This window comes from Psychrobacter celer, assembly GCF_016107555.1.
Lineage (GTDB): Bacteria > Pseudomonadota > Gammaproteobacteria > Pseudomonadales > Moraxellaceae > Psychrobacter > Psychrobacter celer.
This window is the reverse complement of the sequence record NZ_JABASU010000014.1, coordinates 1-57,671: the sequence shown is the minus strand read 5'-3', so window position 1 is coordinate 57,671 and position 57,671 is coordinate 1. Positions and strand designations below refer to the sequence as shown.

General features: G+C 47.7%; 37 protein-coding genes, 2 tRNA genes and 2 pseudogenes. 13 read left to right on the top strand and 28 right to left on the bottom strand.

Going from position 1 to position 57,671, the window contains the following annotated elements; all coding sequences use genetic code 11:
- Positions 1–342: 342 nt before the first annotated feature.
- The 14 genes from rpsA to JFC05_RS07915 form a co-directional block, all read right to left on the bottom strand.
- On the bottom strand, positions 343–2,022 hold the full coding sequence (gene rpsA / locus JFC05_RS07980; RefSeq protein ID WP_075100700.1) for a 30S ribosomal protein S1: 1,680 nt from the start codon (positions 2,020–2,022) through the stop codon (positions 343–345).
- Positions 2,023–2,324: 302 nt separating this feature from the next.
- Positions 2,325–3,104 carry a (d)CMP kinase gene (gene cmk / locus JFC05_RS07975; RefSeq protein ID WP_198336505.1) on the bottom strand — a complete coding sequence of 260 codons (780 nt, stop codon included), beginning with the start codon at positions 3,102–3,104 and terminating at the stop codon, positions 2,325–2,327.
- Between the two features lie 206 nt (positions 3,105–3,310).
- Complete coding sequence (tadA, locus tag JFC05_RS07970) at positions 3,311–3,949, bottom strand: tRNA adenosine(34) deaminase TadA (RefSeq protein ID WP_198336490.1); 639 nt, start codon at positions 3,947–3,949, stop codon at positions 3,311–3,313.
- A 6-nt stretch (positions 3,950–3,955) separates the two neighbouring features.
- Positions 3,956–4,693, bottom strand: coding sequence for a uracil-DNA glycosylase (locus tag JFC05_RS07965; protein ID WP_198336489.1), 738 nt, complete (start codon positions 4,691–4,693; stop codon positions 3,956–3,958).
- Between the two features lie 224 nt (positions 4,694–4,917).
- Positions 4,918–7,464, bottom strand: a complete 2,547-nt coding sequence (gene clpA, locus JFC05_RS07960; RefSeq protein ID WP_198336488.1) for an ATP-dependent Clp protease ATP-binding subunit ClpA — start codon at positions 7,462–7,464, stop codon at positions 4,918–4,920.
- Between the two features lie 642 nt (positions 7,465–8,106).
- The gene (locus JFC05_RS07955) at positions 8,107–8,505 is read right to left on the bottom strand and encodes an ATP-dependent Clp protease adaptor ClpS (protein WP_192993808.1); all 399 of its coding nucleotides are present in this window, start codon (positions 8,503–8,505) and stop codon (positions 8,107–8,109) included.
- 126 nt (positions 8,506–8,631) lie between these two features.
- On the bottom strand, positions 8,632–9,507 hold the full coding sequence (locus tag JFC05_RS07950; protein ID WP_198336487.1) for a hypothetical protein: 876 nt from the start codon (positions 9,505–9,507) through the stop codon (positions 8,632–8,634).
- 113 nt (positions 9,508–9,620) lie between these two features.
- Complete coding sequence (gene argC, locus JFC05_RS07945; protein ID WP_198336486.1) at positions 9,621–10,688, bottom strand: N-acetyl-gamma-glutamyl-phosphate reductase; 1,068 nt, start codon at positions 10,686–10,688, stop codon at positions 9,621–9,623.
- Positions 10,689–10,856: 168 nt separating this feature from the next.
- Complete coding sequence (gene hemE / locus JFC05_RS07940) at positions 10,857–11,993, bottom strand: uroporphyrinogen decarboxylase (RefSeq protein WP_198336485.1); 1,137 nt, start codon at positions 11,991–11,993, stop codon at positions 10,857–10,859.
- Positions 11,994–12,257: 264 nt separating this feature from the next.
- Positions 12,258–13,430 (bottom strand): glutamate 5-kinase, encoded by a 1,173-nt coding sequence (proB, locus tag JFC05_RS07935; RefSeq protein ID WP_192993816.1) that lies wholly within the window; start codon positions 13,428–13,430, stop codon positions 12,258–12,260.
- A 78-nt stretch (positions 13,431–13,508) separates the two neighbouring features.
- A complete protein-coding gene (gene cgtA / locus JFC05_RS07930) occupies positions 13,509–14,717 on the bottom strand; it encodes an Obg family GTPase CgtA (protein WP_198336484.1) in 1,209 nt (402 codons plus the stop codon).
- A 225-nt stretch (positions 14,718–14,942) separates the two neighbouring features.
- Positions 14,943–16,388 (bottom strand): glyceraldehyde-3-phosphate dehydrogenase, encoded by a 1,446-nt coding sequence (locus JFC05_RS07925; protein WP_198336483.1) that lies wholly within the window; start codon positions 16,386–16,388, stop codon positions 14,943–14,945.
- Between the two features lie 192 nt (positions 16,389–16,580).
- Positions 16,581–17,813, bottom strand: a complete 1,233-nt coding sequence (locus JFC05_RS07920; RefSeq protein ID WP_198336482.1) for a lipocalin family protein — start codon at positions 17,811–17,813, stop codon at positions 16,581–16,583.
- Between the two features lie 532 nt (positions 17,814–18,345).
- A complete protein-coding gene (locus tag JFC05_RS07915) occupies positions 18,346–19,497 on the bottom strand; it encodes an NUDIX domain-containing protein (RefSeq protein WP_227697471.1) in 1,152 nt (383 codons plus the stop codon).
- Between the two features lie 335 nt (positions 19,498–19,832).
- Here JFC05_RS07915 and hemP point away from each other — a divergent pair, with 335 nt between their 5' ends.
- A complete protein-coding gene (gene hemP / locus JFC05_RS07910; RefSeq protein WP_227672156.1) occupies positions 19,833–19,991 on the top strand; it encodes a hemin uptake protein HemP in 159 nt (52 codons plus the stop codon).
- A 193-nt stretch (positions 19,992–20,184) separates the two neighbouring features.
- Here the strand turns inward: hemP and JFC05_RS07905 are convergent, their stop codons facing one another.
- Together JFC05_RS07905 and JFC05_RS07900 are read right to left on the bottom strand one after the other, a co-directional pair.
- A complete protein-coding gene (locus JFC05_RS07905; protein WP_198336481.1) occupies positions 20,185–25,179 on the bottom strand; it encodes a translocation/assembly module TamB domain-containing protein in 4,995 nt (1,664 codons plus the stop codon).
- 68 nt (positions 25,180–25,247) lie between these two features.
- Positions 25,248–28,853, bottom strand: a complete 3,606-nt coding sequence (locus JFC05_RS07900; protein ID WP_198336480.1) for an autotransporter assembly complex protein TamA — start codon at positions 28,851–28,853, stop codon at positions 25,248–25,250.
- A gap of 331 nt (positions 28,854–29,184) precedes the next feature.
- On the opposite strand from JFC05_RS07900, the gene JFC05_RS07895 reads away from it, so the two are divergent.
- The 7 genes from JFC05_RS07895 (at position 29,185) to JFC05_RS12970 (ending at position 38,551) form a co-directional block, all read left to right on the top strand.
- On the top strand, positions 29,185–30,516 hold the full coding sequence (locus JFC05_RS07895) for an MFS transporter (protein ID WP_198336479.1): 1,332 nt from the start codon (positions 29,185–29,187) through the stop codon (positions 30,514–30,516).
- Between the two features lie 115 nt (positions 30,517–30,631).
- Positions 30,632–31,276: a 2-polyprenyl-3-methyl-6-methoxy-1,4-benzoquinone monooxygenase gene (gene coq7, locus JFC05_RS07890; protein WP_198336478.1), complete on the top strand. Its 645-nt coding sequence runs from the start codon at positions 30,632–30,634 to the stop codon at positions 31,274–31,276.
- 223 nt (positions 31,277–31,499) lie between these two features.
- The gene (locus JFC05_RS07885; RefSeq protein WP_198336477.1) at positions 31,500–32,612 is read left to right on the top strand and encodes a tetratricopeptide repeat protein; all 1,113 of its coding nucleotides are present in this window, start codon (positions 31,500–31,502) and stop codon (positions 32,610–32,612) included.
- A 178-nt stretch (positions 32,613–32,790) separates the two neighbouring features.
- The gene (locus tag JFC05_RS07880) at positions 32,791–35,256 is read left to right on the top strand and encodes an esterase/lipase family protein (protein ID WP_227697470.1); all 2,466 of its coding nucleotides are present in this window, start codon (positions 32,791–32,793) and stop codon (positions 35,254–35,256) included.
- Positions 35,257–35,757: 501 nt separating this feature from the next.
- Positions 35,758–37,254, top strand: coding sequence for a cytochrome ubiquinol oxidase subunit I (locus JFC05_RS07875; RefSeq protein WP_227697469.1), 1,497 nt, complete (start codon positions 35,758–35,760; stop codon positions 37,252–37,254).
- A complete protein-coding gene (gene cydB / locus JFC05_RS07870) occupies positions 37,254–38,270 on the top strand; it encodes a cytochrome d ubiquinol oxidase subunit II (protein ID WP_192993834.1) in 1,017 nt (338 codons plus the stop codon). Before JFC05_RS07875 ends, cydB begins: the two co-directional genes overlap by 1 nt.
- 164 nt (positions 38,271–38,434) lie before the next feature.
- Positions 38,435–38,551: a DUF2474 domain-containing protein gene (locus tag JFC05_RS12970; RefSeq protein ID WP_372046312.1), complete on the top strand. Its 117-nt coding sequence runs from the start codon at positions 38,435–38,437 to the stop codon at positions 38,549–38,551.
- A gap of 116 nt (positions 38,552–38,667) precedes the next feature.
- Here JFC05_RS12970 and murU read toward each other — a convergent pair whose 3' ends face one another.
- Both murU and JFC05_RS07860 read right to left on the bottom strand, forming a co-directional pair.
- On the bottom strand, positions 38,668–39,411 hold the full coding sequence (murU, locus tag JFC05_RS07865; protein ID WP_198336476.1) for an N-acetylmuramate alpha-1-phosphate uridylyltransferase MurU: 744 nt from the start codon (positions 39,409–39,411) through the stop codon (positions 38,668–38,670).
- Between the two features lie 107 nt (positions 39,412–39,518).
- Positions 39,519–40,601: an aminoglycoside phosphotransferase family protein gene (locus JFC05_RS07860; protein ID WP_198336475.1), complete on the bottom strand. Its 1,083-nt coding sequence runs from the start codon at positions 40,599–40,601 to the stop codon at positions 39,519–39,521.
- Between the two features lie 398 nt (positions 40,602–40,999).
- Here JFC05_RS07860 and lptD point away from each other — a divergent pair, with 398 nt between their 5' ends.
- Together lptD and JFC05_RS07850 are read left to right on the top strand one after the other, a co-directional pair.
- Entirely contained in the window at positions 41,000–44,251 is a 3,252-nt protein-coding gene (gene lptD / locus JFC05_RS07855; RefSeq protein ID WP_198336474.1) for an LPS assembly protein LptD, read from the top strand.
- A 174-nt stretch (positions 44,252–44,425) separates the two neighbouring features.
- Complete coding sequence (locus tag JFC05_RS07850) at positions 44,426–45,811, top strand: peptidylprolyl isomerase (RefSeq protein WP_198336473.1); 1,386 nt, start codon at positions 44,426–44,428, stop codon at positions 45,809–45,811.
- 324 nt (positions 45,812–46,135) lie between these two features.
- Here JFC05_RS07850 and JFC05_RS07845 read toward each other — a convergent pair whose 3' ends face one another.
- From JFC05_RS07845 to JFC05_RS07825, 5 genes are all read right to left on the bottom strand, one after another.
- Positions 46,136–46,876 carry a MauE/DoxX family redox-associated membrane protein gene (locus JFC05_RS07845; RefSeq protein ID WP_198336472.1) on the bottom strand — a complete coding sequence of 247 codons (741 nt, stop codon included), beginning with the start codon at positions 46,874–46,876 and terminating at the stop codon, positions 46,136–46,138.
- Positions 46,877–46,982: 106 nt separating this feature from the next.
- Positions 46,983–47,456: a DUF305 domain-containing protein gene (locus JFC05_RS07840; protein WP_198336471.1), complete on the bottom strand. Its 474-nt coding sequence runs from the start codon at positions 47,454–47,456 to the stop codon at positions 46,983–46,985.
- Between the two features lie 236 nt (positions 47,457–47,692).
- Entirely contained in the window at positions 47,693–48,661 is a 969-nt protein-coding gene (locus JFC05_RS07835; RefSeq protein WP_198336470.1) for a copper resistance protein B, read from the bottom strand.
- A gap of 24 nt (positions 48,662–48,685) precedes the next feature.
- Positions 48,686–50,389, bottom strand: coding sequence for a copper resistance system multicopper oxidase (locus JFC05_RS07830; protein WP_198336469.1), 1,704 nt, complete (start codon positions 50,387–50,389; stop codon positions 48,686–48,688).
- A 56-nt stretch (positions 50,390–50,445) separates the two neighbouring features.
- Entirely contained in the window at positions 50,446–51,042 is a 597-nt protein-coding gene (locus JFC05_RS07825; protein ID WP_420850567.1) for a DUF411 domain-containing protein, read from the bottom strand.
- Positions 51,043–51,299: 257 nt separating this feature from the next.
- Between JFC05_RS07825 and JFC05_RS07820 the strand changes: the two genes are divergently transcribed.
- Together JFC05_RS07820 and JFC05_RS07815 are read left to right on the top strand one after the other, a co-directional pair.
- Entirely contained in the window at positions 51,300–52,010 is a 711-nt protein-coding gene (locus JFC05_RS07820) for a heavy metal response regulator transcription factor (RefSeq protein ID WP_198336501.1), read from the top strand.
- Positions 52,007–53,488: an ATP-binding protein gene (locus JFC05_RS07815; protein WP_198336467.1), complete on the top strand. Its 1,482-nt coding sequence runs from the start codon at positions 52,007–52,009 to the stop codon at positions 53,486–53,488. The genes JFC05_RS07820 and JFC05_RS07815 overlap by 4 nt, the downstream gene beginning before the upstream one ends.
- Positions 53,489–53,635: 147 nt before the next feature.
- Here the strand turns inward: JFC05_RS07815 and JFC05_RS07810 are convergent.
- The 4 genes and pseudogenes from JFC05_RS07810 to msrB form a co-directional block, all read right to left on the bottom strand.
- Positions 53,636–53,712: transfer RNA gene (locus JFC05_RS07810), tRNA-Asp, on the bottom strand.
- 49 nt (positions 53,713–53,761) lie between these two features.
- Positions 53,762–53,837 (bottom strand) — tRNA-Val (locus JFC05_RS07805).
- 468 nt (positions 53,838–54,305) lie between these two features.
- Positions 54,306–54,446: pseudogene (locus JFC05_RS07800) on the bottom strand (glutathione peroxidase); the annotation flags it as partial.
- Positions 54,443–54,868: a peptide-methionine (R)-S-oxide reductase MsrB gene (gene msrB / locus JFC05_RS07795; protein WP_100749890.1), complete on the bottom strand. Its 426-nt coding sequence runs from the start codon at positions 54,866–54,868 to the stop codon at positions 54,443–54,445. The pseudogene JFC05_RS07800 and the gene msrB, both read right to left, overlap by 4 nt.
- A gap of 542 nt (positions 54,869–55,410) precedes the next feature.
- Between msrB and JFC05_RS07790 the strand changes: the two genes are divergently transcribed.
- Positions 55,411–57,054, top strand: coding sequence for an aminotransferase class I/II-fold pyridoxal phosphate-dependent enzyme (locus tag JFC05_RS07790; RefSeq protein WP_198336466.1), 1,644 nt, complete (start codon positions 55,411–55,413; stop codon positions 57,052–57,054).
- A 68-nt stretch (positions 57,055–57,122) separates the two neighbouring features.
- Here the strand turns inward: JFC05_RS07790 and JFC05_RS07785 are convergent.
- Positions 57,123–57,671, bottom strand: a pseudogene (locus JFC05_RS07785) (RNA-guided endonuclease InsQ/TnpB family protein); the annotation flags it as partial.

Below are 57,671 nucleotides of genomic sequence, written 5' to 3'. Positions count from 1 at the left end.
TTGTTAATTGATGGATAAGATGATTGTAAACCAAGTTACTATTTTTTAAAGGTTTTTAAAGGTTTTAACCCTTCATATAGCCGTATAAGACCATACTGAAAATCGACACAAAAAGCAAAATAACGGTCAATAGTGCTAATACGGCTCTCATCAGTAAGCAGTGATTTACATCTCGTTACTCAATGTTGCAAATGATAGCGGATATTATCATAAATGGAAATAAGAGTTTGCTCTGTTTTTCGCAAAAACCTTGAAGATGTAACGCATAACAAACACCCATTCATAAAAAAAAGCGACCGGAGTCGCTTTTTTTATATTACTTTTAGATCAATAACTTGTCGCTTACTGCATTTGCTCTTTGATCAAATCACCAATGGTTTTTGGTTGAGCATCAGCTGCTTGTGGCGCATTGCTACCTAGATCTTTGATCGCTTGACGCTCTTCAGCTTCGTCTTTTGCTTTGATAGACAAATTGATGTTGCGAGTCTTACGATCCACACTGATGATCTTCGCTTCAACGTCATCACCAACGCTTAGATGCTTGGTTGCATCTTCGACACGATCACGCTGAATCTCAGAGGCACGTAAGTACGCTTCAACTTCATCAGCAAGCTCGATAGTAGCACCTTTAGCGTCTACTTCTTTCACTTTACCATTGACGATAGCACCGCGGTCATTAGCGACTAGGTATTCGTTGAATGGATCTGAGCTTAACTGCTTCACGCCTAGGCTGATACGGTTCGCTTCTGCATCTACAGACAATACCATAGCTTCAACGGTGTCGCCTTTGTTGTAGTTGCGGATTGCTTCTTCGCCCGTTTCGTTCCAAGAGATATCAGACAAGTGAACCAAACCGTCGATACCGCCATCTAGACCGATAAAGATACCAAAGTCAGTGATGGACTTGATAGTACCAGTGATTTTATCGCCACGCTCATGTTTCTTATCAAACTCTTCCCATGGGTTTGCTAGGGTTTGCTTGATACCCAAGCTGATACGACGACGCTCTTCATCAATATCTAGAATCATCACGTCAACTTCATCACCCACTTGTACAACTTTTGATGGATGGATGTTTTTGTTGGTGTGATCCATCTCGGATACGTGTACTAGACCTTCGATACCTTCAGAGATCTCAGCAAAGCAACCATAGTCAGTTAAGTTGGTAACGCGAGCTTTAACAATACTACCAACTGGGTAAGTACCGCCAACGTTGTCCCAAGGATCGGTACCAAGTTGTTTTAGACCTAGGCTTACGCGGTTGCGCTCACGGTCAAACTTCAATACTTTAACTTTTAGGTCTTGACCAACTTCAACCACCTCAGATGGGTGCTTGATACGGCGCCATGCCATGTCAGTGATGTGTAGCAAGCCATCGATACCACCAAGATCAACAAACGCACCGTAATCAGTTAGGTTTTTGACGATACCTTCGATCTCGATACCTTCTTCAAGCTTGTTCAATAGCTCTTCGCGCTCAGCTGAGTTTTCAGCTTCCATTACTGCACGGCGGCTAACCACAACGTTGTTACGTTTTTGGTCAAGCTTGATGACTTTGAATTCTAGCTCTTTGCCTTCAAGATGTGTGGTGTCACGAATCGGACGTACATCAACCAATGAGCCTGGTAAGAACGCGCGTACTGAACCCACGTCTACAGTAAAACCACCTTTTACTTTGCTAGAAATGATACCTTTTACGATCTCATCGTTATCATAGATTTTTTCAAGGACATTCCACGTCTCGACGCGCTTGGCTTTTTCGCGTGATAGTAGGGTTTGACCCATACCATTATCAACCGCTTCAACCACGACATCAACGCTATCGCCAACTTCAACTTCAAGTTCGCCTTCTTCGCTTAAAAACTCTTCACGAGCGACGATACCTTCAGATTTAAGACCAGTATCTACTGTGATCCAATCGCTATCGATGGCCACAACAGTACCTGTAATAACCGAGCCACGCTCGATATCCAGACCCTGCTCTTCAATGCTCGCTTCAAATAGTTCAGCAAATGATTCCATTATGTCTACCTTTGTATAGCCGTATCCTGTCCAGCACAGTACGGATCAAATTTATGATTGCATAAAACGAGAATACTGGTTTTATATCTTATGCAGTCATATAAAAAACCTTTGTTGCTAATAAGCGAGCATCTCACCACACTCATTAGCAACAACTGTCTTTACTGCCCGCTCATATTTTTACTATTGGTTCAATATTGACTTTGGCTTATTGCACATCTTTACTTATACAATTTTATACTAAAACCAAAGCTTGTAGCAAATTTTTTGGTAGTGAGTTGGTAGTTACTGTATTGTTTTTATTAATTATTAAAACAAATGCCTTTGTCCTGACAGTATTTTTTGACTTGTTCATATACGCTGTCGGCATCCAAACATGAGCTGTCTAATAATAAAGCGTCCTTGGCAGGCTTCGACGGTGCTGTCGCGCGGTTTTCATCACGCTCGTCACGCGCTTTGATCGTTGCTAAAATCGCCTCAAAATCTGCGGTTTGCCCTGCACTTAGTAGCTGCGTGACACGGCGCTCAGCACGCGCTTTGGCACTGGCTGTCAAGTATACCTTAACATCGGCATCAGGGAATACCACTGTTCCCATATCGCGGCCATCAGCGACCAGCCCTGAGCGACTGGCCATTTTTTGCTGCAGCGTGAGCAGCGCCTGACGCACTTTAGGGAATACCGCGATCTTTGAGGCATAACCGCCAACGGTTTCGTTACGGACTTGCTCGCCAACGGCATCGCCATTGACGATGATATCTACGCGGCCTGATGCCTCATTGGGCACAAACACGATATCTAAACCTTGGGTTAATGTCAGTACTGCCTGCTCATCAATGTCTTGACAGCCATCGGCACCGAGCAATCCTGCTTCAAAGGCTTTGAGCCCGACGATGCGGTATAGCGCCCCTGAGTCTAATAACTGATAACCCAATGCTTGCGCTAAGCGCCAGGTGACTGTGCCTTTACCCGCCCCGCTTGGACCATCAATACATATCACGGGATAACGCTGTACCGCTTGCTCAGAGGGATCACAATCCTGCAAAGCATTATCAGGCGTAAAGTCAGGTGTAGAGACAGTCATCATGTTTACTCAATTATAAAAACAACATATATCGCCCACTGCTAAGGACAGCGCGATATTCACCACCTTATCAAACGCTTAACAGCCATCTGATAATCGCAGCGTCAAATAGGGCGATATTATAGCAAGAAAACCCTATCATCACCATAACTGATGCTTATATTTGCAGGCAGTATGTTTTGTAGAGACGCAAAAGCCCTTATTTTTTAACATCTGATTTTTTTTTGCTTGGCCAGCTGACGACGAGCTCGAAAAAACCGCTTAAGTAGCTGACTGCTATGCTCACTGCACAAACCCCGTTGTACGGTAATGACATGATTATAAAAATCTTGTGCCGATAGATCCATCTGACTACCCACCATGCCAGCTCGCGGCTCATTTGCTGCATACACCAGCCGCGCCACTCGCGCATGGATTAGCGCGCCCATACACATGGTGCAAGGCTCTAAGGTCACGTACAAGGTGGTGTTTGATGGTAGGCGGTAGTTTTTTAGGTGGCTACAGGCATCTCTTAGAGCGACTATCTCGGCATGAGCGGTGGCATCATGGCGACCGATTGGCTCATTAAAGCCTTTACCAATCATCTGCTGCTCATGTACCAGTATCGCGCCAACTGGCACCTCGCCCAGCTCAGCGCCGCGCTGAGCCAATGCCAATGCTTGATGCATCCACTGTACATCTTCTAGCGTCCAAAACTGCTGAGTGCTCAGCTCAAGCTGATGTCGAGCACGGCTACCAGCAACGTCCACAGACAAGCTATCAGGGCTTGAGTGGTAACTAATACCATCAGGCAGACAACAATGATGTGCTTGCAGTGTCTCTGCGGCAAAAAAAGGAATGGTCATAGATAACTACTGTGGCAACTGCCAATCAATGGGGGTACGGCCATGCTGCCGGAGATAATCATTGGTCTTCGAAAACGGCTTGGTGCCAAAAAATCCGCCACGGTTTGCCGCCAGCGGCGATGGGTGGACAGCGGTTAAAATCAAATGTTTATCAGCATGGATGTATTTGCCTTTTTTCTGGGCTTTACTACCCCACAAAATAAACACCGTATGCTCTGTTTGTTCGTTGATCACATCGATCACTGTATCGGTAAATTGCTCCCAACCTTGATTTTGATGACTGTTTGGCTCACCTTCTCGCACAGTCAACGCACTGTTGAGTAGTAATACACCTTGCTGCGCCCAATAAGTCAAGTCCCCATGCGCTGATGGCTGAACACCGATATCATCGGCCATCTCTTTTAGCAAGTTGTTGAGTGACGGCGGTTTTGGAATGGATTTGGGTACCGAAAACGACAATCCCATGGCCTGACCTGGGCGATGATAAGGGTCTTGCCCTAAGATGACCACTTTAACGCGAGATAATGGCGTGAGATTAAAAGCATTAAACATCAGTGGCGCTGGTGGATAGATACTATCTGGCGACTGATAAGCTTCCTTTAAAAAAGCCCGTAGGTTGTCCATATTCTCAGAAGTCAGCTCATCTGCCAAGGCCATCTTCCAGTCTTCTGGCAAACGTACTTTGTCTAAGATGGCTTTTTTTTGTGCGGCTGTTTTTGGCGCCTTTGCATCGAGAGGTTCCATACTGTGTCCTTTTTTAGTTGTTATATAGGGCGTGTCTTCAATTCAATCGATAGTTATCTAAATGGGTTCACTATCTATAAAAGTTAGCTGGCTACTACCTACAAGACCCTTACTTTTAGTAAAATCAATCAACATAAATAAAAATGAGATGATGAATTATAACAATAAAAAAACGGCTACCGCACGAACATGGTAACCGTTCTTATTATATTAGTAGCAAAGCCTTAGCTAGCTAATGACTCAGAGTCTGGGTGTGGCTCGTGCGTCTCCACCACCGTCAGCACGATACGACTGTCTGCTGAGCCTGTATTGGCGCTCTGATCTTTTTCTAATGCAACAGCGTTTTCATCTTGTGCCTCAGGTGCCAAGGTCAGATGTACGACCCCGCCATTGACCAAGTCACCAAACAAAATCATACTCGCAAGCGGCTTTTTGATTTCATCCTGTATCAAGCGCTGCATCGGACGCGCCCCCATTAGACGATCATAGCCTTTGTCCGCCAGATAGTCACGTACGTCATCGTCGATCTCTAATGTCACTTGTTTGTCATCGAGCTGTACTTGTAGCTCAACCAAGAACTTATCGACCACTGATACCACGACCGAGGTATCTAATGGGTTGAACTGAATAATCGCATCCAAACGGTTGCGGAACTCAGGGGTAAAGACCCGTTTTAACGCCTCAGTATTGTCACGGCTATGATCTTGCTGGGTAAAGCCCATGGACGAGCGGCTGATACTCTCCGCACCGACGTTGGTCGTCATGATGATAATCACCTGCTTAAAGACAGCAACGCGGCCATTATTATCCGTCAACGTACCATGGTCCATCACCTGCAGTAGCAAGTTAAAGACATCAGGGTGGGCTTTTTCGATCTCATCTAGTAGCAGCACGCAATGCGGATGCTGATTGATTTTTTCGGTCAGCAAACCGCCTTGATCATAGCCAACATAGCCAGGAGGCGCGCCAATCAAACGTGATGCGGTGTGCGCTTCCATGTATTCTGACATATCAAAACGTACCAGCTCCACGCCGAGCAGGTTGGCCAACTGACGCGATACTTCTGTCTTACCTACCCCTGTTGGGCCGGCAAACATAAACGAGCCAATCGGCTTGTCTGGCGCTTTGAGTCCAGCTCGCGACAGCTTGATGGCATCTGCCAAAGTCGTGATGGCTTCATCCTGACCAAACACCAAGTGCTTAAGGTCACGGTCCAAGTGCTCCAAGATACTCTTGTCATCACTGGACACCGATTTGGGCGGAATACGGGCAAGCTTAGCAATGATGGCTTCGATATCTGCCACATCGATTTTCATCGGTGCTTTTTTCACCTCAGTGGCTTGAGAGTCCTCATGAGACTTCTCGTTCGCATAGGCTTGATCATCGGCTTTGGCAGTGTTTGCCTCCGCTTGCATCTCGCTGCTATAGTCTGTCTCAGCATCGTCCGTTGCTGCAACTGGTGTATCAAAATCCTGCTCTAAATCAGCGATGAAGCTTTCTTCTGCCGCGACATCATCAGAATCAGGGACGACACCCAAACGCTTATAGGCACCTGCCTCATCGATGACATCTATCGCCTTGTCTGGCAAAAAACGCTCATGGATGTGCTTGGCTGACAATTGAACTGCTGTGACCAATGCTTCATCACTATATTCGACATTGTGAAACTCTTCGTAACGCGGTTTAAGCCCGCGTAAAATATCGATAGTATCGTCGACACTTGGCTCTTTTACGTCGATTTTTTGGAAACGACGAGAAAGAGCATGATCCTTTTCAAACAACTGACGATACTCGGTAAAGGTGGTCGAGCCGATACAGCGCAGCTCGCCATTGGCAAGGGCCGGCTTGATCAGGTTTGAGACATCCATATTGCTACTCATCGATGACCCTGCACCGATAATCATATGAATCTCATCAATAAACAAAATCGCATTGGGTTTTTTCTTTAGCGCATCAAGCAAGGATTTCATGCGCTTCTCAAAATCACCGCGATACTTGGTGCCAGCGATAAGCGCGCCGATATCCAGACTATAAATCACGCAGCCATTCAATGGCTTTGGCGCTTTTTCGTTGATGATAAGCCACGCCAAACCTTCAGCGATAGAGGTCTTACCTACGCCTGGCTCGCCCACCAATAGCGGGTTGTTTTTGCGGCGACGGCATAGCACTTGTGCCGCCCGCTCAATCTCAGACGCGCGGCCGATAAGCGGATCGGTCTTACCTTCCGCGGCACGCTGGTTTAGATTGGTAGCGAACTCGACTAGCGGATCTTTACTAGTCTTTTCTGAGGCACCGCGGCGCTCACCTGTCATCGATGCACGTGGCTCTGATGGTTCATCTTTATCTTGACCATGCGAGAGATACTGCGTCAGCTCTAGACGGCTGATGCCTTGCTTTTTGAGCAAATATACTGCATAGGTGTCGTGCTCTGAAAACATCGATACAAGAATATCCGAGCCTTCTACCAGACGGCCGCCGCCGATAGACTGTACGTGAAAGATAGCACGCTGCAAGATGCGATCAAAGCTTTGGGTCGGCTGCGGGGATTGCTCGGTATCAGCATCCACCGTCGGCGTGTGCTTATTAATATAAGCCTCAAGCTCGGTGCGTAGTGCTGAAACATTGGCATTACAAGCGGTTAGGGTGTTGGCGGCATGAGTGTTTTCTAGTAGCGCCAACAATAGATGCTCAACAGTGAGATACTCATGCGATTTTTGGCGCGCAAGCGTCATTGCTAAACGCAAAGAAACTTCAAGATGACGACTTAACATAAGGGCTTCCTACGGTTGTACCTATCTTTATAATTGATAGCTTTATGAATGAGTTAGTAAGTAAATCAGGGCGATAGATGAATTGTTCAAGGGCAATGGCGGCATAATTACTTGATATAAATCAATAATGCGGACCATAACCTCCCTGTTTTGGATACCCTTACCGATAAAAAGAGTCATCTATCGACGATTAAGCCTGCGCCGAGCAGTCGAGTACAGGGCATTATGACTCATATTCGCTTTTCTTTATCTCAACACGATATTTACCCATAGTCAATCTATTAACATCGACTAAAATGTATCGAAGCATATTGCGTCAAGACAGCAAGATAGACAAACAGGCAGGATAAGAAAGCAAACAACAAGGAGGCAGAGATACAGAAGTAAGGTGAAGAATGGGAACGTGATAGCAAATTGGTTATAAAAACAGTACAGCGAGATAAAATATCCATTTTTTTATCTCACTGCTTCTTTTTTTCACTGTTTTATTGAGCGACTTGATAGCCCTATATTTGAGTTACTTGAATTTGACTATGCTGATTGGGTGATGGGGGAATGACTGATAAACACCATCAAAAACCAAACGTATTAATTTGAGGCTTACGTAAAGGTGTTGGCATCAGACGTCGCTATTATCCTTTATTACCCTTCCCCTTGATGTGGTTCGATTTGGGTCAATAACGGATACCCTTCGCGGTGAGCCAGACTGTTGACTTTTTTGGCCTTAGTTTCAGCGATATCTTTTGGGTAGATGCCTGCGATACCTTTGCTACTATTATGAATGGTCAGCATAATCTCCACAGCAGCATCCATACTATGACGAAACTCCGACTGCAGGACATACACCACAAACTCCATCGGTGTGTAGTTGTCGTTGTACATGACCACCGCATACATCGGCGGCTTGGCAATTTCTGGCTCAGCCACCAGTACGTCTGCTTGCGGTGAGGTTTCCTCTTCTGTATCACCATCTTGGGCACGATGGGCGGGCAGGTTTGGAAAGTGCCAATCGCATACCGTTGGCGCATCTTGTAGTGTCATTTGTTTTATCATAATCAAAGTATAATTATAAGGTAAGTTTGAAGTTATAGAAGTGACAAAGGTGATAACAAGCAGGCAGACTATTATCGTCTATTATTGATGTCGACCTGAACAGACAGACGACCGCTAGTCTGTCGCACTCTTTGGTTCAATCGGGCTTTTATCTACCTCAGGCAGATCCAACAAAGACAGCGGCATATTGTCCACCCTGTCGCCCAGCTTCCAGTCATACAGCTGCTCTACTTGCTGATTGCCTGCTTGCAAGCTGAGTTTGACTTGTAGAGGTTTAAAGCCTGATGGCATCATAAAGCGACCACGAATACGTACGATACCTTCTATCATATGGTTTGCCGGATCAAGTGGCACTTCGACTAGCTCGCCATCATTGAGCAAGGTCAAAGTTGGTCTTAGACGTTTGGCTGAGCCATCCGCACTGAGCATACCAATATCAAACCCATACTCAAAAGCATTCTCAGGTAGCGGCTCAATCTTAGCCCCCAGTACTTTTAGTGGCATGCCGCCTTTTTCAGTGAGCGCCTCTGCATACACCTCATTTAGCTGCGTCAGTTGGCGATTTTCTACTGTCAGAGCTTGCTGGTTTTCACGCAGTTCATGTAAGTTTGCTAAGCTAATAGCCAGCTCTTGCTTAGCAGTGGCGGCTTGATTGGTCGCAACCTTATTACTCAGACGCAAATCCTCAAGCTCTTTACTGGCCTCTTTGCTATCAATGATCGCCTGCTTGGCTTCGTTTTGCATCGAGTGAGTACCGCGCTGATAGCCAAGTTTGTGACCAAACATCAGCCCCACAATCGCGGTGACCAGTATCACCACCACAAACAAAGCCAATACCAACGACGAAGCGCCTTGCTGCGTGCGCCCGATATTGCTCGCCACGCTGGTTTTAAAAGACTGCTTCCTTTGCTCTATATCACATGGAGCAAAGGCTTGGCATGATACACATGCTGGCTGCGGGCTAAGGCGTAGTGCAATCTGAATACGCATTTAGACAGTATCTCTTAATAGTAAGGGCAAGTTAGTATAGCGGAATTTATAATCAATACCTAGCACCATAAATGTGAATGACAAGGTGAGAAAAAAGCGAACAAAACAACACCTTAAGGAACAATAGGTGCAAAACTCAATCCCAATGACTCCTCAAGCCCAAACATGACATTCATATTTTGTACCGCTTGTCCTGCTGCTCCTTTTACGAGGTTGTCCTGTACCACGATCACTGTCAGCTCAGCGCGCTCGTTGTCTTGATGTATCGCTATACGCAAACGGTTACTGGCGCGGACACTGCGGGTATCTGGATAATTGCCTTTGGGCATGACATCGATAAATGGCTCACTTGCATAAGCATTCTCGAAGGCTTGCTGCCAGTCAATAGCCGTCCCAGCCTCTGTCATCTCCATATGAATGGAGCTGAGCATACCGCGTATCATCGGCACCAAATGCGGTAAAAAACGAATGCGATGCGTAAACTGACTGCCTAGTAACTGTGCCACACCCTGCTCGATCTCAGGCAGGTGACGATGCCCCTCAACGCTATAAGCCTTAAAATTATCTGTCGTTTCGGCATAATTGAGCGCAAGTTTTGCCTGACGTCCAGCGCCTGAGACACCAGATTTTGCATCAATGACGATACGCGGCTCGATCAGCCTATCTGCTTGGGTGTTTTGTTTTTCGATAATAGGCTTGAGACCTAAAATCGCCGTGGTAGGATAGCAACCAGGATTGCCCACGACCAGCGCCTCGGTAAGCTTGGCACGATTGACCTCAGGTAAGCCATAAACAGCCGTTTTTAGCAGCTCAGGACAAGCATGAGATTGTTTGTACCAGTGCTCAAACTCCGTCAAGGACTGCAAACGAAAATCAGCAGCCAAATCGATGACCTTAACGCCCACTTGCGTGAGCGCCTCGGCCTGCTTCATCGCCACTCCATGAGGGGTCGCAAAAAACACCACATCGCACTTTTGTAACGCCCCAAGTGTATCTTCACCCAAATCACTAAAAACGATGTCTGATATACCGCGTAAGCTTGGAAATATCTCATCAGCGCGCGTACCCGCCTCGCTACGTGACGTTAGCAAATCAAGAGACACGTTGGGGTGGGCAGACAATAAGCGAATAAGCTCAATACCTGTATAGCCTGTACCGCCGACAATAGCTGCTGAAATCATAAGATATCCTTTTTTACTTAAGTAACATCATGCCTAAAAATAAAGTAGCCAGAAAACAAACGCAAGTATCGCTCTACTGTCATCAAGCTCGTTGACAGTACCCGTTGCGGGATTCGACTGGCGATAAGAATTTGCTCTCACATCAAAGCATGGCTCATGCGCTATAAACTAAAGTTTATAGTCATGAACCGCATCAATAAACACCTTGGCATTTTCAGGGTTGACCCACTGCGTGATACCATGACCTAAGTTTGCCACGTAGCCTGTTTTTTCGCCATCTGCATAGGCTCTATCGAGCATCGCCGTTACTTCTGCGCGGATGGTGGCAGGCGAGCCATACAAGGTTGCTGGATCTAAATTGCCTTGTAGTGCTTTGCTGCTTTGTAGTTTTTTGTGCTGCTTGGTCAATTGACGCTGGCTCTCATTGAGCACTTGGCGCGCGCGATCTATCGGCATGGTCCAGTCTAGCCCGAGTGCGTCCGCCTGACTGTCTGCTTGCACATCGAGCCACAGGCCACCGCCTTTGGTAAATAGCACCACTGGGATCTGCGGGTGACGAATCTTTAGCTCAGCGACGATACGCTTATTATAGGCATGAGAGAAGTCAACGAACTGACGATGACCAAGCGCGCCGCCCCAGCTATCAAATAGCTGTAAAACCTGAGCACCAGCGACCACTTGAGCATCCAAATAATCCACCACTGCGCTAGCCAACTTATCCAATAACTGATGCAAAAACTCAGGATTGCTATACAAAAAACCTTTAGTATAACGATAGTCCTTTGAGCTGCCGCCTTCGATCATATAAGTGGCTAGTGTCCAAGGGCTACCAGAAAACCCAAATAAGGGTACTTGGCCATTTAGCGCCTGACGAATACTGGTCACCGCACGCATGACATAATCAAGCGAGTCATTCATATCCAGCACTGGCAGTCTATCAAGGTCTGCCTGCTGACGAATCGGGTACTTGAACTTTGGGCCTTCGCCTGTCTCAAAGTACAAACCCAAACCCATCGCATCAGGAATGGTCAAAATATCGCTAAATAAAATCGCCGCATCTAAATCATAACGACGCAGTGGCTGTAAGGTGACCTCGGTGGCACGCGCAGTGTCTTTACACAAGCTCATAAAATCGCCAGCCTCTGCCCGCGTGGCTTTATATTCTGGTAAATAACGGCCAGCTTGACGCATCATCCAAACAGGGGTGGTATCAACAGGCTCAAAGCGTAAGGCACGTAGCAATCTATCGTTTTTTAACGGCGCAAACGTTTGCTGAGCCGAATGATTATTGTCTGAAGCACTCATGTACAAATCTCCAAAACCGCACAGTATTTATATCTCTTTGCATACTGTACTGGATAAATAAAGTGAATAAAAAATGATAAACGCTGATAACGTATAGATGGCGGCATATAAATACTAAAAACCGTCTCATGAGTTGATAGGAGCGCCCAAAGCTTAAGCTTAAATGCCATTTATTATTAGGGCGTGTCCTCAATCAAATATCTATCGATAAAAATAAGGACACGCCTTCGTCATTGAAAATAGCGATCAGACCGCTAAATAGGATCAGACGGTCAGTGCTAGATTGTCTCGGTGCACCATGACCACGCGCTCTTCATGATTGCCAAGTATCTTATCAAACTCCTCAGTTCGCTCACGAGCCACACGGCGCGCATCACGAGATGAAAAGTTGACTTGGCCGACCGCGATACGCTCGCCTGTGTCTTGGTGCACCACCTCTACCACATCGCCTTCATCAAAATCGCCGCGTACCTCTACCACCCCGACAGGCAATAAGCTCTTATGATGCTCGACCACCGCCTTGGCCGCTCCAGCATCGACGATCAGGGTGCCTGACATGCGTAGATGCGCAGCCAGCCACTGTTTGCGGGCGATGATTTTGTCTTCATCATTGGTGGTCAATAGCGTACCCACCGCCTCGCCTGAGACCACTCGCGTGATGACATCATCGATCGCACCACTGACAATCACCGTCGGACAGCCGCCCATAGCAGCAAGGCGACCGGCGCGGATCTTAGTCAGCATACCGCCGCGCCCAAGCTTGCCGCCATCACCTGCGATATCAAACAAATAATCTGCCATCGCGCGCTCTTGGCGAATCATCTTGGCATTGGGGTTGTCACGCGGGTTGTCTGTAAAGACGCCTTCTTGGTCTGTGAGGATAATATACAAATCTGCATTAACCATCGCCGCTGCCATCGCGCCCAATGTGTCATTGTCACCAAACTTAATCTCATCAATAGTGATGGTATCATTTTCATTGATGACCGGCAGGACGCGCCAGTCCAACAATTGGGTCAAGGCGCCAGTGGTATTTAGGTAACGACTACGGTTGGACAAATCATCGTGTGTCAGCAAAAGCTGTGAGCTTTGGATACCGTGTTGAATCAAAGCCGACCACCAGGTCTCAATCAAACCCATCTGACCAATAGATGCACACGCTTGCAAGGCGGCAAGCTTCCGTGGGCGCTCCTCAAGGTTCATACGTACCACACCTTCGGCAACTGCACCAGAGGACACCAGCAGCACTTCCACGCCTTGCTTATGCAGCTTTGCAATTTGCTTGGCCCATTCGTAAATGGCAGTTCGATCCAGCCCTCGGCCGTTATTGGTTAATAACGATGAGCCAATCTTGACAATAACGCGCTGAATATCAAAGTTGCGAGTTTGCTTAATAAACCTTGCTTCTTCGGTCGTATTTGCTATGTCATCTGCCATATAAACTCCTGTGTCTTGTGTCAATTGATTACGGGGGTTGCTCTAAACATTTAAGTATATCAGCTTAAGCATCATAGCTTAAGGCACATAAACCACCTCAACGCCATCTTCGTCGTCATCTAAGCGATCATCGCTGTTATCTATGCCTTCACGCGCAGCTCGGCGAGCGGCTCTATATGCTTCGCGCTGGGCTTCGGTATTTAGGCGAACTTCTTCTTCTAAACGCGCGAAACGCTCTTTTTGTGCTTCAGCAAAGATAGGGTCTTCTATCTCACGCTCGCGCTCACGCTCAATATCGTTCATCAGGTGGTATTTGACCGCGTCCACCCCCTCCCCAGTCAAGGTAGAGGTGCGAAAGACCATACCTGTCCAGCCAAGCTCAGCCACAATATGCGTACACAGCTCGTTTAAGTCTTCATCATTGACCTGATCGATTTTGTTGAGTACCAAAATCTGCGGGAGGTTGGCCAGCTCAGGAGAAAAACGCTCAAGCTCATTTAAGATCACGCGGGCGTTTTCTACCGGATCACTGCCATCGACGGGCTTGACATCGACTAAGTGTAACAGACGACGCGTACGAGCCACGTGCTTTAAAAAGCGAATACCCAGCCCAGCCCCTTCGGATGCGCCTTCGATCAAGCCTGGGATATCTGCCATGACAAACGAGCGATGGCGACCGATATCAACGACACCTAAGTTTGGCACCAACGTGGTAAAGGGATAATCCGCCACCTTTGGTTTGGCAGCCGAGACCTGACGGATAAAGGTGGATTTGCCCGCATTGGGCAAACCGACCAATCCCACGTCAGCGACGACTTTTAGCTCAAACTTAAGTACTTTTAATTCGCCCTCAAAACCTGAAGTCGCCTTGCGCGGTGCTTGGTTGGTCGAGCTTTTGAAATGGGTATTGCCCAGACCACCATCGCCGCCCTTAGCAACCAATAGCGTCTGACCAATTTCGACCAAATCTCCTAATACTTCGTCCGTCTCGGTATCGACCACCGTCGTACCGACCGGCACAGGCAAATAAATATCCTCTGAGCCTTTGCCTGAACAGTTTTTACTTTGTCCATTTTCACCGCGTTTTGCATCATAGCGGCGCGTATAGCGATAGTCCACTAGGGTGTTGGTGTTGTCATCAGCAATGACATAGACATCACCGCCGCTACCACCATCACCGCCATCAGGGCCACCACGTGGGACATATTTTTCTCGGCGAAAACTGGCGATTCCGTTACCACCGTCACCTGCTTTTACCGTTACGACGGCTTCATCAATAAATCGCATCTTACGTTCCTTAATTTACAATCCAGTCTATAACTGGCTACAACCAGCGGCTGTATTTTAGGTTTTTGCTAGGGGGTTTGTCATGACGACTGCCAAAGTCCTATTATTGGTGCTTAGCATTTGGTAGTTAGCACTTAGCCTTCATGATGACAATAACACCCGATAACCAATCGGACTATCGGGTGCTTTATATTATATTTGAGTTTGCAGCGCTTAGCTTACGTTTTATGCAGGAATTTGCGTATAGCTAATGCCAGCCATCTGGGTAGCCAAACGCAATACCTGAGTACTATAGCCTACTTCGTTGTCATACCAGATATATACGATGGCATGATTATCAGTCAAAATAGTTGCTTGCGCATCGACGATACCGACATGAGTGGTCCCAACAAAGTCGGTCGACACCGCTTCAGTCGAGTCTGTATAAGCGATTTGCGACTGCCAAGTGTGACTGTTGGCGATTTTGCGCATAAACGCATTTAACGCATCAGCACTCTCTGGCGCAGTTTTTAGATTTAAGTTCAAAATCGCAAGACTCACGTTGGGGGTTGGAACGCGAATGGCATTGCCAGTTAGCTTACCACTGAGCTCCGGTAACGCTTTACCGACTGCTTTTGCAGCGCCTGTGCTGGTGATGACCATGTTCAATACGGCACTACGGCCGCGGCGGTCTGATTTGTGATAGTTATCAATTAGGTTTTGATCATTGGTAAATGAGTGAATGGTCTCGACGTGACCGTTTTCGATACCGTACTCATCGTTTAGTACTTTTAGCGTTGGGGTAATAGCGTTGGTGGTACAGCTGGCTGCACTAACGATAGTATCATCGCCGACTGTGTCATTGTTGACACCATACACGACGTTTTTGATATCACCGCCTGCTGGTGCGGTTAGGAGTACTTTTTTGACACCAGTAGATTGCAAGTGTTTACCAAGGCCATCTTCGTCTTTCCAGATGCCCGTGTTGTCGATTACCAACGCATCAGCGATGCCATAAGCGGTATAATCGATGGTGCTTGGGTCATTGGCATAAATCACTTGTACAAAGCGGCCATTGATGATCAGGCCGTTGTTGTCTTCATCAACCGTCACGCCGCCAGCAAAACTGCCATGGATAGAGTCGCGCTCTAACAACGACGCACGCTTGGCCAGATCGCCTGCTTTTGCAGGACGTACGACGATGGCTTTTAGCTGCAAGCCTTTGGCACTAGATGCTTGCGATAACAATAGGCGAGTCAAAATACGACCAATACGGCCAAAACCGTATAATACCACGTCAGTGGCGCTGTTCATCGCCCCTTGCTCGTGATTGACGGCTTGCAGGGCAGCCTGTACGTCAGTGTCAGAGGCGATTAGCTGGCCGACATCGATACGAGCGGCTTGAAGGCCTTTATTTTCTGCCAAAGTTTTTACCATGGCCAAGGTGTCAGCGACCTGGATGGTCTTTGCGCCTTGCTCACGCAATGCTACTTTTTGATGCAGTGCCAATATTTGACCCACTGAGCTGGTATCTAGCGTTTCGCCGAACAAAGTCACTTGTACGTCTTGCTCATTATAAAGCTTATTTAGCAGCCCCATTAGCTCAATGGCTTGTTGCTCTTGGGTGTTGTAGTTGCTCAAGTGGTCTTGATGTAATTGGCGTAAGGTATCAGCGTTGCTCACGAGAAACATCCTTATGGTCAGTAATGTATGATCAGTAAAGTATGAAGAAAAATAAATAGATGGGCAGTATAGGCTCTAAGCGTTGACACTTATGGAGTCATCAAGACTCTCGATTTTGGTTATTTGCGTTAGAGTATGTAGAGCGCCTAGATTTTAGCCTAAAACGCCCTATTTTGCCAGTCATTAACCACGCGAACAGGATTATGGGACCAAGTTGACCGTTTGTTTGGACTGCGGTGTCAGCTCAAATTCTTTTAAATCGTAGCCTTGCTGCTGGGCAATTTGACGATATTTGGCATACGTTTCTTGAGCGATATCTGGTGAGCGTGCCAGCAACCAAAGATAGTCTTTGTCAGGCGTCCCTACCAAAGCAGTTTTGTAATCGCCATCACGTGCCAGCACCCAATAGTCGGCACGGCCCACTGGCAGCCAGCGTATCCACGATGGCAAAAACGTAACCTTGAGTTTACTACCAGTGGCATCGGCAGGTTTGGCCAAACCGTCAGCAACTATCTCTGCGCCGTCACTATCCAAGCACTTGTTGGTGACGATAACGCCCGAGCCGTCCGTCTTTTGCGTATAGTTGGCCGTCACATCGCCTGCGCAGTTACGTTGAAAATACATCGGCAAGCGGCCTATTTCATACCACGTCCCCGCGTATTTGTTTAGATCTACACTATCGACTGTGGTCGGCGTGGTCGCAGATTTATGGATGATATCACTTGGCTGCACAGCTAGTGTCTCTGTCATTTCAGCGCTGCTGGTCTTTGCCACTGTGCTTGATTTTGCCGCTGTGGTTGTCTCAGGCGAAGCAGCATAAGCAGAAAACGCCGCCAGAGGTATGATAATCGCTAATGCTATGCCTGTGTGCTTGATCAATCCATTCATAAATACGCGCTCCGGTATTTCGCTGTATGAGTCTGTATAAGACGTAGAGCCGTAGGATGTCTGTCCATCAGCTGTTGATGAGCTAGGCTTTGATGACGCGCCTACTTTCTTAGACTTGTCGTAGGTATTAAGAGCGCCTTTCTGCATGATTGCATCCACAGGCGTTTGTCCATGACCCGTCAGGCACTTTGACGTTGTGTGCTTATCTTTTGGCGGCGAGGTTACTTGGATGTCATCCATCATGGCAGAGTCTTCTATTTTGGCAGGTTTTTTGCTCACCTTTTTATAACCAAAATAATTGTCTTGTAAAGACACCTGAGTGGGCGCTGGCTGCGAATACCTGCTGCTCGCTATCTCATCTACCAGATCATCACGATAGCTGGCATCATTGCTGGCAGCATGACTGACATTGTCTGTTTGCTGTGCGCTGCTTTTGGTCAATTCACTGTGTAAATAGCAGTCGCTAAATGAACTGCTCTGCTGAGATTGAGAACCAGCTTCCTGTGAATCAGACCAAGCTGATTTAGGTAACTTATTGGTTTTCATAGATATACCGTATTTATTATGTCTGTTAAATATGCTTTATACATTGTCAATTTTATACATTGTAGATAACACCTAATGGGTGTAATCGTGGTCTTACGTCTTAACCTAAGCCTATAGTGGCGCTATCGTCGATTCTAAATAAAGCAGATACACTATATGTCAACGTGGGACTGGTATAAACACATAAGAATATCAGTAAGTATCAGCGCGCTTTTTTACTAAACGCTATTTACTAAATGCTGTGTCTGCCATACTGTTTTTATAATAAGGTATCGTTTGGATAAGCGATAAATGATAAATAGTGAGCTGCTTAGGGGCGTTTTAATCGGTATTTAATTGACTTTGTTAGACGGTATATATTAAGACCAGCCACCCCACAAAAACAGTGTCGCAATGTAGGGAAACGCAACGGTTTGTAAGTAAGTATGTGTTTATGATGCAATATAAATACATGTTTACCAAACAGATAAATACGCTAAAAAATCAGTGGCTTAGCCGACTTAATATTTGTTGTGTTTTTGCTGTTTTGGGCCTATAAAAACTGACGAATACCCGCCACACTGACGCCGCCGTATTGCTTGGTCTTATCGATCATTGACGGCGATAATCCGCCCAAACCAATGACGGGCATGTCAGCCAGTTTGGTCAGTGCAGACCATGCCTGCCAGCCAAGTGGCGCAGTATTAGGATGCGTTTGGGTAGACAAGACAGGCGATATAAAAATACCGATGATAGGCGGCAGTTGCTGCTGAATGCGCATGCGTGCCAGCTGATTGGCGGCGGCGATGCTCTCGGCATCATGACAGCTGACGATGAGTGGTTGCCCTGCGGGTATTGAGTCGGAAGCTGCCGTCTGACCATATTGGCTATGTTGCCAGCGCAGCAGCTCCGTGTGAGTCAGATGGTATGCGCTGATTGGCTGGTGTGCCATTAGCGCCTGAGAGGTGGGCGTATCCCCGATCTCAGCGCTACTAGAGCCATCATTAGTCAATGGCAAAATAGCCTGAATATCTGGTCGCCTCTGCATGAGCTGGGCAATTGTGCGGTCAGCGCGTGACACACTTGCGTCTTTGAGCCGTACATACACCCACGCACTGGGCAAAAGGTGCTGCTGGTGGTAGGCCAGCCATGCTGCCGCTGGATCGGTGTGGCCGCCAAAATGCGCTAAGGGGTAAGTGATGGCGATGGCAGGCGGCAGCTGCAGCCACTGTAAAATCGTACGATTGGCCGCTGGCAATGGGTACTCACCTGCCAGTAACGCTCGCTTATCCACCCACTTGAGCGCCTGCCCCTCTAGACCATACTCAGCCAGTTTATGCTGCTCGTATTGCTCTGCTGTCAGCTCAATTTGATATACCTGCAAGCTGACCTGCTTATCACCATAGTCGTGATGGATACGGCCAAGCTTGACTATTAAGTTATTATCGACGTTGATACCTATCTCTTCGGCCACTTCTCGTATTAACGCCTGCTCGGCACCCTCCTGTGCTTCGATCTTGCCACCGACAAACTCATAAAGATTGCCCTGATGCTGCGCGGCATGACGAAACCCAAGGAGATAGCAGTTTTTATAATAAATGACAGCCACGGCGACATTGACAACGTTGGCGCTCGCATTGGCTTTGGTGCTGGCTGGCATGTGGGCAGTGTTGGTCATGAGCGAAGGATGGTTTATGCGGGTCATAAGAATCCTTGAGGGCATTAATAGCTACTTGAATAGCTACTTGGAAATAGTAATGATAGTAGTGATGGATGATATTGATGACGAAATACTAACTGCGATCTGACTGCCTTTAGCGGTGCGCTGATTTTAGCAAACGGCTGATTTTCGATATTCTGCGAGCACAAAAAAGTGGTTGATAGCAAGGGATTTATATAAATTTACATAATAACTGCATTTTATTTTATCAATTGGCTTGCAAAATCATTAAATCTAAATGATAATTATTATCGTTAAAGGTAGTAGTTCTATTGCCACTTATTGTTTTATCACTTTATCAAAAGGAATTTATTATGAGCATGGTCATCTCTCGTTACTTAAACTGTCGCGAAAATCGTCTGCCTACTTTGCAGTCGCAGCACCTATTTGCCTTAACCAAAGAAGTCCGTATCGAACATGAAGGCGAAGAGTATCGCCTGCGCCTAACTCGTAATAACCGTTTGATTTTGACCAAATAAATTGATATCTGTCTGTTATCAGACATCCCCGATAATAAAAAACGCCTTGTATCAAAGGCGTTTTTTATTGCAGCGTGCCCCTGTTTTAAAAATAGGGATAGCAGTGAGATAGATTGCAGCCAAATAAGGAAAATGTATACCAGCCGCGACTCTCAATCTATAACTGTTTTATGTTCAACTAACCATATCCCTTTTAGAACTGCCAACTATACACCACATCCACCGCGTTTTCTGCAGCTGAGGTAGCCTCGACGTAGATGCGCCGTGTCAGCTGATAACGAATAGACAAGCTGTTTTGGGCATTAAACACCCCCACGCCATAGCGAATATACAGATCCGGTGTCACATAACCTGTGACATTGACGTTGGTGTCTTCACTACTGCCTGAGGCATCTACGGTCAGACTTTGCAAACCAAACACCTGACCTATCTGGTTGGTCAAGCTGCGCGTGCCGCTAAGGCCAAAGCTCAAGCCGGCCGCCGCCAAGTTATTGGTGACCTGCGACTTAAAGCCTTGCTCACTGATTTGGGTGGCGCTCTTGTTATTGATTCTACCGGTGACTAGAGCATTCATCGCTTGCTGCTGGGTGAGTCCTGCATTATTAAAGACGATGATATTTGGGTTTTCTGTATTACCCTTAACCCGTAAGCCCACCGTCTTACCACTGATGGTTTTGACCGCCTCGATACTGAGGTTGGGCTTCATCACATCGCCATTAAAGCGTACTTGCCCATAATTTAGCTCCAGACTTTGACCAAAAGCGTTGATATTGGTGCGACGTGACACCTGCACTACCCCTTTTGCGCGCATGATACCAGTGCCAGTTTGGTTGATATTAATCGCCCCAGCCAAAGGAATGACCGCACCAAAGCCGCGGAAGTTGATATCGTCACCCAAGTCGACACCGATATCGGCATTGATCGACCAAGGCTTGGAGACTGCTAATACCTCATCGATATTGCCAATCAAGCGGCGGTCGAGAACGACGGCATCTTCTGTCTGAGTGATGATATCTTCGCTGGCCTCTGGCGGACGGATGGTCGCTGACGGCACGCTCACCGCCCCTTTGATATCGACATAACGATCGCCTGGGCGCACGATGATATCGATGTCAGGGTTGATCTCAGCGACGAGCAAAGGCGGCTGGGTGATGACCAAGCGCTCACCGACAACACTGAGCTTGGCTTGCAGTTTTTGCTGCCAATTCACCGTGCCTGTCAAAGTACCTGTGCCCGAACCACTATTAAAGGTACCATCGATGGTCGCCTGTGTACCGCGGATTTTGGCCTCAGTATTGACATTGGTCAGATTGACGGGCAAATCAAGCATGGCAATACGGCCATCTGCCAGTTTGACATCACCATAAAACTGCGGTTTATCCAATGTACCGCCTAGACCACCTGCCATCGTGACATTGCCCTCCAATACTCGCATGCCTGGGAAAAACGGCTTAAATATCGCTAAATTCAGCTCATTGAGTACCAGCGCGCCAGAGATTGGCTTGGGTGTCTTATAGGGGTCTACAATCACCTCAGCATAGCCACGGGCGCCGCGCCCTGTATTGATATCTGTGCGTAGCTTGATACCTTCAGGCACCGACAACGCAATCAGGGACACGCGTTTGTACGGTAATGTCACCGGCGCACTATCACCATCTTGAATCAAGCCGATTTTGCCATTGTCCGAGTATAGCGTAGTATTGATGGTCGGTGGACGACCACGCTGCCAGCTGACGATGGCCTTACCATTTATCTTGCCATGCCATTCAATATCTTTGGGCAAAAATACTGAAAACAGCGTGGTATCAAGGTTTTGTAAGGCAATATTGACTTCGCCTTTGTCTGGTGAGGCAATTAAGTTGTCGCGTAGGCACAGCTTGCCACTTTGGTCAGACGCTTGCCAGCAGTGTGCGGCCAGCTGTACTTTAAAGTCGTTGCGACTGCCGTTTTGCTCATGAGGCAAATTGACAATCAGCTGAGCAGGCTGCAGCTGGTTTAGGGTAGCGTATTTAGACTTTATACGCCCTTTACCGATGACCCCTGACCAGACAAGCTTGTCACGATTAAAGCCGCCTTTGAGTCTGGCACCAATATCGAGCTGCTCATTAGCCACATCCAGATCGACCACATGGGCCTGCTCGGTACCATTAAAGGATGCTTTGACACTTTTAAAGCTTTGCTCTGCTGCATCCAGACCTTCTGCCGTCACGATAAGCTGGCTTGGACTGTTTGCTAAATTGACAAGCTTGCCACGCACGCGGCCTTGACGCAGGATAAATCCTGGCAGCGCGATGCGCTCACCGACCAAATCGATATAAATGGTGGGCAGTGCCTGTCCTGCTGGCTGCGATAAGGTTGCGCCGCCTGTGACTTTACCCGCAAGTTTGTCTGATAGCTGATCAAGACTTGTGATATTGATTTTGGTTTGTAGCTGCTGGGCGTTGCCATCAGCAGTGACGTAGTTGTCGCCCCAGCGTAGCACCAAATTATCGGCATTTAAGCTATCGATTAGCGCATTGACTTGTTTATATTGCGCTTGCGCATCCTGCGTTTGTAAGCGCTTGAAGTAGCTTGCTAGATCTTTTGGCAACCGCATTTTCGCCGTCAAGCTGCCTTTGGCACTAAGCGGCTGGCCTTTTAGTCGACCACTTAGATCTACCTGTCTGATATTGACGGTTTGCTGATTGTCACCCCAGCGGCCATCCGTATCGATCGTACCAGTGATGAGGCTTGGCGTATCTTTTAGGAAGTATCCGATATTAAAACGATCCATGACCGCCTTGATATCCCACGCGATGCCTTGACGTACATCAACCGTACCTGTCGCATCGATACTACCCGCAGCGCCTATATGACGCAGACGCTTGATACGAATCAACTGAGCATCGCCGCTGGCATCTATCGTCAGCTGACCCGCTGGCAGCTGCTCGGCGTCTAACACGCCATCGAAGTTTATGGCAAAACGCTGCAGCTTTCCTGAGGCGCTGGGGTTGTTTTTGGCAGCCGTTTGCCACGCACCGCTGGTGGTCAAGTCGCCTGTGACAATCGCTGCATTATTGGGTAAGAAATACCCCACATTAAACTTGTCAAAACGACCATCTACTGTCCAGCCGATATGGTTGCGCAGGTCGATGACACCCTTGGCATTGACCGCCCCTGCTTCACCGTTATAGGTTACGTTTCGAATACTGATGAGTTTTGGCGTGCCCGCTGCGTCAATTGAGAGGCGACCTTTTGGTACATCAGCGGTATCAACTTGACCAGCAAAACGAGCGTCAAACACCGACAGCTCGCCTCCGACGATATCGACACTGGCATCGCCTGTGCCTGTCAGCCCAATACGACGGCCGTCTTGTGTGGTATCGAGCGCTGCTTGTAAGTCAGTATTGTTTAGGGTGACGATATGACGCTGGCCGCGCACGCCGCCCTTATTGATATTGAGCAAACGACCGCGCGCGCTGATACTGCCAGTCAGGCGCTCTAGCGGCAAGTCGCTACGATACGCTTTTGGTAGCAAGCCATTGGTACGTGCATCTATCTGCCATGTCAGCGGACGGTTTTTGCGCGCCAATTGGATCTGGCCGGTACCAGACAAGTCGCCCACCACACCATTGTAGTTGAGACGATTGATATCAATGACGTCGCCAGCTTTACGCACGCGTACATCATAATTGCCTTTAGGGGCAGCGTTTAGCTCATTGATGCTGGCATTGGCATCGACCGACAGACGCGAGCCGCGAATGATGACGTCTGCTTGCCCACGTGGGCTGTCGATATTGCCGATGCTTGGTACATCACGGCGGATGAGGTTTTGCCAATTGGCATCGATATACCAAGGCGCGGCTTGTGTGGATTTGGCCGATACTTTACCACGCGCGATATTGGCGTTGACATGCTCTCCATCACGCTGGCGCAAATCAGCATCTATCTGTAGATTACCATTACTGTCTTGCTGCTGATAATGGACTGACAGTCTGCCATTTAGTTTTTGCGGTGCATATGCTTTAAAGTCGGCGTAGTCATCTGGAATGGCACGGCGAATATCAAAGTTACTGCCAGTGGCGCGCACTTTGGCATCAAAGCTGTCTTGCCAGTCCAAGATGCCTTGTAATACAAGATTACCCGCGGGTACTTGAGCATCTAAGCGATCGACGCGCAGCTGACTATTGGCAATGATACCGCGGCCTTGATAATGTCCTGATGGGATATCTTTGGCAGTCAGCTCGGTATTGATGCGCAGACGTATTTCGGAGATGACCCCTGTGGCTGTCGCCGTACCGCTTTGTAGGCGGATGTTTTGGTTCTCAGCATACGGAATCAAAATATCATCCCATTGCAGCTTTGCCTGAAACGGCGAGCCGTCATCTAAGCCCTGAGCGACAAAACTACCGCTGACGTCGCTGTCGTTATAGCGGCTACGCACTTTACCAACGGTGCGTTTTAGCGTACCTGTGGCCGTGACATTGAGCGGATCGATATAGGCTTTTTCTAGCGCGCTGACCTCTACGATAGCGCTCAAATCTAGCGGGTAATCACCCTGCAACTCAATCTCACCTTGCAATGCGCTGACGTTGACGATATCAGCATACTGCAAGTCGCCGCGACCCAAAGCGACCTGCGTACCAACCCACGTCAAATCACGGGCGGCGATATCATGCACCACGATAGGTTCTTTGGTCACTTGTTTATAAATGATATTGTTTATTTTGGCCTGATCAAAACGCAGGTTCACTGGTAGTTGCAGGGTTTTATAATCAAATGGCTCGCCCGTTGGCGGCTGGTTATTGATGATCTCGATGGTATGAATGTCTGCATCGCGCAGATGCACTTCTTTGGCAAACACCGCACGCCAGCCTATTTTGACATACGCCTTATCGACCAAAATCTCAAGGTCGTCAGTCGCGTTGATATCGATATCGCTGACCCAAATACCATCGCGCAGATTGCCACGGCCATATTTGAAACCAATGCCTGTCTCAGCGCTGACTTTTTCTAAAATAAACTTCGTGCCCGACTCGGTGCCTGCAGCATAAAAAAACGCCACCAACATAATCGCCAAGACGATGGTGATGAGCACCAGCAGTTTGAGCAAAAAAGACAGCGGATACCAACGCCTGACAGCACGAGCATCGCGCTGTGCTGGGTCTTCATCTGGTGCGTTATTGGGCGGGGTGTTTTTTGTCAGCATGACACTCAACTACGTTAAAGAATGATGACCAGCAATGGGCACGATAAATACGAAAAATGACAGTAAAGCTATAAGGGCGAACCAATAAAGAAGTGCAGTCTAACCGGAATACTCTCCTCTGTCACACCCGCGGCGACATCCACCCGTACCACACCGACGGGGGAAGCCCAGCGGATACCGACACCGACGCCGACCTTGGTATCTGTCTCAAAGTCTTTGTCATAGGCATTACCCACGTCCGTAAAGAAAGCACCGCGAAACCCTGGTCTAAACTCATAGTTATACTCAGCGCTACCGACTGCCAGCACCTGCCCGCCTGTCAAGTAGCCCTTATCTAGCGGGGATAAACTCTCATAGTCGTAGCCGCGAATGCTTTGGTCGCCGCCTGCAAAAAAACGCAGCTTATAAGGCACATCATAAAAATCATCTGCCCAAATATAGCCTGTATTGAGACTGCCTAATACCTGATGTTTTTTATCGTCACCAAAGCTATAAATACCACTGACACCAGCGCGAACAATGGCCAAGTCGGTGTCGCTCAGCGCTTTATCAGTCCCAGCTTCGAGCGAGTAATACTGGCGGATACCGCGAGTCGGGTTGGTCGTACTGTCCACGTCGGTTTTGTTCATGCCATAGCCAAACAGTAATGCTCGCTGTTTGGGTTTAGAAGACGTAAAGCGAATGGGCAGGTCATCAAGCTCTGTCTCATCTACGCCCGTCTCTAGCTCATCTAAGCGATAACGCATAGAGTAGCTGCGGTTCCAGCCACTGTCGCGGCGGATGTTACGGGCAATGGCCGCTTTTAGCGTTTTGGTGGACAAATCAAAGTTACCTTCGCCTTGATCAATGACCTCTTCTTCATAGGTCAGACGCCCATCTAACTTATCATTGAGCGGATGTTTCCAAGGCCTGCTGCCATAGACAGTGACATTTTTCGTGATTCTTGAAACCTCAGTCTCTGCCCCCGCTTGATAGCCTTGACGATTGAGCAAATTATAATCTATTTTGGCAGTGGCCCTGACACCTGTGTCTGTCCCATAACCTAGACCGACTTGCGCATCACGCGGCTTGTTGGAGGACACAAAAACATACAGCGGTACTTTTTTGCTTTCAGCTACGTCTTGCGGGGTTTTACGTCCTGCCAGCGTGGGCGGCACAAAGTTTTCGTCGGCCAGCAAGCTTTTTTCATCTGGAAATATCTTTTGTGCCACATTACTGATGGAGTCACTGATTTTACCCAAGATGCTATCCGCCTCTTGGTCTTTTTCGTCAAGTACGCGATCATTTGGCAAGCGGCTTAAACGCTCAGCTTTTTGTTTGATGGCTTGTAGCTTATCCAGCGTGGCTTCGTCTGCCTCAAACTCGATGGCCGCGATATCGGCAGGGTCGACCGTCGCACCGCTATTACTGGCCGAGCTTTCGCTTGCGACACCGCCGTTTTCTGCACTCATACGCCCGTCATTACTGACTGTGCTGGCTGCCGTAGCGGCATTGTTGATCGCACCATTATTGACATCATTGTCCAACACCTCATCGCCATTGGCAGTAGGCGCATTGTCAAAAGCCAAAGTACTTGCCTCACTGCTCTCATCAGGTGGCAAAATGGACTCTACGTTGACGGTGTTAAAATAACGGGTCGCCGACAAATCGTTACTAAATTTGGTCACCGCTGGCCGATAAAACTTGTCGCCCGGCTCAAAGCCGATGAGCTGCTGTAACAATGACATCTCAACAGGCAGCTTGTCAGGGTCTCGTGTCAGGGTGTTGGTCGCTTCATCATAAGTAAAAAACACCACGTCATCAAACTCGTAACGATCGCCTGTGTTATAAACCAAAGCGACGTCGGCGGTGTTGTCTGGCAAGATGATATCAACCGATTTGTTTAGCCAATACTCATCAAAGTAACCATAAGTGTTACTCAACGACTCCAAAGCCGCTTTGCTGTTTTTGTAGACGCGGTGGTTAAAGATATCGCCCTCTTGTGGTGGCAAGTCCGTTTCGAGCGCAGCAAACTCCGGCTGCTCACCGCCTTCACCGCGAATCTCGACGATGCGGCTATCCACACGCACCGGCTCTCCCAGATTTTCGATGATGACATCAATCCTATCGCTGTTAGGCTGACGCAAGCGCAAAGTCACATCATAATACCCCACTGCTTTTGCCGCATCTAATGCCGTCTGACGCAGGCGAGGCAAAGCTGCGGTAAAGTCAACGACCGACTGAACCGTCGTATCATCCAGTGCCGCTTTGATGTTTTTTATCGGTTGGGTATCGTTATCGGCTTTTTTGAGCTTTGGTTTGCCATCGCCTGTATCTGCTGCCTGCTGTAGATAGACAGTGGTGTCGACATGCGGCAACGCCCTCATCCCCCCATTAAACAGGCGATTATAAAGGCGCTTGATGATATTGCCATTGTTACGGGCTAGCGGTTTTTTTTCATCAGCTTGCTCAATACTTTGGCTGATCGCCTGCGTATCGGTTTGATAATCTGGCAAATAGTCATCAGGATTGATGTCTTGTGCTGCGGCACTTTCTCCATTAGCGGCGCTGGTATTGGCCACAATCTCGCTATCAGTCGCTTCATTAGTGCGGCCACTGCTGACCGAGTCACTAACATCGATCGGGCGCGACATCACTTCGTCTGTCTGCACTTGTGTTGCCGCGCGCTCATCTTTCTCATTTTTACCCAGCGTCTCCAAGTTACTTGGGGTTGGCAAATTGGTGGCATCCAGCGCCATATCCAAACCCACAGGCGGAGTGGTATCGTCCAAACTGGCAATCGGAGCGTCAAAGTCTCTGTCATAGCGACCAGCACCGTCAAGGGGGCTGACATTGCTATTGTTGCCAGTCACCGCCCTATTACTCTCTAGCATGTCATTATTTTGACGATTAATAGCCGCCAGCTCACGCTCTATCTGCTCAGGCGTCATCATCTGATAACCCTGCTGCTGTACCTCAGCGGCCTGCTGCAACAGATTGTCGTTCGCGCCTGTATTAGACATATCACTAGCCAGCGCATCATTATTTAGGGCATTGTCGTTAGGTGAATTGTCGTTAATTGAGTTGTTATTCAGCGCATCGTTATCGACACCATCTATCATGCTGGTCTGATTTATTTGATGACGGTCAGCGCCATTTGTGTTATTCGTCTGGTTATTCGATCGGTTTGAGGGGTCGTTAATTGAAGAGTTATTATTTACAGCATTTGACGTTTCAGTGTTTGATTTTTTAACGTTTGATTTTTTGAGACCTAGGCTTTGCTCACTATACTCATCGAGCACAGATTGATCGACAATACCTTGCTCCACCGCTTTTTTTAGGCGTAGCGCGTCTAGTGCAGCATCTACTTGTGAGCCGTCCTCTAACGGCTCACGCGGCGCTGAGCTAGCGCTTGAACGACTGTTAGCAGACTGAGTGGCAGGAGCTTTGACCATGACCGTAGGCGGCGCATCAGCCCATACCGTAGGCGCTACCCCAAAACCCACCAAGCTGGTCGTCAGCGCGGTAAATAATGCTGAGCGTGTAAAGTGCGCGCACACGGCGTGAGGTCGAGCGCTGTTATCAGAGCGGATAGCCGTACTGGCACTCGCGCTATGACTACTCACGCTATGAGTATAGGTATCCTGCGGCGTCAGCAATACGTTGTGCGTTAGAGTTGATGGTTGGTGCTTCATGATTGGTTCCTATCAGCTCACGCGGTACCGTATCAACAACGATGGCCATTGTTCAGCATTACCGGTGAATAAACTTATCGCAGTGGTCTGAATTATCACTATATTTGGCAATATAGCCATATAAATTTACAAATCATAACTTAGATAATTATGAAATCATAGCGTTGTACGCATGTATTTTTGGCAAAGCCTTGCTATTATACGGCTTAACAGCTACAAACCCTATGCTATATTTTTATAAGTTATTGATATTAATAATAATCAAAATCATCCGACTATTTTATTTGACGGTTTTTTACTCAGCAACCGCGACCCATCGGTAGGAATTTTCATGGCAAATCAGTTTCAATTATTTAAGCATCGCCGTTTTAGCGCCATGTTTTTTACGCAGTTTTTGGGCGCCTTTAATGACAATATTTTTAAGCAAGCGCTGATATTGGTACTGACGTATACGGCGGCAAGCCAGCTGGGTATGGAAGTCAGTATCTTAAACAACTTGGCCGCCATGCTGTTTATTTTGCCCTATTTTTTATTTTCAGCATTGGCAGGCCAAATCGCTGATAAGTTTGAAAAATCCAAGCTGACGCAGTTTATTAAATTGCTTGAGCTGGTGATTATGGCGGTGGCAGCCGTGGGTTTTGTCTTTGAATGGTATGTTTTGCTGTTTGTGGCGCTGTTTTTGATGGGCACGCATTCGACGTTTTTTGGGCCGATCAAGTACGCTTATCTGCCACAAGCGATGAAAGAAAATGAGCTGGTCGGCGCTAATGGCTTGTTTCAGATGGGCACTTCACTGGCGATTTTACTGGGGATGATAGTCGCTGGGGTATTGACGCAACTCTCCGCATCGCTTTATTGGATCAGTGCGACGGTGCTGTTGGTGGCTATGCTCGGCTATTTGGCCGCGCGCTATATCCCGCTGATGCCTGCAATGCAGCCGGCGCTGACAATCAACTGGAATATCTTTACCACCAGTTTGAGTACAGTACGCTATCTATACTCCTTGCCGTTTTTGTTTTTTGTCATTCTTGGCAACAGCTGGTTTTGGTTTTATGGCGCGACGTTTTTGACGCAGACGCCAGAGTTTAGCAAGGTCATCTTGCACGGTGATGAGTCGGTGGTGATTTTTTTATTAACGCTGTTTTCAGTTGGCGTATCGATCGGTTCACTGCTATGTAAGTCACTGACCAAAAACCAAGTCAGCTTGCGGCTACTGCCGTTTGGTATCGCAGGTTTGAGTATTTTTGCTGTCGATTTATATTGGTCCTTATCTAGCCTAAATATGGCTGTCGCTGATGGCACACTGCTGGGTATTGGTGAGTTGGTTGGGATGAGTGGCACGTGGCGCGTCTTTGCCGACTTATTCTTTTTGGGTTTTAGTGGCGGCTTATACATCGTGCCACTGTATGCGTCGATGCAGGCATATGCGCCAAAAAGCCACCGTGCTCGTATCGTGGGTGCCAACAATATCTTTAATGCGATATTTATGGTCACCTCAGCGATTTTTTCGATTGTTATTTTAAACACCTTGGGTTTGACGCTACCGCAGTTGTTTTTGGTGACAGGCCTGCTAAATATCGTCTTTGGCGTGTTTTTGTATATCAAGCTGCATAAACATATCAAAGCGGCGGTCATCCAAACTCATGATGCGAGTGTTTTATAATACATTTCGCAGACGATATGTAGGCACGTGCATAATAAATAGTGGTGCTGATATTTTGGATTGTTTGCTATAGTAATGTTTGTTGTTTTTGATTATAAGTCATGAGGAGTGAATTATGGCCCCGCGTCCTTTATCCAAAGTCGACCAGTTGTTAGTTGGGGTCGATAAGGCGTTACGAGCTGTCGTCCCACATTCAAATCCTAGCACGCGCCCCTTACCGGTGAGTAGTGATGAGATTCCTGAGCTGAGCATCACCGAGGCACGTCATGTCGCAGGGCTGATGCGCATCAATCACACAGGCGAAGTATGCGCGCAAGGCCTGTATCACGGTCAAGCCTTTAGCGCAAAAGACGACGGCGTCAAACAAGCCATGCAGCAGTCTGCCGAAGAAGAAGTCGACCATCTGGTATGGTGTGAGACTCGGCTAGACGAGCTTGGTAGCCATGCCAGTGTTTTTACGCCGCTGTGGTACGGCATGTCTTTTGGTCTGGGTGCGGTGGCCGGTGCTATCTCCAATGAGTTTAGCTTGGGGTTTGTCGCTGAGACAGAAGCGCAAGTCAGCGAGCATTTACAAGATCATATCACCCAGCTACCAGAGCAAGACCAGCGCTCAAAAGAGATATTGGCACAAATGGATATCGAAGAGCTGCATCACCGTGAGCTGGCGCTCGAAAATGGGGGTGCGGCGCTGTCACCTGCTGTACGCCAGACGATGCGCTGGATGGCCAACCGTATGAAGGCCACCGCTTACCACTTATAAAAGCCATCGTATTAACAATCCTACTACTGATAGCGCTCAGTTTAATTTGCTAGGGTATGAAAAATTTGTACGCTTTTGCCCTGAGATGCCTCAGGTATCTGGTATCTTCAGATGAGTAAATACTTCCCAGCAGCTACATTATAAAATCATACAACAACCGACCTATGAATACTAATAAACACTAACTTACTAATATTGACTTACTAATAAGGTAGCTATTTTTATGAAAACCACTACATTATCGACCAGCGTATCTCCCAAGGCGCCAGCGCTGGCAACTCTGACAGCCGTTGCTGCCGCTTGCGCCATGATGCTCTCTGCGCCTGCTCATGCAGCCGAAGCACAAGCTGCGAGCAGCGCGACTGATGCCACTAACGCCGCCTCTGTACCGAGCGCCATCGACTCAAGCAAACGTGTCATTCGTCTGGCTCAGCCAAAGGCGGATAACGCGGCTAGCACAAACAATGCACCAGCCCCTCAAGCTGCCGCACCGCAAACCGTCACCGCCCCGCAGCCACCCACCGTACAAAACCGCCCGCCGATGAGTACGTTGCAGCCACAAGACGTCAGGCCACCAGCGACGCCTGAATTCACTGGTACCACACGTGTCTACGATCCAGGTCCGATGAATGCCACTGGCATCGACCTTCGTAGTGGTCAGCTGACCAACATCCCCACGCCGCAAGTACAACTGTCTGATGTCAGCTTTGTACCAACGGTACTGATTCCGCAGCAGACGGGCGATAATAATGACAAGCTTGATGTCAGCCTACTCGATGACTTTATCAAAGATGTCTCACCCAACGCTCGTCATTACCCACCCAACTTCCCTAACCGCTCACAGCGTCACTACACCCGCGAAAAAATCAAGGTGTTGGCAGAGTGGATTGAGCCTTATGCCAAAGAGCCAAACGCGTCTTATGATGTACTGATTCGGGCAGCGAAGCTCAATGGCATGGGCCGCAACCTAGACTTGGGCTCGGACTATACCATCCGCGGTGGGCAGTATGTGGATCGCGCCATCAAAATTCAGCCAGACAGCGGCGAAGCCAACTTCTTGTATGGCATGATGCTCTCAGAAGGTGGCGGGTTTAAAGAAGGTCAAAAATACTTAGACCGTGCCGTCTCGTTGGGCTACACCGAAGCAGAGCAAAGCTTGGCACAATCAGACCTTCTTAGCGATCGCCGTGACAAAGCCTTGGAGCGTCTGCGTCGCCTCGAAAGTCAGAACCCCGACAACGACATTATTCCTCAGCAAATCAAACTTATCGAAGAAGGTAAGTTTTATATCTGGGATATTCCTGCCCCTGACATCAATGTCAAACCAAGCGTCTAATCTGCTGTACATCAGCCTGTTTGACCGATAGCCCCTATAGCGCCTTCATTTTCTCACTAAAAATGAAGGCGTTTTTTGCTGGATAATAAATAGTCTAATCACAAAAGTTACGCTACACTTATCTGCACGCCTGCCGGCACTCCTTCGCTTTTTTGACACTCGTTTTTGGGATTGACTTATGACACCGCTTAGCCTTATCAAACCGATGATGCACACCAATCAAAAAATGCGGTCGATGACCCTAGCAGTCTTGCTTGCCGCAGTAGCGCTACTGCCTGCCTGCAGCACGGTTTCTGTCAACAAACAAACCTCCGCAAAGACCATCACCGACCAGCGCGGCAATATCGTCACTGACAAAAAACTGAGTAGTGACACCGCCTCAGCGCTGCTATCTGCAGGGCTAAACGAGCAAGCCTGTATGCAGCAGTTTGATCTGTGCTTGACGCAGTTGACCGATAGCATACTAAATAAACACTACCGCCCTGCTTTAGCGATTTTTGCCGAGCTACACTATGCCAAAGCCCGTCAGTTGGCACGCTCGCAAGCTTGCCGCGACGCCTTGTCTCGTCCGCCGCTTGATCCCTACTATGCCAATGCGCCGCTAAGTGCAGAAGACGCCAAAGCCCAGCAACAAAACACCAGTCGCTGTCTCAATGACTATCAAGAGCGGCTATTTGATGCAGTAAAATCGAGCTACACCTATTTATTTTATGACGCGCTCGTACACGATTTTGAGGGAGCGGATAAGGCCAGCGGACAGTCGCAGCAACAAAACCGTATTCCCAATGATACGGATATTCAGACCCAAGACATATATAACGCGGCCAGCAACGATATCATCACTCAGCTGTACAAGTCCGCTGATGGCACGGACAAACTGATGGGTGAGGCACAGATAGAATACCTCCCCATCACCTCAAGCAAGCATGATAGCAGCGAGCAAGCAGCCATCGCCAATTTATCACCGCTCACAGGCAAACCCACTGACCAAATCAAAGTGATGAAAATAGCCGTCGATGACTATCAGCTTGGCGTCTATCTACCAAACGAAACTAGCTACTTACAAAATGCGCACAAGCAAGCCTCAGCACTTGCTGACCTAGTCTCCACTTACGAGCTGCGCCTCTCTGGCCTAAACTCTATCAGCAAACGTCCGGGGCTGGGCATCAGCCTAGTGGCATCGTTAGATGATCGTTATACCACAACGATTCGGCAACTATTGGCGTCGTCGTTGGCGGGGCGCTTGTCCTATGAGCAAAACAGCGACAGCGTCAATGAGAATGAGAGCGACCCAAGCTCGCGTATCTATCCTACAGGCCATTTGTTATTGACCGGTCTTATCAAGCCCAGCGGCAATAGCGTTTTAGACACGCTGAGCAGCCGCACGCTCGATATCCATCTTTATAACCCGTATCAAACAGAGCATGTCAATATCTTGGGTGATAACCACCCCATCGCAGCCAATTTTTCGGCAGGCTATGGTCTTTGGTTGGCAGAAAACCAGCTGGATGGTGTCGGTTATCTTAATCTCATTACTCGCCAGCCTGACGCCCGGCTGCCCAAGCTGTTTATGCTCGAGCCCTATGACCCTGATAAGCGCGTGCTGATTATGCTGCACGGCCTCGCCTCTAGTCCTGCAACGTGGGTCAATTTGACCAACGATATCTTAAACGATGATAAGCTGCGCGATAACTATCAAGTCTGGCAGATATTTTATCCCACCAATCTACCGATTTTAGAAAACCGCTATCAAATCCAGCGCCTGATCAATAGCACTTATGCCCAAACCGACCCACAAGGACAGAACCGCGCCAGCAAAAATAGCGTGATTATCAGCCACAGCATGGGCGCTGTCATCGCCCGTATGATGCTATCAGACGACAATCTGGTCGACGATTTAGACAGCTTAGACGATCAAAACCTGCTCTCTAATAGCGAAAAGCGGCAAATTCGTGATGCTCTTAAAGCCTCATTTGGTGAGACCGAGCTCAAAGAGCGCTTTGAGCTCACAACCTTACCGCAAGTGGATACAGCGGTGTTTTTATCAGCGCCGTTTCGCGGCACCGATTATGCAGACCGCTGGTTTACCCGTGCGCTGCGCCGCATTGTGTATCTGCCCGTTGGGCTGGTCAAGACGGTCACAGACAATCTGGCGACCATTGCCACCCAAGGCGACTTGGCACAAAACCCACTTGGCGCTTTATACCTACAAAACGGTGCCAGCCAATTGAGTGACAAATCCTCATTTATTCAATTGACCCGAGACATCTCCATCAATGACCGTATTACTTATCACTCCATCATCGCCAATAACGATTCAGATATCACCAAAGGGCTGGCACAGATGCAGCCAGGCAATGCCAAAATCGACTTGTCACAAGCCATAAAAGACGAGAAAGACAGTACCGCCGACGCTGCTAATGATAAAGCATCGACACAGCCGCTGGTGGCCGCAGTCACCGTCGATAAAAACATCAGTCAAGCGTTGACTGAACGTCTATCAGACGGCATCGTACCTTATACCAGTGCGCACTTAGACGGTGCAGCTTCTGAGACCATTATAAATGGGGGTCATAGTATTCAGAGCAACCCCCAGACCATCTTGACGCTACGGCGGATCTTGCACAAGCAATTACAAGAATAACACTCAAGCCGTTGCCGCAGATAATGAGCAGCTGACTGTAAGGAAATGTAGAAGCGCTACAAACTGATAACATGTTGCAGATTTGTACCTCACTCGATGATAGACAGGCATAATAGCCGCCCTGATAGTAGTGCAGAAACTTTATCACAACTAATTGTTTTTACTATTATTTTAAAGAAGTTATTTGTTTTTTTAGCACAAATACTCGTGACTACTAGGTAGGCCATCAGGGTGCTGCATCGCTTGCGTGTGTACCGAGGGAGGCGCATAATATATTGAAAGCACATAACAGTCATGTATTAATTTATAAGGATGTAAATTACTTAATTCAGCTAAACAGTCGTTAGCTTAGCCACCATGTATCATTTAGGTCGCGCGCTAATCCATACTGAAACACAATCTGCCTACTGCCTATATATAAATAAAGACAGTATGCAGACTGTTATTTGAGCGTTTGAGGGAAGCCTGCGCTATTCAGCTAACAGATAAGGGTAACCGTTTATGTTCGCTACGTTTATGATTGACCAGCTCGATGCGCTGATGCTGGCGCGTATCCAATTCGCTTTTGTTATCTCATTTCATATTGTTTTCCCCGCCTTTTCTATTGGTCTGGCCAGCTGGCTGACGGTGCTTGAGTTCCGTTGGTTAAAGACCGGCGAGCCTATTTATGCTGAAGTCTATAAGCATTGGGTCAAAATATTTGCCGTGGTCTTTGGTATGGGGGTGGTCTCGGGCGTGGTGATGTCCTACCAGTTCGGTACCAACTGGGCGGTGTTTTCGGACAAGGCTGGTAACGTTTTAGGTCCCCTACTTGCCTATGAGGTATTGACCGCGTTTTTCTTAGAGGCGTCCTTTTTAGGGATTATGCTGTTTGGCTGGGGCCGCGTGAGTAAGCGGATGCACTTTGCTTCGACAGCCATTGTTGCCATCGGTACGCTAATTTCAGGATTTTGGATTTTGTCTGCCAACAGCTTTATGCAGACGCCGCAGGGCTTTATGCTGGGCGCGGATGGCATCTTATATCCTACCAACTGGTTTGAGATTATCTTTAACCCCTCCTTTCCTTACCGTTATGCCCATATGATGACGGCGGCGTTTTTGACCACCGCCTTTGTCGTTGGCGGTATCGGTGCTTACTATCTGCAGTCTAAAAAGCACAAAGAGCACCGTCAGCATGGCCGTGTCATGTTAGGTATGGCGATGATTATGGCGATATTTGTCGCGCCAGCACAGGTGTTGATTGGTGATGAGCACGGTCTTAACACCCTAGAGCATCAGCCAGCCAAAATCGCTGCTATGGAAGGTATCTGGGAAGATGAGCGCGGCGCGGCTCTGCGCTTGTTTGCGTTGCCTGATCAAGAAAACCAAACCAATAAGTACGAGGTAGCCATCCCTTATGTTTCAGGCTTGATTCTCACCCATTCGTTTGATGGTGAGGTTAAGGGTCTCAAAAACTGGGCACCTGAAGATCAGCCCCCTGTGGCTATTGTATTTTGGGCGTTTCGTATTATGGTCGGTATTGGCACGCTCATGGTGTTGGTCGGCTTATTTAGTCTGTATAAATACTTTAAAAAACAACAGTATGACCCCCAAAGTGTCTGGTTTCACCGTGCTTGGATGATGATGACGCCGCTTGGTTTTATCGCACTGCTGGCTGGTTGGTTTGTCACCGAAACAGGACGTCAGCCATGGACGGTATATGGCGTGATACGTACAGCTGAGAGTATGTCACCCCTCGCCGCTCAGCAAGTCGCCACGACACTGATTGGTTTTATTGTGCTTTATGTGTTTGTCTTTGGCGCAGGGAGTTTTTATATCTTGCGACTGATCGCGCAGGGGCCAAAACCGTTTGAAGATCCCGCTGAGGACAACTTCTATGAGCACTCAGTCACAGAAAGTCAGGGACGGACACTAAGCGGTGATAGCAGTCCTGATCAAAGTACAAAAGAAAATATCGATACACCTGCTGATGATGTCGATGATGGAGGGTTACGCTAATGTTTAACTACGGTGATGTATTAGACTTACCTTTGATCTGGGGTGGCTTGATTGCCTTATCTGTCTTTATTTATGTGTTGCTTGATGGTTTTGATTTAGGCTGCGGGATTTTATTTCCTTTTGCAGGCTCAGACAAAAACCGTAGCCGCATGATGAACTCTATCGCGCCTTTTTGGGATGGCAACGAGACGTGGCTGGTACTGGGCGGTGGCGGTTTATTCGCAGCCTTCCCAGTCGCTTATGGCATTATCATGACAGGCTTGTATCTGCCGGTCATTTTTATGCTGTTTGGCCTGATCATGCGCGGCGTGGCGTTTGAGTTTCGTTTTAAAGCCTCCTCACGTCGTCACGTATGGGACAGTTTTTTCTTTATCGGCTCCGTGGTGGCGACTTTTTGCCAAGGGCTGATGTTGGGCGCGTTGATACAAGGGATTGAGGCAAGCAATCGTCTCTATACAGGCGGGCCTTTTGATTGGTTCACACCTTTTTCTATCATTTGCGGTATTGCCATGATTATCGGCTATGCGCTACTTGGCTCTACGTGGCTCATTATCAAAACCGAGCACACTTTACAAGTATGGGCACGCAAGGTTTCAGGCTGGATGCTATTGGCACTGATCATCGCAATGGTCGTCGTCACAGGCTTTATGTATTTTTCTGATATCAAGGCGCTTGAGGGCTGGTTTAGCTTCCCAGGCTTGCTATATTTGGCACCCATGCCGATTATCGTGCTGCTCTTATTCTTTTTGATGCGTAAAGATTTAAAGACGGAGCGTGAATATCGCCCATTTCTCTTGACGGTGGCGTTATTTTTGATGGGTTATATCGGGGTCTGTTTTGCCGTTTTCCCTTATATCGTCCCGTATGAAATGACGATTTATGAAGCAGCAGCAGCGGACACCTCGCTATCCTTTATGCTGATTGGGGCCGCTATCATGCTACCGATTATCTTAAGTTATACCGCTTTTGCCTACTATACTTTTAAGGGCAAGACAGATCATGAGCATATGTACTAGGCGTAGTATATGTGCTAAGTCAGCACAAGTAGCATGAGAAACAAGTAGTATGAGAAACAAGTAGCACCAGAAAAATGACAGCTAAAAAGTGACAGGCTACCGCAAAAGGTGGCGGTCACTACGCCCGCTCGTATGGCATATCTATAAAAAGATAGGAGACGAATATGAAAAAGCTCAGTAAAAAGCAATCACAATGGGCATGGTTTATTGGTCTATATATCGCGGGTTTTTTGGTGATTTTTACCATTGCCCAATTGATTAAGCTGGCTATGGGTGTCTAGCTCATAGGTGCCTAGCGTTGGGTAACCCACTCTTTATGGCTTATCGTGCCCTAACAAACCAAAAAGCAGCGCCATAAATGGTCGCTGCTTTTTTATTGTCCTATAGACAGTGAGCGCTAAGCGCCTTGATGACTGGCGGCTCCTTTATCATCGATAAACTCATTGACTTGCGCCAAACGTTCAGGTGTGCCAACGTCTATCCAGTTATCTGCTATCACCTCGGCGGTGATTTGAAACTTCATCATCGCCTGCTTGAGCAGCGGTGCTAGGGCCGCTGGCTGACCTGAGGCCAACCCATCGACCAGTCTTGGCGACATCACGCTGATACCAGCAAAGGTATATTTGTCCGCATTATCAATCGGCTGCTCGCTGGCAAGACCATTGTTAATGGCGAAATCTCCGCCACTATTATGCTCTGGATTGTCAATCAGCAATAGATGCGCGCGCTGGTCCGCCCCCAGCTTATAATCAATCAGTTGCGAAAAATCGTAAGTCGTCCACACATCCGAGTTGACTAAAATAAACGGCTCATCTCGTAGCTTGGCTGCCTGCAGTGCCTGAAATATCCCTCCTGCCGTCTCCAGTGGCTCATCGCTTTCGACCGACCAATGCAGGGTCACGCCATATTGTGCCCCGTCACCCAACCTCTCTACCAGGGTATCGGCGAGCCATGAGGCGTTGATGGTGATGTCGGTAATACCAGCCGCTCGTAGTGCCTTGATATGCCAGACGATCAGCGGCTGACCGCCCACTTCTACCAAAGGCTTAGGAGTCTCTAAGGTCAGCGGCCGCAGACGCGTACCCTTGCCAGCTGCCAAAATCATTGCTTGGGTAATCGTTGCTTGGTTGGTCTTAGACATGTGCGCTCCGTGTTTTTGTTTTTGTTATTGCTTTTAAATACTGCTAAATACTGCCTAGGGTGTGCCTTCAATTCACTCGATAGTTATTTAAATGGGCTAAAAATGGCCTAAATATATTGCTGCACAAACTGACGCTGATACGCTGGCAATATGTGCTCTCTTAGATAGTCATTAAAAGGTGCCACCGCTTGCTGCATCTGCAGGCTGCCATGCGCCTCCAACCATTCTAGCTCAACCATAAAATCGCGCATCACTTTCGGAATATCGGCCAAATAGCGGTCTTTGCCATCGCGCTGCGATAGGCGGACAAAGATTCCCAGCACCTTTAGATGGCGCTGGACACCCATGACATTCATATCGTTTTCAAACTGCGCGATATCGGCAGCTGTGCTCACACCTGCTTGCTTTTGTAATTGCCAAAAATCACGTGTCCATGCAGATATCTGCGGCTCAGACCACTCCACATAAGCATCTCGCAGCAGCGATACCAAATCATAAGTATAAGCGCCAATCACCGCATCTTGAAAATCAATTACCCCCAAGCGTGAGTGATCGGCTTGATCTTGCATCAAGTTGCGGCTGTGATAATCGCGATGGACGACGACTGCTGGCTGCTGCAAAATCTCTTGTATCAATACCGCTTTTAGCGCATGCCACAGCTTTGGATCAACTGCCACGCCGATATATGGCATAAACCATTCACTAAACAAATCCATCTCTCGGTCTAGCAGTGCACTGTCATAATCAGGCAGCTGATACTCAGATGTTTCTTGTTCAACAGAGAGTGTTTGTAATGCGGCCAACGTCTGCATGGCCAGCTGATAATGGCGATCGACTTGCTCGGGTGTGGCTTTAACCAGCAAATGAGCAAACTCTACCGTACCAAAGTCTTGTAACACCAAAAAGCCTTTTGCCACATCCTGCGCGATCAGCGTTGGTACATTGATCACAGGTGCCATCAATTTGGCGACATTGATAAACTGACGCATAGCGTCTTGTTCATCAGCCGAATCCATGACAATATAACGTGCCGCTTGCGATTGAGGCTCTGTTGTCAGCTGCAGGCGATGATACTGACGCGCGCTGGCATCTCCTGGCAGACTCTGTAAATCAAAGGTCTGCTCTGTAAAGACTGCTTGTAGCCAGTCGTGCAATTGCTGCTGGCGGCTGTTGGGTAGCGGCTGGGTCATAGGGCTCTCTAAAATCGTATTATCGGTTATAAAAAAGTAAATGTCGGTGGTCAACAACTAAAGTAGTGATAAGTCTGGCAAAACCTTGCTAAAATAGTGACGCCTATCTTGGTCATCATCGCTTTTATCAGTAGATAAGCGCGCGTGTGGCACGATGGCTATTGCTGAGCATAAATGCAGCAGCCTGTGCTCATCTTATAATTTTTGGTAAATAGTGTAGCTGATTTGGTTTTTTTTGACTATGATTAGTCGTCATTATATGTAAAACCGCCTGACTGTTGACACCATTTAGCATAATAAGCTCAATCTGTCGGCGCTGATGTATGACAGTACCTAAAAGATACGGCCACTCAATTACGTATCGCAATCTAACCGGCTCTGCAATCATAGGTGTGCCCTTGCTATATTCTTCGCTCTACCAAAGCATTCGTTTGATCTTATTTGGCGCGTTAGGTTTATCGAGCCTTGCGGTCAATGCCGCACTCAGCGAGGCAGAACCACAGACACAAACGACCAAGCCACTGTCTGCGGATAGCGCGCACCGTCCTGCTTATCTAGCAGCAAATCAGTCTACCAGTCGCGCGGCAAAGGACACCCACCATGCTTTTGACCAAGATATCCGTTATCCTCAAAGCGCTCTTACGCCCAGCGCAAAAAATCCGACTGTAAACAATGCCCGTGCAAAAAATGCCCATACATCGAGCGATAGCGACAGTACGCCAAGCCCGTCACTGGGGACAACAGCGATCAATATCGACGGCAATAGCAATGACGACAGTAGCGTCTCAGGCTCTGCCTTGCCGCCAGCATTTGTGCCAGCCCCTGCGATACCCGACACGCTCGATGCGCAGTATGGCGGCGTTACATTTTTTGATGAGCCTGCCGGCACCAACAATACCTCCCTGCAAACGCCTGAGCAAGTGGCCAGCACTCTAGATATCGATACCACAGCCACTATGGCTCACCATGCCAATCCTGAGGTTGATACCAGTAACAGTATCCACAACAACGCTGGCGCTGATACCCATAACGATAGTAATGACACTGATATCACTAACAGCGACGAGAGTATTCAAGACAGCCTCAAACGGTTGGCTGAGTTTTATGAGCTTACACCTGAGACTGAGACTGAGACAGCGGCACCAAACACCAATAGCAGCATGAGTCTGCCAGACGATGAGACAAATGCGCTACCAGAGGCGCTCACGCCGAGTGCACAAACCATTCCAAAGGTTGGCCGCAATCTAGAGCTGCTACCTAGAGCGATCGATAGTGCCCAGCGCTGTGAGGGTCAATGGGTCTATCCTAAAAGCAACCCCAATTATCAGCGGGCAGTCAATGAAGCAGGCGGCATCAATGGACAAACCGCACCGAATGTCAGTGAGATACCAAACCAGCAAGCGCCGCTATTTTCAGAGTCAGACTACGGCTATTATGACAATGTCGACTATGCTGAGCTATCAGGCAATGTCATTATCAATCAAGGCAGCCAGCATATCGAAGCTGACAAAGTATTGCTGGATTTGGGCAGCGGGGTGGCGGCAGCGCAAGGTAAAGTCATGTTTACGGACAAGGCAACTGGCAGCCGAGCAGCGCAGCGCAAGGCAAACCAAACCCAAGTCAATTTGACAGACAAAGCGACGCAAGGCGGCCTCATCGGGGTGGCCGATAGCCTCAATTACAACACCGAAACAGGCCAATCCACCGCCAAAGACGTGGCGTTTGCCAGTGTCGAATTACAAGCTCACGGCTATGCCAAGCAGCTAAACAGACCCAATGAGACGCAGTATGAGCTCGATGAGGTGATGTTTAGCACCTGCCCACCGACCAATCGCAAATGGCAATTTGACGCCAAAAGCATCGATTTAGATACCGATACTGGTCGCGGCGAGGCATATAATACGACTTTTCGTGTCGCCGATGTGCCCGTATTTTACTTGCCTTATTTTAACTTCCCGATCGACAGTCGGCGTAGCAGCGGGTTTTTGTTACCCAGCGCCAGTGTCAGTAGTGAAAACGGCTTAGAAGTTGATGTGCCTTATTATTTTAACTTAGCGCCCAACTATGATGCCACGCTCAACACGCACATCTATACCGATCGCAACCCTATGCTATCAGGTGAGTTTCGTTATTTGACCGAAAACTACGGCGAAGGTATCTTTAATGGCTCTTATTTGCCAAACGATCGAGAGTATGGTGATGAAGATCGCAGTAGCTTTTTTTATGATCATGCATGGTCTTCTAAGAGCATTCCGCGGTTGAGTGGCGATGCCAAATACAGCTACGTATCAGACTCAGATTATCTCGATGATTTTGATACGCTTGGCTTATCTGATAGTACAGTAAACTTACCAAGACGGGCGCGCCTAAACTACTATAACGACTATGTCAGCGGCGAGCTAAAAGTTGAGACTTTTCAGACGCTCGATGCGTTCAATGGTGATGGCGAGGCGTTGCAAGATAAGGACAAACCGTACTCACGCTTACCACAGCTAAGCGTAAATTATCGCCTGCCCACCGCTAATAATTTTGATATAACTGGTGTCCATGACTCCGCTTATTTCAAAAAATCCATCGATGATGGCTCAGAAAACGAAAAAAGCGGCACACGTCTTTATAATAAAATTAGCGCCGTCTACCCTATCGAAAGCTCATGGGGCTATGTCAAACCCAAGCTGAGCCTCCAGCACCTGTATACGTCTTATGACGAAGACAGCTTGGCAGACAAACAGCTGAGTAAAGAAGATGGTAGCCAGTCAGTCTTTGTACCGCAGGCCAGTATCGACGCTGGACTGAACTTCTATCAAGCAGGCTCACCATTTGGCGCGTTTGATGAGACCATGGGCGGTTACCGTTTGCTCAGCCCGCGCTTAAAGTACACCTACTCACCATACAAAGATCAAAACGACATCCCAAACTTCAACACCCGTATTGCCTCTATCAACTATGAACAGTTATTTTCTGACAGTTGGTTTTTAGGTCACGATCGTCTGCAAGATTTGCACGCCATCACGCCGGGTATAAATTATCGTTACATCGATGCAACGGGTGTGACACGTTTTGATGGTAGCATTGCAGAGCAGTTTTATATCGACAATGGACGCGTAACCTTAGAGAATGAGCAGCCAGTCTTTACCTCTTCGTCTTCTGGGATGGTGTGGAATACCAGTACGCAGCCTTATAACAACTTTTGGGTCGATGTCAGCGGCGCTTTGACCAATGACTATGACCTAAACTATGTGACCACTGAGCTGCGTTATCAGCCGTCGGACAATAGTTTGTTTAACGTCGGGTTTGTCAAGCGTCAACGTGACGAAAACACCGATCAACTGCCGTTGTCTGCCTTTACCGCCTCCGCCATTTTTCCTATCAACAACAATTGGCGAGTATTGGCACAGGGTCAATACGATTATAACCGTGATAAAATGCTCGACTCTTTAGTCGGTGTCGATTACGAAGACTGCTGTTTTGGTTTTGCAGTTTATGGTCGTCGTTACTATAATGACCTCAATGTAAAGGACGAACCAACCCAAGCGGTGATGGCTGAGATTAGACTAAATGGTTTGGGCAGTGGTAGCAGCCGTTTGACCCGCCTGCTCTCTGACAAAATCTTAGGTTTTGAGCCTGTACAAAACGCTTGGAAAGACTAAGACATGATAGGTACTATGTAACGCAGCAATGATACTGCGGGGCAATGGTACCGATATTTATAACCCTGTATTTTTAGGCTTTTAGGGACAACCCTGTCTATTATTTGATTATTAAGTGTATTGGGTAGAGTTAACCGACTACCATCCGATGCGATGACATTGATGAGGAGCATCATGAGATTTTTTTCTGTACGTCAGACCAGCCGCGCGGTACTGCTATCTATGGGTGCCAGCCTTGCGCTCACTTTGAGTGCTCAAGCGGCAACCGTCAAGCCTGCGAGCGTCCAAGCTGCTGATCCAACCAGCACCAGTCGTTTAACACCAGCAAACAGTACCGACGGCATCATCGCTTTGGTCAATGAAAACGCTATCTTAAAAAGCGAGTTGGTTGAGGCCATTCAGCAAACTCAGGCGCGCGTCCAAGCCGCGGGCGAGCCGATAGCCAACTCAGCACAGCTACAGTCTGAAGTACTAAACGCCCTTATCTTGCGTGAGTTACAACTATCGATGGTCAAACGCATCGGCCTGACGCCCGACGACGCGGCCATCAATCAGCGTCTTGGCCAAATCGCACAGGCTGAAGGCTTAAATAGTATCGCAGCCTTGCAACAGCGCCTAGATGCCGCCCAACCTGGTAGCTATGCTGCTCTGCGCGCGCAACTGATCGAAGACGCCGCTATTCAGGCATTGCAGCAGCGCCAAATCAGTAGCCGCGTACGCATCAGTGAGCAAGACATCGATGCATTTTTGGCCTCACCTGAAGCCAAACGCCTAAACCAAAGTGAATACCAAACCATTCATGTGCGCGTGCCTTATATGGACGACTATAGCCGCCTATCTGAGGCGCAGCGCGAAGAAGCACTAAAAGTCGCTCAAGCCCTACGTACGCGCCTGCTTACGCCAAATGTCGATGTCACAGAGGCCATCGCCGCCAGTCAAGGCAGCTACCCTATCCCGCTCCAAGGTGGCGATATGGGCTTCCATAAAGCAGCATCTCTACCGACAGAACTATCTAGCGAGATTACCAAACTCGATGTAGGCGCTGTCAGTGCACCGCTCATCACACCAGAGGGTATCGATATCATTAAACTGGCTGACAAAAAAGCCAGTGATACCATGCTAGTACCGCAGTGGCATACTCGTCATATCCTCGTCAAAGTCGATGAGCTGCAGACAGACGCCCTTGCAGAGCAAAAAATCAATGACCTATATGAGCAGCTACGCGGTGGCGCTGACTTTGCAAGCTTGGCCTCGACCTACTCAGATGATCCAGGCTCTGCCGGACGTGGCGGCGATTTGGACTGGGTTAGTGAAGGCGATATGATAGGCCCATTTGAAGCCATGATGAAAAACACCACCGTGGGCGACTACTCTGCTCCTTTTAAAACGCAATTTGGCTGGCATATCCTGCAAGTCGAAGGCAAACGTCAGCAAGACGTCAGCGACGAATATCGCCGCAATATGGCACGTCAAGCCCTGTATCAACGCCTAGCGCCGCAAGCAAAAGAAGACTGGCTCCAAGAGCTACGCGCGGGCGCTTATATCCAAGTGCTTGGCTAAGTGCCTATTGGTATATAGTGAGTTTAGTATAAAAACGATACAGTGGGACTGGGATAAATTTTACGCAGCCTCTGTCGGCGCAGGCACAGCACGCAAGGAAAATTTATACCAGTTCCACGTTGATATATAATGTATCTGTTTTATTTAGAATCGACTATATAAGCATAAGCTGTCGTATATACATCGACAAAAACACCACTGTCAAAAAAAGGGTACAAGCGCTGGCATGTACCCTTTTTTGTTGCTTAGTAGGTGGCAGATTATCGTAAGAAACACACCTAACGCTTGTATTTCTATTATCAATTCAATCGATTACAAACACGATTATAAAAATCTAACCAGCATATAAATCCCCATAGCGACCATCATGATGTTTTCGGTCAAAGACACAAAACCGAGCGGTACATTTGAGTTACCGCCCACGCAAGCACATTTAAGCTCACGCTTGTCTATATACACTGCTTTGAACACCGAGACACCATTGATACCGCCGATAACTATCGCAACGACAGCCGCTATGATACTCAGCCATGCCACACCTGCGAGCATAGCAATACCGACAAAAGCCTCGGCGAAAGGATAAACATACGCATAGCGCACAATTTTGCGTGCTAATAAATCATAGCCCAAAAACTGATTGGTAAAGCTTTCTAAATCCTGTAGCTTTTGAATGGCAAGCACAATCATCGATAAGGCGATAAACCAGATAAGCGTTTGTATCGTCAATAGCGTACCGCTCATGCCCCAAGTCAGCGAAAGGCTGGCCAGCGCGGTGGTAGCAAATATGGCAATCACCGGCGTGTAGCTAAAGCCCTCCTTTTGAGCAACCTTTTTACCAAAGTAGGTTTGCAGGTCATCATAGCCACCTACGCGCTCGCCATTAATAAGTATTTGCGGGGTGGTAGTGACATTGAACTTTTCTTTGACCGCTTGCGTCTCAACATCATTGTTTAAAGGTTTGTCCTCAATCTCATAGCCTTTACGCTGCAATAAATCGAGCGCCTTTAACCCAAAGGGGCAAACATGATCGGCTTTTACCAGACGGTAGACGGTTGCTGTTTTCATGCTCAATACTCCCTTCACTTTATTCTCACCGATAGCTCAGTGTGCAAACGTTGTAGTCAGTACGAATATGGACACATTAGCGGTCAAACCCGATGCCTTTGCTCGGCTACTCTAGCTCTTTTATCAGCTGCTGCATCTCGCCGATTTCGCGCTTTTGCGCTTTGATGATGTCATCGGCAAGCTGGCGCACGCGCGGGTCATCAATATCGGCGCGCTCACTGGTCAAAATAGCGATAGAATGGTGCGGTATCATCGCCTGCATCCAATCCACCTGATCGACGGTTTGCTGTGAGCGTACGCCCCATAAGCCAAAAGCAAATAGCACGATACTAAGACCATAAATCATCAAATTGACCTTAGTTTTTTTATACATATTACCCATAAAAGCAAGCATGATAACGGCCATCATCGCACCCATATATAGCGCCATATAAGCACGGGTCTCACTAAAATAGACGTGATCCCATTTATACGTATTAAAGTACATCATGATGTACATGACGATGGTGGAGGTCAGAATCATCAGACCAAATTTGACATAAGGATTCATTTTTTGCTTATGGTTCATATCGTTGTTCATGCGATTACTCCTTTTTTATAGTTATATGGTTAAGCCAATTTAAAATTGATCTTTAGTTGCTTAGTCAAACCATTAATATACTTATTAAATTCAGCTAAATAATAATTTAACAAAAAAGCACCTTTTAAAAGGTGCTTGTTTAGTCGTTAACACGTTAGTAATAGTATCAAGGTTCATACTAACGTTAATCTCAGCACTCTAAATAATGAGATATTTGTGCATTTAGAACTAGGAACCTAGAACCAAAATTTTACCCCTGCGGTGACGCTACTAGTATCAACATCTTCGTTGTTTTGGCGACGTAAGTCTCTTGTATCTCCTAACGCTGTCTCATAGCTAAAACCCACATAAGGGGACAGCTGACGACTAAGCATCTCATAGGTGAGCCGAACTTCAGCTTCTAAATCATTAAAGCCTTTGGTAATGTTATTGTCAGTATCATCCTTGCTAAATACCGTTAACCCAGCTTCAGGTATCACCACCCAATGCTGATCCAAGCGCCACTCATATTCTGCACCAAGATCGAGCTGGACTTGACCATCAGTATAAACGTAGGCTCTAGCATCAGTCTCAATAAAGTAAGGCGCAGTGCCGACGATACCCGCCATCAGTGCTGACTTGTCGTTTTCAGTGTTATAAGCGATGCCCGCTTCGCCATTCCAAAAGACACCAAGCGGCTGCCAATAAGCAAGCGAGCTTAGACTATCGATTTCTTTGTCATCTTCGGTCGCGGCGTGACCTTCAGTACGTAATCTAAGACGGCTACTATCATCACCATACCAACCCTCTATCTCAAAGTTGATTTGATCGTCCTCGAACTGATAGCCTAAATCATCTACCGATATGCCCCAAGTAGGCAAACTACCCATCATCACAGGCTTGCCAAATTCACCATAACCTACGCCATTGGAGTAATCAGGGCTACGCGCATCAGCTGGCGGCTCTCCGCCTTGCATACCCGACATATCCATACTGTTGTGATCCATGCCCGACATATCCATGCTGCTGTGATCCATGCCCGACATGTCCATACTGCTATGGTCCATATCCGACATGTCCATACTGCTATGGTCCATATCCGACATGTCCATACTGCTGTGATCCATGCTTGACATGTCCATTTCAGCTGCCGCTGCTAAGGGTGACGTTAGCAATACCGCAGATGATAAGCCAATGAATGGCAGACTTTTTTTAATTGTTTTCATAATAAACTCACATTCCACAATTCATTAAACGACAGCAACTTCTCTAAACATGCCGGCTTCCATGTGATAAAGCAGATGGCAATGCCAAGCCCAGCGTCCCGCCTCGCCCGTCACATCATAACTAACCTTTTGCGCAGGATGTACTAAGATAGTATGCTTGCGTACTTGAAAGTCGCCATTAGGCGCACGCAAATCACTCCACATACCATGTAGATGCATCGGGTGGCTCATCATGGTGTCATTGACTAAGGTAATACGCACGCGCTCGCCCGGTTTGATATTGACAGGCGGCGCATTCTTAAACATGATGCCATCGAGCGCCCAGATATAGCGCTCCATGTTGCCTGTTAGATGTATCTCAACCTCGCGAGTCGGTTTGCTCTGCTCGCTTATAATCTCATTGCCAACAGAACGCAGCTGGCTATACGTCAGCACCTCTCTATCGATGTTACGCAGATTAATCCCAGGATCATCGAGATTCATGCGCGGACTATCGACGCGCATATCGGTCTTAAAGTCATACTCGGTCTTGGCATGGTGTGCGTCATAACCCTTATCGCCCATCGCCCCCATCATATCGGCCATCGTCAGCCACTCAATGCTGTCCATCTTAGGCGTGGCAGCGCGCGCGCCTTTTTTAGTGGCTAAGGTTGCGGTCACATAATCGGTGCGATCGATGTTTTGCGCAAAGATAGTATGGGCGTCATTAGTTGGCGTGACGATGACATCGTAAGTCTCAGCGACGCCAATGCGAAAATCGTCGACCTCGACAGGCGCGACATCGTTACCATCAGTGCCAACGACTTTTATCTTAAGACCCGGTATGCGCACATCAAATATCGTCTGCGCAGAGCCATTGATAAAACGCAGCTTGACCGGCTGTCCTGCTTTGACCAGCTGCGCCCAATTAGCGGCAGTGGTTTTACCATTGATCAGATAAGTGAAGGTTTTCTCACCCGATAAATCACTAAAATCAGTCGGCATCATACGCATCTGATTCCACATCTTGCGCTTATCAAAAGCGGCCTCCATATCGATGGCGGCGATATCAGAAAGGAGTTTTTTGAAATCTGGTAGATGATAATTATCAAAGTCAGCGCGCTGTTTGAGTAGTTTGAGTAACGTATGCGGATCACGGTGCGTCCAATCACTGAGCAAAATCACATGATCTTCTGCCACCGGATAGCGCTCCACCGCTTTTGGCTCGATGACGATCGCGCCGCGCATACCCGTTTGCTCCTGAAAGCCTGTATGCGAGTGATACCAATAAGTCCCTGATTGTTTGAGTTTGAACTTATAAGTAAAGGTACTATTGGCAGGGATGCCGTCGAAGCTAATACCCGGCACACCGTCCATCTCAAAAGGTACGAGCAGACCATGCCAATGAATAGAAGTCGGCTCATTCATCTGATTGTGCACGCGGATGATGACCGTATCGCCCTCTTGCATCTTCAGCGTTGGCGCAGGTAGTGAGTCATTAATCAGCGTGGCCATACTGGATTTTCCATTAACGATAACAGGCTTTTTGCTGATATAAAGATCGAACTCATCACCCGTCAAAATAGGCACTTGATGATCGGGTCTATCGCTATTAATGACCGCCTTGCTTTGCGAGCCCGCAAGCGCACTATTTGCCATCGTTGGTAGGCCAGATAACATGGACGCCCCTACCAAGGCGGACGATCCTGTCAAAAAATGACGGCGGTTGAGCGTATTTTTATTATTCATAAGATGACTCGTAATAAGGAATTAATAAATACTAAAATCTCTAAAAACGCTTCAAACTATAGTTGCTGCTGCGGCGACTCAATTTGTGCATAAACCGTGCTGCTACCGTCTTTGTTAATTTGCATGATCCGATACGGATCAAATCTGTTTTGATACTCCATACCTGGACTGCCCATAGGCATACCCGGCACCGCAAGGCCAATCGCCTCGCTTGGCGGATTTTTTAGGAACTGTGCCACGTACTTGGCCGGGACATGACCTTCAAACACATAGCCATCACTCGTCACTGTAGTATGGCAAGAGCGCATATTATTAGGTACGCCGTAGCGCTGTTTAAATACCGCTAAGTCGGTGACGTCTTGACCATCTGCCGTCATACCATGATCCTCGGCATGACCGATCCACTCTTTACAGCAGCCACAATTGGCATCTTTGTAGACGGTGGCCGAGACGTTTTGTAAAATGGTGGATGACGGCTGCAGGTCTGATGCCTTTGTGTTTGACGCTGGGCTTATAGCCTCTACTGGTACTTGTGTGCTCGCCGTCGTTTGCTTATCAGCTGCATCGACATCTGGCTGACTACAAGCCATCAGCCCAACGCTCGCCGTCAATAAAACAACGCCACCCAACCGCTTATGGTCTGTATTAAACATCATGCTTTTATCCTTTTTTATCCCATTGCCTTGTATCAGATAATACTGTAGAGCGGGCGGCCTTTTACTAAGTCAACAGCCGTTATAAAGGCAGCGGCCGCCGATGCCGTTCATAGCCTATATACTAGCGACCCCATTCTGACCAGCAGATGACATGCAGATGACAATCCTGTCATCTTTGCCACCATCGATGTTCATAGCAAACAGAATCCTTTAGTATGGCCTTATGCTATGAACCTGATCTGCGAGGTGGGATGATGAAGGTATTACTGGTAGAAGACGAGATCAAACTTGGCGAGTATATAAAAAAAGGACTGACAGAAGCGGGGTTTGTCGTTGAGCATCATACAACGGGTCTAGATGGCTATCATGCACTCATGACCGATGAGTATAGCGTGGTGCTGATGGATGTCATGTTACCTGATATCAGCGGCTTTGAGCTGATACGCAATTATCGCGCTGCCGGTAAGCAGACGCCTGTGCTGTTTTTGACCGCAAAAGACGAGTTAAGCGATAAAGTCAAAGGCATCGAGATCGGCGGCGATGATTATCTGACCAAACCTTTTGCCTTTGCCGAGCTGATCGTGCGTATAAAAAGCCTCTTGCGCCGCGCCAATCAAGCAGACTATAACAGCACGATATTACAGATAGCAGACCTACAGATGGATATCGCCAAGCGCACTGTGCATAGAGGCGATACAGCCATTAAGCTGACGGCCAAAGAGTTTGCTTTGTTGCAGTTTTTATTAGAGCGCCGAGGTGAGGTGCTCCCGCGCTCTGTCATCGCCTCACAAGTATGGGACATGAATTTTGATAGTGATACCAATGTCATCGATGTGGCCATCAGACGCCTACGGCTCAAAATCGATGATGACTATGAGACCAAGCTGATTCACACCGTGCGCGGTATGGGATATCGCTTAGATGCGGCAGATACTGCCATAGCAGAGACGGATAACGCGCGATGAAATACCGCTTTGACAATCGGCGCTTACCACTATTATGGCGTACGATTTTTTTATTGACGATCTTTGTCGTCATCTCCCAAATCGTTATTTATATTTGGGTACAACGCTCGGTCAGCGGCCACTTTGAGCAAATGGACTCAGAGATCATCACACATGCTGCCTTTAATTTGCGCAAACGTGCCGATTATTTCAATGAACGCACGACGGCGACTTTGCCATTGTCCTCTACGTCTTCAGCGCCACTTTATCCTGATGACCTGCACGCCTCATGGTCAGACTATAATCTAAAAATCCTAGTGATTGACAGACAAGGGCATCGACTGTCCAGTGCGCCAAGTGGCTTTGCCCATGAGCTGCCCGCGGACTTTGACCTTTGGTCATTATGGCAAACGCATCGCGAGCAGCAATTTGTCACCAAAATCAACGACCGAAACTACCGCGCGGTGCTCATCAAAGACGAGCAGATCCTCGCCTTGATTGCCTTACCAATCGATGTCCATCACCAGTACCTTTTACAGTTCAATCGTCAGCTAAGCCTGATTTTACTTGCGATTACGTTGTTACTGGTTTCTGTTGCGGCCCTGAGTGTCTATTGGGGATTTGCGCCTTTATCCACCATTGTACAAAAGATGCAAGGCATCAATCCAGAGCGCTTGGATGAAAGAGTGAGCGTCAGTGACATGCCGCGCGAGCTACGGCCTTTGGCCGAGTCTTACAACCTCATGATGAGTAAACTTGAGGGTAATTTTGCTTCATTACTGCGGTTTTCGGACAATATTGCCCACGAGCTGCGCACACCACTGGCCACCCTTGGCACACAGACCCAAGTCATGCTGAGTAAAACTCGAGATACGGAAGAGTACATCGAGCAGCTACACCATCAGCACGACACACTCCAACAGCTATCAAGCCTCATCAATAATATGCTGCTGCTTGCCAAAACTCAAAAAGGGCTAAATGACTCACAGCTTGCGCCAGTAAATACTGAGGAGTTGATCATAAAACTACTGGATTATTTTGAGTTGATAGCCGAAGACCGCCACTTACTCTTTAAAAAAACAGGCAGTTTTGAGGTGGTATTGGGCGATGAAGGTCTGCTACAAAGACTGTTTGCCAACCTTATGTCAAACGCCATACATTACGCCGCCAGTGACAGCGTCATTAGCGTCGACGCTGCCATCGAAGACCCATCGGAGCTGCAACCTATCAAACCCTCTAACATCAGTACAGCTCATCGGTCAGCGCTCATTATCACCATTACCAATCGCATGGCGCAGCCTATCAGTCAAGCAGCAGCAGATAAGCTGTTCGAGCGCTTTCATCGTCATCATACCACTACCAACATGCATGCTGGATCGGGGCTGGGGCTATCTATCGTACAAGCCATCGCCCAAGCCCATGACGGTACTGTCAGCATTCGCATCAGAGATCATGAGTGCTTTGCCGTGAGTGTTAAGCTGTATCTGGCGCAAGTATAGTGGAGTCCAAATACATCAGCTATGGATACTTGTCTTTTACCAACAGATCTTCTACCAACAGTTTTTGCAGACACAAAAAAACCTCAAACAAAGTTATGTTTGAGGCGAAACTTGCTTAAACTTGAGAGTTTAAATTCGTTTTAAATATGGCGCAGCGGACGGGACTCGAACCCGCGACCCCCGGCGTGACAGGCCGGTATTCTAACCAACTGAACTACCGCTGCTTAGGTCGTCTTAGCATCTTGCCTTTATAAAGGCCCACTTGCTAATAAGTGGTGGGTGATGACAGGCTCGAACTGCCGACATTCTGCGTGTAAGGCAGACGCTCTACCAACTGAGCTAATCACCCTGAGAAGCGTTAAAAATTGCACTGCAACTTTATCTTCGCAAGAGAATCTCCCTTAAAGGGAAAATTCCAACAGAAGCTGACTGACTAAAGCCCCGCTCTGTGGGTGTGTATTATATAGATTTACACATGGCTGTCAAACGGTATTTTGCCTTTTTTTCATGATTTTCTTTTATTTTAAAAAAACAATCAGCAAACCTATGTTTTTATTGATTTTATATTTTTCAAAATTTACAGATATTTCTTATATTGACGCATTTTGGATGCACAGCGTGGCTCACTATCCCATGTTATAGTGAGTTCAGTATAAAAACGATACAGTGGGACTGGAATAAATTTTACGCAGCATCGAGCGGCGCAGGCACAGCACGCAAGGAAAATTTATACCAGTTCCACGTTGACATATAATGTATCTGTTTTATTGATAATCGACTATATCTATGAAAACCCTGACCTTTATTACTGCGAGCACAACCCCTCTAGCCCTTCAAACTGCGGGGTAAATTGGCACTTGCTGGCCGTATTGACGACCAGCAAGACTTTTTTTATATCAAAAAATGCTGGCGCGATGCCATTCATACGCTCTGCGGTAAAATCATACAAGCAGGTTATTTTGCAGATTTATCCAAATCAATAGAGACCGAGTTGATACAGTAGCGCATACCTGTCGTCTCACGCGGTCCATCAGGGAACACATGACCCAAGTGCGCGCCGCAGTTGCTACAAGTCACCTCGGTGCGGCGCATACCTAATGAGTTGTCTTCATGCTCATCGATAGCGGCATTGTCGATACCTTGATCAAAGCTTGGCCAGCCGCAGCCTGCATCAAACTTGTTGTCAGCATCGAATAACTTTGCACCGCAGCCTTTACAGCGGTAGATACCTTCGTCATTGACATCATTATAAACGCCAGTAAACGGACGCTCCGTGCCTTTTTCGCGCATCACATGATACTCTTCGCTACTCAAACGCTCGCGCCAGTCAGCGTCGGTCAATTGACTGATTTCTTCTTTACTAAGTTGGTTGTCTTGCATGGTTTATCCTTATTTATCGGTTTTGTCTGATTTTTTGTGATTAATCGCTATAACATTATCTCGCTACAACACCATCTCGCTATAAAACTACCAAAATACAGAGCCAGTTAAGCCCATGATAATAATAACGATGCTGTGTATTTGTTGATACAACCAGCATTATTCAAGGCTTCTACTACAACAATATCATTCTACCCCTCAAGTCTAATGAGCACTGTAATAAAAATGATAAGAAAACAGCGCTTCTCCCTTTGGCGACCTATAAGCGTCTTATATTTTATATAGTCAAATTGGCTAGGCGAATTGGTCATGCTTTAAAAACCGAATAGCTTGGCAAAAGCTACAGATATACTCAAGGCACAGCTTAAAGATATATCTTGCAAGTTATTCTTGCATTGTAAAATAAACCAATAGATACGGCTTGCATTGATAGATGAAATGCAATAATATCTTGCATTAGGTATTAAACATTTATGCGCCGCAATCACAGATTTACTGATGCGTAAGACTCGCACTACCACATATATATAGGCTTAAACGTAATGGCTGATAATAATAAAAAGAGCACTCAGGCTGAGCGACTGGTGCAGCTGCGCCGTGATAAAGGGCTGACCGCCGAGCAGCTAGCCCAAGCGATGACTGCCGCTGGCGCTAAGGTCAGTCGCGGCGCTATCTCTAACTGGGAGCGTGGCACCAACGGTATCGTCTCATCCAAGCTGCCGACATTGGCACGTATTTTGGGCTGTAGCGAAGGGTATTTGCTGCGCGGTGAGAGTGCAGCTAATACAGAGCTGCCATGCCCTAGCAGCGCCCCTGAGGTAGTGATGGCGCAATCCGGAGGCCAGTATCGCGCGTTAGACGAGCATATCAGTCAATCCCAAAAACCGATCAGCCAAGCTGATGCAGCCATGACACAAGCTCCTTCATCAACCAACCAGACAAGCGATCCCTTTATGAATACAATAAAAAAGTCTGACAAATTACAAAACGTCTGCTACGACATTCGTGGCCCCCTACTTCAGACTGCCAATAAAATGGAAGCAGAAGGCAAACGTATTTTGAAGCTCAACGTTGGCAACCCTGCGCCCTTCGGTCTAGAGGCGCCGCATGAGATTTTGCGCGACGTATCAATGAACCTGCCAGAGGCGACTGGTTACTCAGACTCGCAAGGGATTTTTTCGGCGCGAAAGGCCGTGCTGCAATATTATCAATCAAAGGGGCTGCTCTCTGCCGTCGATGTGCGCGACGTCTATCTGGGCAACGGCGTGTCTGAGCTGATTGTGATGACCATGCAGGCGCTGATGAATGATGGAGATGAAGTACTGATTCCGATGCCAGACTATCCACTGTGGACGGCCGCTGCAAATCTGGCTGGTGGCACCGCTGTCCATTATCGCTGTAATGAAGACGATAACTGGCACCCAGATATCGAAGACATCAAATCTAAAATCACGCCCAAAACCAAAGGCATCGTCGTGATCAACCCCAACAACCCCACAGGGGCACTCTACAGCGACGAGCTGCTACGACAGATTATTGAAGTGGCCAAAGCGCATAATCTGATCATCATGGCTGATGAGATTTATGATCGTATCCTGTATGATGATACCGTGCATACACCGATGAGCACGTTGACGGATGACGTGCTGGTACTCTCCTATAATGGTCTCTCAAAGTCGCACCGTATCGCAGGCTTTCGTGCCGGCTGGATGCTGGTTTCAGGACAAAAGCAACACGCCGCCGACTTTATCGAAGGCTTAGATATGCTGGCGTCCATGCGTTTGTGCTCCAACGTCCAAGGCCAGTACGCGATTCAAACGGCGATGGGCGGCTACCAAAGCATGAAAGAGCTGACCTCAAAGACGGGGCGCTTGTACAAGCAGCGTGAAATGGCCGTCACTCGCCTCAATGCCATTAAAGGCATTTCTTGCACCATGCCGCAGGGCGCGTTTTATTGTTTTCCCAAAATGGATCCTGAGGTTTACCCTATCGAAGACGACATGGCCTTTATGATGGATCTACTAGTAGAAGAAAATGTCCTGATGGTACAAGGCACCGGGTTTAACTGGGACAAACCTGACCACTTCCGCTTGGTATTTTTGCCCAATATCCATGACTTAGAAAATGCCATGGATCGCTTGGATCGCTTTTTTGCCAAAAAACGTCAGCAGTTTGGTACGGATTAGTCCCATCCACTATCTGTGACTGAGCGCCAAGATAGGATAGGTTCTACATTTTTGACTTCCTCCCCTCCCTAAACGGAGGGGATACCTACTAAAGACGGCCAAGCCCGACCGCGAGAATGTTTTTTGCTCCATTAACATCTCTGTTATGGGTCGTTTTACAAGAACGACAAAACCACTCTCTTATACCAAGACCTGATCTACCTTTCGGACTGTCTTGGCGGGAGCCGCAACACGAGCAGGTTTGGGTGCTGTACGCTTCATTGACTTCGATATAGTGGCAACCTGCGTTCGCGCATTTGTAATCCAGTTGCCGTTTAATTTCAAACCAACCAGTATCATAGACGGATTTGGCCAGTTTGGATGAAGTGAATGATGTTGATTTAATCTTACCAACAACGATTAAGCTGTTGGCTTTAACAAGCTTTGATGTGAATTTATGGATTAAGTCTTGGCGGGTGTTTTTAATCTTGGCGTGAATGGCACGGACCCGTTTTTTGTTTTTAGCACGTTGGGCAATGGCCAGTTTTTCGGCGTATTGATGGGTGACTTTGATTTGTAACTGATCACCATCACTACTGACTGCTGAATCCTTACAGCCTAAATCAATACCAACTTGG

Coding starts and splice junctions, on each gene's coding strand:
- rpsA (WP_075100700.1), bottom strand. CDS start 2,022: ATGGAATCATTTGCTGAACTATTTGAAGCGAGCATTGAAGAGCAGGGT.
- cmk (WP_198336505.1), bottom strand. CDS start 3,104: ATGACTGTCTCTACACCTGACTTTACGCCTGATAATGCTTTGCAGGAT.
- tadA (WP_198336490.1), bottom strand. CDS start 3,949: ATGACCATTCCTTTTTTTGCCGCAGAGACACTGCAAGCACATCATTGT.
- JFC05_RS07965 (WP_198336489.1), bottom strand. CDS start 4,693: ATGGAACCTCTCGATGCAAAGGCGCCAAAAACAGCCGCACAAAAAAAA.
- clpA (WP_198336488.1), bottom strand. CDS start 7,464: ATGTTAAGTCGTCATCTTGAAGTTTCTTTGCGTTTAGCAATGACGCTT.
- JFC05_RS07955 (WP_192993808.1), bottom strand. CDS start 8,505: ATGACACTACAAGATGCGCCAACGGTATGCGATTGGCACTTTCCAAAC.
- JFC05_RS07950 (WP_198336487.1), bottom strand. CDS start 9,507: ATGCGTATTCAGATTGCACTACGCCTTAGCCCGCAGCCAGCATGTGTA.
- argC (WP_198336486.1), bottom strand. CDS start 10,688: ATGATTTCAGCAGCTATTGTCGGCGGTACAGGCTATACAGGTATTGAG.
- hemE (WP_198336485.1), bottom strand. CDS start 11,993: ATGAGTGCTTCAGACAATAATCATTCGGCTCAGCAAACGTTTGCGCCG.
- proB (WP_192993816.1), bottom strand. CDS start 13,430: ATGGCAGATGACATAGCAAATACGACCGAAGAAGCAAGGTTTATTAAG.
- cgtA (WP_198336484.1), bottom strand. CDS start 14,717: ATGCGATTTATTGATGAAGCCGTCGTAACGGTAAAAGCAGGTGACGGT.
- JFC05_RS07925 (WP_198336483.1), bottom strand. CDS start 16,388: ATGTTTCTCGTGAGCAACGCTGATACCTTACGCCAATTACATCAAGAC.
- JFC05_RS07920 (WP_198336482.1), bottom strand. CDS start 17,813: ATGAAAACCAATAAGTTACCTAAATCAGCTTGGTCTGATTCACAGGAA.
- JFC05_RS07915 (WP_227697471.1), bottom strand. CDS start 19,497: ATGACCCGCATAAACCATCCTTCGCTCATGACCAACACTGCCCACATG.
- hemP (WP_227672156.1), top strand. CDS start 19,833: ATGGTCATCTCTCGTTACTTAAACTGTCGCGAAAATCGTCTGCCTACT.
- JFC05_RS07905 (WP_198336481.1), bottom strand. CDS start 25,179: ATGCTGACAAAAAACACCCCGCCCAATAACGCACCAGATGAAGACCCA.
- JFC05_RS07900 (WP_198336480.1), bottom strand. CDS start 28,853: ATGAAGCACCAACCATCAACTCTAACGCACAACGTATTGCTGACGCCG.
- JFC05_RS07895 (WP_198336479.1), top strand. CDS start 29,185: ATGGCAAATCAGTTTCAATTATTTAAGCATCGCCGTTTTAGCGCCATG.
- coq7 (WP_198336478.1), top strand. CDS start 30,632: ATGGCCCCGCGTCCTTTATCCAAAGTCGACCAGTTGTTAGTTGGGGTC.
- JFC05_RS07885 (WP_198336477.1), top strand. CDS start 31,500: ATGAAAACCACTACATTATCGACCAGCGTATCTCCCAAGGCGCCAGCG.
- JFC05_RS07880 (WP_227697470.1), top strand. CDS start 32,791: ATGACACCGCTTAGCCTTATCAAACCGATGATGCACACCAATCAAAAA.
- JFC05_RS07875 (WP_227697469.1), top strand. CDS start 35,758: ATGTTCGCTACGTTTATGATTGACCAGCTCGATGCGCTGATGCTGGCG.
- cydB (WP_192993834.1), top strand. CDS start 37,254: ATGTTTAACTACGGTGATGTATTAGACTTACCTTTGATCTGGGGTGGC.
- JFC05_RS12970 (WP_372046312.1), top strand. CDS start 38,435: ATGAAAAAGCTCAGTAAAAAGCAATCACAATGGGCATGGTTTATTGGT.
- murU (WP_198336476.1), bottom strand. CDS start 39,411: ATGTCTAAGACCAACCAAGCAACGATTACCCAAGCAATGATTTTGGCA.
- JFC05_RS07860 (WP_198336475.1), bottom strand. CDS start 40,601: ATGACCCAGCCGCTACCCAACAGCCGCCAGCAGCAATTGCACGACTGG.
- JFC05_RS07850 (WP_198336473.1), top strand. CDS start 44,426: ATGAGATTTTTTTCTGTACGTCAGACCAGCCGCGCGGTACTGCTATCT.
- JFC05_RS07845 (WP_198336472.1), bottom strand. CDS start 46,876: ATGAAAACAGCAACCGTCTACCGTCTGGTAAAAGCCGATCATGTTTGC.
- JFC05_RS07840 (WP_198336471.1), bottom strand. CDS start 47,456: ATGAACAACGATATGAACCATAAGCAAAAAATGAATCCTTATGTCAAA.
- JFC05_RS07835 (WP_198336470.1), bottom strand. CDS start 48,661: ATGAAAACAATTAAAAAAAGTCTGCCATTCATTGGCTTATCATCTGCG.
- JFC05_RS07830 (WP_198336469.1), bottom strand. CDS start 50,389: ATGAATAATAAAAATACGCTCAACCGCCGTCATTTTTTGACAGGATCG.
- JFC05_RS07825 (WP_420850567.1), bottom strand. CDS start 51,042: ATGTTTAATACAGACCATAAGCGGTTGGGTGGCGTTGTTTTATTGACG.
- JFC05_RS07820 (WP_198336501.1), top strand. CDS start 51,300: ATGAAGGTATTACTGGTAGAAGACGAGATCAAACTTGGCGAGTATATA.
- JFC05_RS07815 (WP_198336467.1), top strand. CDS start 52,007: ATGAAATACCGCTTTGACAATCGGCGCTTACCACTATTATGGCGTACG.
- msrB (WP_100749890.1), bottom strand. CDS start 54,868: ATGCAAGACAACCAACTTAGTAAAGAAGAAATCAGTCAATTGACCGAC.
- JFC05_RS07790 (WP_198336466.1), top strand. CDS start 55,411: ATGGCTGATAATAATAAAAAGAGCACTCAGGCTGAGCGACTGGTGCAG.